This window comes from Kribbella sp. NPDC026596, assembly GCF_040638415.1.
GTDB lineage: Bacteria > Actinomycetota > Actinomycetes > Propionibacteriales > Kribbellaceae > Kribbella.
Map to the genome: position 1 here is coordinate 1 of NZ_JBEZYF010000060.1, position 56,472 is coordinate 56,472.

A 56,472-nucleotide genomic window follows, 5' to 3' on the forward strand; every position below is an offset into this window, starting at 1 on the left:
CTTGGGGATCAGCATCGACACGGGCTGGCCGAGCATGGCCGCCTCGGCCTCGATGCCGCCGACGCCCCAGCCGAGCACGCCGAGGCCGTTCACCATCGTGGTGTGGCTGTCGGTGCCGACGCAGGTGTCGGGGTAGGCCACGCCGTCGCGAACCATGACCGTGCGCGCGAGATGCTCGATGTTCACCTGGTGCACGATGCCGGTGCCGGGTGGGACGACCTTGAAGTCGTCGAACGCGGTCTGGCCCCAGCGGAGGAACTGGTACCGCTCGCCGTTGCGCTGGTACTCGAACTCGACGTTGCGCTCGAACGCGTCCGGCCGGCCGAAGACGTCGGTGATGACGGAGTGGTCGATGACCAGTTCGGCCGGGGCCAGCGGGTTGATCTTGGTCGGGTCGCCGCCGAGCTCCGCGACCGCCTCGCGCATCGTGGCCAGGTCGACGACACACGGCACACCGGTGAAGTCCTGCATGATCACCCGGGCCGGGGTGAACTGGATCTCCGTGTCGGGCGCCGCGTTGGCGTCCCAGTTGCCGAGCTTGGTGATGTGCTCGGCGGTGATGTTCGCGCCGTCCTCGGTGCGCAGCAGGTTCTCCAGCAGGATCTTCAGCGAGTACGGCAGCGTGTCCGCACCCTCGATGCCCGCCAACCTGAAGATCTCGTACGACTGCCCGTTGACCTCGAGTGCCCCTTTGGCACCGAAGCTGTCGACGCTCGCCATCAACCTGCTCCTCTGTCCAGTCCTGTTCGCTGAGGCCCATCCTGCCGAGTAACCCACCCGGCCGCGAGATCAGGCTCCCCTAACCTCACATCAAACTCTCTCGACATCAAGATACACGACATCGAGCCACTCCATCCAACAGTCGAGAACCTGTGGACGAACACCAGGCGATCAGCGCGCCGCGGCCGCGATCCTGACCGCGAGATCGTCCAGTTCGTCCAGGAGCTCCGCCGCACCCCAGACCTGGTTTCTCGTTCGCGATGTCAGTGGGCGGATCACTCCGACCGCGTGCAAGCGTTCGATACCGGCGTACACACTGCTCGACGCGCCTCCGATTGCCTCCTCCGCGTCGCTCGCCGAGAAGATCGGTGCCGCGATCAGCCGGTCCAGCAAGCGAGCTGTCGCGCTGCCTCCGCGCGCACCGACCTCGCGCTGCCACCGGGGCGGCAACTCCGCGATCTTGGCCGCGGTCACCCGGGCCTCGCGCGCCGCGATGATCGAAGCCTCGGTGAACGACTGGATGATCGGCTCGATGCTGCCCTCGCGGTACTTCCCCAGTACGTCGAAGTAGTCGTCGCGACGCGCTACCAACGCCGAGGCCAACGGGACCACCACCCGGCGAGTCGCTCCCCGTCGACGCAGGATGGTGTTGATCAGCGCGCGGCCGATCCGGCCGTTTCCGTCGGTGAACGGATGGACGGACTCGAACTGGGCATGGACGACCGCCGCCTGGACCAGCACTGGCAGATCGGTGCGGTTCGCAAACGCGACGAGATCAGCCATGTACTCCGGAACCGTCTCAGGAGGCGGCGGGACATACACGGCGTTCCGTGGGGAGTAGTCGCTGCCGCCGATCCAGTTCTGCAGGTCGCGGAAGCGGCCCGCGTACGCGCTCTCCTGCGGATCATCGAGCATCAGCGCCAGGTGGGCCATCAAGATCATCTGGACCTCGATATCCGCACCGGTGCCGACAGAGCCGATCAACGCTGCCAGCGCAGCGGTCGACGCCGCCATCGATGTCGCCGACGGATTCGACTTGATGCCGTGGAGTGCCCGGGCATAGTCATCTACCGACGCATCGATGTGCTCGATCTTCGACGAAGCGACCGACTCGGTCCGCAGGAGCAACGTCTCGAGGGCTCCGAGCTCGGCGCCGTGGGAGTGATCGAGCGCCACAATCTCCATGACGCACGCCTCCATCGCCACCTGGAGTTCAGGTCCTAGCCGCGCCTGGCGGTCCGCGATCAACGGCGGTCGCATCGTGATCACGTCGCTGAGCATGCGATCCGCGGCCGCCCCTCCCCGACTGCGCTGCCGCCACGGCCGCCGTTCCGGCACGTGGGCAGGCCACGCCGGCTCAGCGCCATCTGCGTTCTCGAAGGCCAACGTCGTTCCCCAAGTCGGAACAAGGTCGGAGATATTCCGACTTATGCAGTCTAACTCAGACTACCGGTGACCTTGTTCCGACTTAGGTGCCGCGGTTCAGGAGACCTGTGGGAGGACCTCGGACGCGATGAGGTCGAGGTGGGTGAGGTCTTGGAGGTCCATGATTTGGACGTACTGGCGTTGGGAGCCGACGGCGGCGAACTTGCCCAGGCGGTCGACGACCTCGGCGGGGGTGCCGGCGATCGCGTTGGCCTTGAGGTCTCCGACGTCGCGGCCGATCGCCTCGGCGCGTTGCTTGACCTCGGCGTCGTCCTTGCCGACGACGACCGTGTGCGCGGTGGACAGGGCGAGCGTCTTCGGGTCGCGGCCGATCTCGTCGCACGCGGCCTGGACGCGCTTGAAGAGCGTCTCGGTCAGCTCGACCGAGCGGAAGCCGGCGTTGAACTCACTCGCGTGCTTCGCGGCGAGCGACGGCGTCCGCTTCTTGCCCGCGCCGCCCACGATAACCGGCGGGTGCGGCTGCTGGACCGGCTTCGGCAGCGCCGGCGAGTCGGTCAGCTGGTAGTGCTTGCCCTGGAAGTTGTACTTCTCCCCCAGCGGCGTGTCCCACAGGCCGGTGATCAGCTCGAGCTGCTCGGTCAGCAGGTCGAACCGGCCGGGCGTGTCCGGGAAGTCCAGGCCGTACGCCTGGTGCTCCGCCTCGAACCAGCCGGCGCCGAGCCCGAGCTCCGCCCGGCCCCCGCTCATCTGGTCGACCTGGGCGACCGAGATCGCCAGTACGCCGGGGTTGCGGAAGGTGGCCGAGCTGACCAGCGTTCCGAGCTTGATCCGGCTGGTCTCGCGCGCGAGTCCGGCCAGCGTGATCCAGGCGTCGGTCGGCCCGGGGAGGCCGTCGTCGTCGCCCATCACCATGTAGTGGTCGGACCGGAAGAACGCGTCGAAGCCGTTCTCCTCGGTCTTGCGTGCCACCGCGAGCAGATCGTCGTACGAGGCACCTTGCTGAGGTTCGGTGAAGATCCTGAGAAGCATGGCGCCAACGCTATCCCGCGCTGATGTACAACTTCTCCAGGTACGTCGGTTGCCATTCGGGACCACGCCCGTACAGACGGCGTACGAGACCGTGTACGTCGAGGCGCGGCTCGATCGGGTTGTCCCACCAGTCGGGCACCCGGTCGTACCAGCGGTCGATGCGCAGGGTTCGGCCGGCGGCGTCGATCCGCGCGAACAGCCAGCCGCCCTGCTCGGTCTGCGCCTCGGTCAGCCACAGATCGCCGAGCAGTCCGCTCAGCTTGTCGGCGGCGTACTCCGGGTCGTCTACCTCCGGCGGCTCGAGATCGAACCGGTACGACGGGGCGCTCGGGTCCAGCACCTGGACCTGAATGGTGAACCCCGACGGCACGACCGCGGTCCGGGCCCGGCACCAGGCGTGGAGCGCCGTCATCGCCTCCGAATCGGTCGGCCGCGGCCGCGGACGCTCGACCTCGGCCCGCATAGCCTCCTCGATCGACCCCGGTGCCGGGTGAATCCGAGGCCCATCAGCCCCCACCAGCCCCAAGCCCGGAATAGACATCCGAGCCACCACCGCCGCCGCCCGCTCCACCGCGAGCGCGTCAGGCCCACCACCCACCTCGGCGGCGGCATGATCGTGCCGGTCGCCATCCTCAGTCGCCCCGCGCCCATTCGCCGCGTAGTCGTGCCCGTTCGCCGCCTCGGCTGCGGCGTAGTCGTGCCCGTTGGCGCCATCCGCAGGTCGCCCGGCGTTCAGCCAACCTTCCTCCGGTGCGCCCTGCCCGGTCCCCGCGACGGACGCGACCTCCGCATCCTCGTCGATGTCGACGATCGGCACGAAGCCCGTCGGCTCGTCATCCTCGTCCACAAACTCCGCGTGCCCGTTCGCCTCCGGCACGGGCATGAACTCCGCGTACTCAGCAATGACCGGCACGAAGCCGGTCGGCTCGTCGTCCTCGGCGTCGTACCCCGCACGCTCGTCGGCATCTGTTGCCGTCACGAACCTCGTGTGCGCATCCGCCTCCGGGGCGGACGGGAAGGCGGCGTACTCGGCGGCGTCATCCGGTGCGGGCTTGGGGTCCGGGTACTCGGCGGCCGGCACGCGGCTCCGGTCGTCCTCGCCTGTCACCGGCGTACGGCTCGGCTCGGCTACCGCCGGCAGGTGGGTTGGCTCGGTCTCGTCTACCACCGGGACGAAGCCGGTTGGCTCTTCGTCCTCGGGCGTGGGCGTGAACGGGGACGACAGCTCGGCGGCGGCAGACTCGATTTCGTCCATCTCGCCGAGCCACGCGGGGTGCTCGGCGTGGGCGGGTTCGGAGTGCTCGGCGTAGGCGGGCTCGACGTGAGTGCGTTCGGGATGGGCGAGCTCGGAGTGCTCGGCGTAGGCGGGCTCGACGTGAGTGCGTTCGGGATGGGCGAGCTCGGAATGCTTGGCGTAGGCGGGCTCGGCGTGAGTGGGTTCAGGGTGGGGTTGCGGGTCTTGCTCGGTGGGGGGCTCTGGTTCGGGGTCCGGCCAGGGGGCCGGGTCCGGCTCGGGCTGCGGGCCGGGCTCCGGTTGGGGAGCCGGCTCTGGGTCGGGCCAGGGCTGGGGAGTTGGTTCGGGGTCCGGCCACGGTTGCGGCTCGGGGTCTGGCGTCGGCTCGGGTTCTGGCTGCGGGTCAGGACCTGGGATTGGCTCAGGGGTGGGGGCTGGGCGTGGGCCTGGGCCTGGCGTCGGCTCGGGGCGTGGGCCGGGCTGTGGGCCTGGTACGGGGGTTGGGTACGGGTCGGGGGTTGGGGTCGGCCCGGGGGTGGGTGGAGTGGGCTCTGGGCTGGGTGGGGTGGGCTGCGGCCAGGGGGCCGGGTGGGGGTCGGGCTGAGGCCATGGCTCGGGGTGTGGGTCGGGACGCGGCCATGGTTGTGGTTGAGGGTGAACCTGAGCTTTAGCCTCCGGAGCACGCGCGCCGAAGACCTCGTTCTCGTCCTCCGCATCCGCGCCGTTGAACCGAAGCACCGGCCCCGCCGACCCCTCTGAAGCCGCCGCGAACGGCCCATCTGCAGCTGCTGCGAACGGTTCCTGAGCTTCAGATGCCGCGAATGGCTCCCGGGGTGCAGCCGGTGCGAACGGTTCCGTGGCAGCTGGTGCGAACGGGTCCTGCGCAGTTGGTGCGAACGGTTCGTGGGCAGCTGGTGGGAACGGCTCCTCTGCCGCCGCGAACTGCTGCACTGCAGGTGCCGCGAGCGGCTCGTCTGCGGCTGGCGTGAGGGGGTTCGCAGGTGGTGCGGGGGCTTCCTCGGCGCTCGCCTCGGTGGGCTGGGGCGTGGTGGGGTCAGCTGTTACCGCGGGGATCTCGGCCGTCTGGTCCTCGGCGTCATCCGTGGCGGGTGCGGCGGGTTCCGGCTGCTGGACCGGGGCGAACGGGGATGGGCCGGTGAAGGAGGACGGCTCTTCTTCCGCTGGGTCCGCGTCGAGGACGGCGGCGATCTCGGCGGTGGGGGCCTCGTCGTCCTCTGCATCCTCGGCGCCCGGTGAAGCGGCGAAAGGCGGGGCGCTCGGCTGAGAGTCGGCTGACGGCGCGAAAGGAGAGTCGGTCGACTGGGCAGCATCTGGGGAGACGAAAGGCGCCGCCGGGTGCGGGTCAGCCGGTGGAGCGAAGGGTAAGTCGGTTGCGTTTGCGTCCGCCGACGGGGTGAACGGGGATCCGGTCGGCTGCGAGTCGGCGGGGCGCGTGAAGGGGGACTCGGCGGACTGGGAGTCGGCCGGGTGCGCGACGCGCGGCTCGGTAGGCCGGGAGTCGGCTGGGTGCGCGACGCGCGGCTCGGTAGGCCGGGAGTCGGCCGGGTGCGCGAGGGGCGGCTCGGTAGGCCGGGAGTCGTTCGGGTGCGCGAAGGGCGACTCGTTGGGCTGGGTGTTGGCTGTGGGGTCTTCTACCCATTCGCCGTTGATCCAGGCCCCGCCTACCCATTCGCGGTCCGGGGCGCGCGGCGGGGTCGTCGGGCGGGATGGGGTGGGGTCGTCGGCGAAGGGGTTGTATTCGCTGGTGGCGTCCTGGTCGGACCAGGAGGGTTGTTCGGCGGTTTCCCAGTCTTGTGCGTCGGGGGCGGGGGGTTCTGGCTGGTAGGCCGCTGCGGGGGCGTCCGCGAAGAGGCTGGCGTAGAAGTCGTCGCCCTCGTGCACACCACCGCCTACGCGTGGCGGCTCGGCGGACGGGAGGGTGGGGTCGTACCCCGAGCGGCTGGGCAGCCCGGTGCCTGTCATGCCGTTGGGCACATAGGTTCCTGGAGCTGGGCCACCCTGGGGGTAGCCGCCCGATGGGTGGGTGCCGGGGTGGCCTGACGGGTCGGCGCCGGGACCGCGCGATTGGTGGGGTGTGGGCGCGTCCGGAGAGTCGGATTCCGGGGTGTCGTCGTGTTTGCGGCGGCGGAGCCAGCCTTGTTTCTTGGCGGTGACGCCGTAGTCCTCGTCGCGGGTGGAGCGGTACGGGACCTGTTCGTTCGGCGTTGCCGCCGGGGTCTCGTCGCGGGTGGAGCGGTACGGGACCTGCTCGTACGGCGCAACCGGCGGCGCCTCGTCGATCGGCTGGCCGGTGAACGGGCTGATGCCGGGTGGGACGACGAAGGATTCCTCCTCGTCATCGACCGGCGGGCCGTCGGATGTTCCAATCACGACATCCTCAACGACCGAGACCTCGGCTGTGTCAGGTTCGTCGGCGAAATTTTCCGTGACCGCAAAGTTCCGGGTGAAGTCCGCTCCCGCGGCCACACCGGCCCGCACGTCCGGCTGCACCGGCGAACGCGGGTCGATCTCGAAGCGGTCGAAGAAGGCACCCAGCGCCTCGGCGGTGATCCCGGAAGCCGAAATGCTCCGGATCAGCTCGACCCCGGACGGCCGGAGCTCGTCCAGACCGCCGAGATAGTCGGCCCACTCCGCGACCCACTCGATCATCTCGTCGGCGGCGGCCTCGTCGGCGGTGATCCACTGCGCGATCGGCGCGAAACCGTCCTCCACCGGCTGCCACGGATCTCCCGGGTACGACGCCCGCGCCCAGGTCCCGTTGAACGCGCCGTACACGAACCCGAGCTCACCCGCCGACTGTCGCCGCCGCACCTCGGGCTGGCCGATCCAGTCCGGCGACCCCGCGAGCAGGTCGGCGCCGGTGGTCTGGCTGTGCTGGGTGTGGAACCCGAACAGCACCGTCCGCCCGTCGCCCAGCCGCACCATCCGCAGCACGGACGCCGTCTCGTCCTGATGGTGGTACCCGGCGGCGTCGGCGTACCACCGCCGGTCGAAGCCCGTGGCATGGGCGACCGCGGCGAGTGCGGTCCAGCGGGCGCGCAACTCCTCCGGGTCATCCAGGTCAACGAGCGGCATCAGGTCTCCAGCGCATTGGAATCCAGGCCAGAACGCTACCCGAGGGCTCCCCCACTCACCACTTCACGGTCATGGGGCCTCCCGGCCTGGACTGAGGAGTGGGGGGAGCGAAGCGACTGGAGCGACGAGGGAAGGCCGGGAGTCAGAGCCCCATGACCCGCCGCGCCGGCGGCGCGGCATCAGTACTGTCCACAGGTTCGAGGATGGCTACGCATTCGATGTGGTGTGTCATGCCGAAGAGGTCGAAAGCTCGCAGCGAGGCGATCCCGTAGCCGAGTCGCCCGAACGTCTTCAGGTCCCGCGCCAGCGCTGCCGGATCACACGCCACATACGCCACTCGCCGCGGTCCCAGTGCGGCGATCCGTCGTACGACGTCCTTCCCGGCGCCCGTCCGCGGTGGGTCCAGGACGACCAGATCGACGCGCTCCAGCCCCTGCCCGGCCGCCATATTGAGCACCCGGTCGACGTCACCGTTCTCCAAAGTCACGTCCGGCAGGTCATGCAGGTTCCGCCGCGCGTTGCGTACCGCGTCCTTGTCACCCTCGATCGCCAGCACCGCGCACCCCGCCTCGGCCAGGAACGCCGCGAACAGCCCGACCCCCGAGTACAGATCCAGCCCGGTCTCCCCCGCCGCCGGCTCCAGCCCACTCAGTACGGCGTCCACCAGCGTCTCCGGAGCCGCGGGATGCACCTGCCAGAACCCACCGGCCTCCACCCGGAACCGCCGGTTGCGCACGACCTCCACGACTCGCCCACCGGGATCTGCATCGGTCTGTACGGCGGTCTTGCCCTCGGAGGACACCACGGCCTGTACGGATGACACGCCCGGCCACCGCTCACTCAGTACGTCGGGAGTGTCCTGGTGAGCGATCAGACACCGGTCGATCGGGATCAGGTCGTGCGAGCGGTGCGCGTACATCCCCGGCCGCCCGTCCACCACGGCGTACCGCATCCGGGTCCGCCAGCCGAGGCCGTCGTCGCCTGGGGACTCCATCACGATCGTGCGCTCGATCCCGCCGATGCGCCGGAGCGTGTCCGACACGACGGTCGCCTTCAGCCGCCGCTGCTCCACGATGTTGGCATGCTGGAAGTCACAGCCGCCGCACAGGCCGGGACCGGCGTACGGGCAGGGCGGTTCGATCCGTTGTGGAGATGGTGTGAGCACCTGGACGGCGTCCGCCCGCAGGTACTTGGCGTTCTGCTCGGTGATGCGAGCGTGCACCAGCTCGCCCGGCAGCGCGTGCCGGACGAAGACAACCTGTCCCTCGTACCGGGCTACACAGTGCCCTCCGTGCGCGACTGGCCCGACGTCCAGCTCGACTACTGTCCCGACGATGGTCTCGTCTGTCACCGATCTCCTGACGGTTTACGGGCTCCACGCCGTACCTGGCCTGCGACCCGTTCCACCCGATCCTGCCGCTCCTCCGCGTCACTCGCCGAGATCAGCTGATAAGGAACGGACGTAACCATCACACCAGGTGTGAACAAGAGCCGCCCCTTGAGCCGCAGGGCGCTCTGGTTGTGCAGGAAGTGCTCCCACCAGTGGCCGACGACGTACTCCGGGATATAGACCATCACCACGTCCCGAGGAGACTGCCGCCGGATGTCCCGGACGTACTGCAGGATCGGCCGGGTGATCTCCCGGTACGGCGAGGCCAGCCGCTTCAGCGGGATCGGGATCCCCTTGTTGTCCCACTCGGTCTGCAGCGCCTCCGACTCGTCCCGGTCGACGTCGACCGTGACCGCCTCGAGCTGGTACGGCCGGGCCGCCTTGGCGAAGGCCAGCGCCCGCAGCGTCGGCTTGTGCAGCTTGGAGACCAGCACGATCGCGTGCACCCGGGACGGCAGCATCAGCGGCTCGTCGCCCTCGGCCGCCATCTGCCGAGCGACCGTGTCGTAGTGCCGGCGGATCCCCTTCATCAGCATGAACAGCACCGCCATCGCGATGATCGCGATGTACGCCCCGAGCAGGAACTTGGTGATCAGCACGATGATCAGCACGATGCCGGTCAGCGTCAGGCCGATGGTGTTGATCACCCGGGACCGCTTCATCCGGGCGCGCTCGCCGGGGTTCTGCTCGTCGCGCAGCAGCCGGGTCCAGTGCCGGACCATGCCGGTCTGGCTGATCGTGAAGGACACGAACACACCGACGATGTAGAGCTGGATCAGCCGGGTCACCTCGGCGTTGAACGCGACGATCAGGACGATCGCGAAGCCGGCCAGGATGACGATGCCGTTGCTGAACGCGAGCCGGTCGCCACGGGTGTGCAGCTGACGCGGCAGGTAGCCGTCCCGGGCCAGGATCGAGCCGAGCACCGGGAACCCGTTGAACGCGGTGTTCGCGGCCAGCACCAGGATCACGCCGGTGGCCGCCGCGACCAGGTAGAAGCCGGGCGAGAAGTGGTCGAAGATACCCTTGGCCAACTGCCCGATCACCGGGTCCTGGTGGTATTCCTCCCCGACCGGCACCCCGTCCAGGGTCAGCTGGGTGGCCGGGTTCTCGGCGAAGCGCACCTTCATCACGTTGGCCAGCGCGACCACACTGACCACCATGGCGATCGAGATGGAGCCGAGCAGGGCCAGCGTGGTCGCCGCGTTCTTGCTCTTCGGCTTCTTGAAGGCGGGCACGCCGTTGCTGATCGCCTCGACACCCGTCAGCGCAGCACAGCCGGACGAGAACGCCCGCAGGACCAGGAACGCCATCGCCAGCCCGCTCGCCCCGTGCGCGAACTGACCCTCGGCGGCGAGACCCAGGTTCGAACTGCTCGCGTCCGGCAGAGTCCCGAACAGCAGCCGGCCGAAGCCCCACGCGGCCATCCCCAGGATGGTGAACATGAAGATGTACGTCGGGATCGCGAACGCGGCGCCCGATTCGCGCACGCCCCGCAGGTTCATCGTGGTCAGGAAGAGCACCGCGATCACGGCCGCCGTGGCCTGGTGTCCTTCCAGCGCCGGTATCGCCGACGCGGCGTACTGCGCGGCCGACGAGATCGACACGGCGACGGTGAGCACGTAGTCGACCATCAGCGCGCTGGCCACGGTGAGTCCGGCGGTCGGACCCAGGTTCTCGTTGGCGACCTCGTAGTCGCCGCCGCCGGAAGGGTAGGCGTGGACGTTCTGCCGGTAGGACAGCACCACCACGACCAGGACCACCGCGACGGCCAGTGAGATCTTCCACGAGATCGTCAGCGCGGCCAGGCCGGCGATCGACAGCGTCAGGAAGATCTCGTCCGGGGCGTAGGCCACCGACGACAGGGCGTCGCTGGCGAACACCGGGAGGGCTATGCGCTTCGGCAGCAGGGTCTCACCCAGCTGGGTGCTGCGCAGTTTGCGCCCGAGCAGCAGCCGTTTACCGATATCGCCTAGAGCGGGAGTCACACCGGTGATGTTAGAGGGAGGAGCGGTGCGTGACGTCAGAGGGAGTCAGAGGGTGGCCGGTCTGTGATGTCAGCCGAAGCCCCGGTCCGGTGTAGCGTCTATCCCTGCCGAACCCGAGCCAGCGGCCCCAGACGGGGCAAGGAGTGATCACCGAGTGCACGTCGTCATCATGGGCTGCGGCCGCGTCGGGTCGACGCTGGCGCGGGGCTTGGAGAAGCGTGGCCACACGGTCGCCATCATCGACCAGTCGGCCGATGCCTTCCGTCGGCTCAGCCCGAATTACACCGGCCGGACGATCGTCGGGATGGGTTTCGACCGCGAGGTCCTGATCGAGGCCGGGATCGAGGACGCCGAGGCGTTCGCCGCGGTCTCGAACGGCGACAACTCCAACATCCTGGCCGCCCGGGTGGCCCGGGAGACGTTCGGCATCAGCAACGTGGTGGCCCGGATTTACGACCCGGGCCGCGCCGAGGTGTACCAGCGGCTCGGTATCCCGACCGTCGGCACCGTCCGCTGGACCGTCGACCAGATGATGCGCCGGCTGCTGCCGGAGGGGTCCGAGCCGGAGTGGCGCGATCCGTCCGGGACGGTCCGGCTGGCCGAGGTGCATGTGCACTCCGACTGGGTCGGCCGGCTCGTGCTCGACATCGAGAAGGCCGCCGGCGTCCGGGTCGCGTTCCTGACCCGGCTCGGCGAGGGTCTGCTGCCCCGGGCCGACACGGTCATCCAGGAGGGTGACCTGGTGCACGTGGTGATGCTGGAACGCGACGCCGCCGCGGTCGAGGCCCAACTCGGCACCAAGCCTGAGGAGCTGTGATGCGGGTAGCCATCGCCGGAGCCGGCAACGTCGGTCGTTCGATCGCCGGCGAGCTGCTGGAGAACGGTCACGAAGTGCTGCTGATCGACAAGGACCCGCGGGCGATCAAGGCCGAGTCGGTGCCGCGGGCCGAGTGGCTGCTGGCCGACGCGTGCGAGCTGTCCTCGCTAGAGGAAGCCGCGCTGCAGCGCTGCCAGGTGGCGATCGCGAGCACCGGCGACGACAAGGTCAACCTGGTTGTCTCACTGCTCGCCAAGACCGAGTTCGGTGTCCCCCGGACCGTTGCACGCGTCAACCATCCGCGGAACGAGTGGATGTTCAACGAGGCCTGGGGCGTGGACGTCGCGGTCTCGACCCCGCGGATCATGTCCGCCCTGGTCGAGGAGGCCGTCTCGGTCGGCGACCTGGTCCGGCTGTTCACCTTCCGCCAGGGCGACGCGAACCTGGTCGAGCTGACCCTGCCCGAGGACTCCCCGATGATCGGTCAGCGGGTCGGCGACATCGACTGGCCGCTGGACACCGCGCTGGTGGTCATCCTGCGCGAGGGCCGGGTCCTGCGCCCGGACCCGGAAGGCACCCTCGAGCTGAACGACGAACTGCTGTTCGTAGCCGCGGACGAGACCGAGGAACAGCTCGAGGACATGCTCTCCCCCCACCACCGCAAGGCCGAGCAGTAGAAATCCCCCGCGTGCTAGGCAGGCGCTACCTCGTAGCGCCTGCGTAGCGTGCGTGGGCTGGCTGTCTACTTCTTGTTGCCCCGGAGCAGGTGGGTCACGTGGTCACGTGTCTCGGCCCACTTCTCCGGCGGCAGCGATCCGCGCAGTACGGCGTACGCGAGCCAGAGCGCGAGCGCGTAGAACGGCAGGCCCAGGCCGATCTTCGCGATGCCGAGCGCGTTCAGGCTGCCGGTGAAGTACAGCGGCACCTGGACGATCAGGCGGATCGCGAACAGGCCGACGAACACCAGAGTGGCCCGCGAGAACCCCTTCAGCATCGCCGGGTCCTTGCGCCACGCCGTGCCGGTCTGCGTGATCAGGCCGTACAGCACGCCGAACAGCGGCCAGCGGATCAGCACGGTGATCAGGTAGAGAGCGCCGTACCCGAGGTTCGTGAGCAGGCCCGGGACGTAGACGTCCTTGGCGTTGCCGGTGCGGTTCGCGACCCAGGCGGAGATCAGGACGCCGACGAAACCGCCGAAGACGTTGCGGAGCGCCTGCTTGCGGACCAGCCGCAGCACGGCGACCGCGGCACCGCAGCCGACCGCGACGATCAGCGCGATCCGCAGGTTGTGGTCGGTGGCCGCATAGACGATCAGGAACGCGATCCAGGGCAGGCCGATGTCGAGCAGCGCGCCCCAGCCACCCAGTGCGTGGAAGAAGTCCTTGTCGGTGGTCTGCGCGGGCTTCTCGGTCTCCTCGGCCGGCGGGGTGGTCGCGGCAGCTTCCACCTCGGGCTGAAGGATGTCGACCAGCTTCTCTTCCAGGTTCTCTTCGACCTGGTCGCGGCGCGACGTCGGCTCAGCCATGGGCGGCCGTCGGACGGAGCTCGTACCGCGGGTTGAACATCACGCGGTCACCGTCGACGACGCCGATCCGCCCGGAGGCGATCAGTTCCGAGCCGGGGTGGATCCCGGCGATCTTGCGCCGGCCGAGCCAGATCAGCTTGACCGTGCCGGTGCCGTCGTACAACTCGCCCTCCAAGGCCGGTACGCCGCCGCGCGGGCTGAACGTGATCGTGCGCAGCGTGCCGAACAGCGTGACCATCTCCCGGTCGTGGCAGCCGGTGATCGACCGCGCACCACAGTCCTGCGCGAAGTCCTGGAGAACCTCGGCGTCCTGTTGGTCACGGTCTCCGGCCAGTCCCCGGAACGCGCGCTTCCACAGCCCCGCGGGTTTGTCGCTACCCATGATTCGAGTGTAGTCCCGTCACGCTTGTTCCTCGTCCGCCGGCTGAGCGCCCGGCGGGAGCCGCAACGGCAGCGACTCGCGGACGGCCATCGGCTCGGGGCCGCGGACCACGACGACGCTGCGCAGTGTCTCCTCCATCGGCGGCGCGGAGTCCGGCTCGACCGCGGCCCGGCCGAGCACGGTGGCCCGGAGCAGCCAGCGCGGGCCGTCCACCCCGATCACCCGGGAGGTCTGGCTGAAGATCTGTCCTTCGGGGTCCTCGACCGGCACGACCAGCACGAGCTCGGTGCCGAACGGCCCCTCGGTCTCGGTCGCCGTACCGCCCATCCGGGTGGCCTCGGCGGCGATCTCACGCCGCACCTCGCCCCAGATGCCGCTCTTCTTCGGTGCCGCGAACGCCCGCAGTTCGAGCGCGGAGTCCTCCAGCACCAGCAGGATCGCCTGCACCTGGCCGGTCTGCTCGTCGACCTGCAGCCGCAGCTCCATCCCGGGCATACCGGTGATCACCAGCGCGCCCAGGTCGATCCGGTCCTCCGCCTCCAGTACCTCGGCATCGACCTCGCTGGAGTCGAACGGCCCCTCGGCACGGGGTTCCGCCGTACCGGTCTCCTCGACGGCCGCTTCCGTCTCGGTCGTCTCGGGGTCTTCGTTCTTTGCCTTGCGGCGGAAAATCATTCTGTTTCCTTATGGTGTCAGTACAGGCCCGCCGTAGTTTCGCGCATCGGTCACGTCAAGGGATGCACCTGCTCAGCGTGTCACATCACCGAAACCGCCGGTCGAGCCGTGTCCCCCATCGCCCCGGGCCGAACCGGGCAAGGAAGTCACCTCGACGAAGCGCGCCTTCTCCACCTGCTGGATGATCAGCTGGGCGATGCGGTCGCCGCGCCGTAGCGTCACCTCGGTGTGCGGGTCGTGGTTGATCAGGCACACCTTGATCTCGCCACGGTAACCCGCATCCACAGTGCCCGGCGTGTTCACGAGCGACACCCCGTGCTTCGCCGCCAGTCCGGACCGCGGGTGCACGAAGGCGGCGTACCCGTCCTGCAGGGCGATCGCGATGCCGGTGCCGACCAGGCCGCGCTCGCCGGGCTTGAGAGTGATGTCGCTGGCCGCCACCAGGTCCGCGCCGGCGTCGCCAGGATGCGCGTACGACGGGAGCGGCAGGTCGGGGTCGAGTCGCTGGATCAGAACCTCGGTCACGGGAGGTGACCCTACCGAGACGGCCGGACCGACCACATGCCAGGCTGGTCCTGTGGGTACCTATCGCGAGCGTCTGAGCGTGCCGGTGGCGTGGTGGATCATCGGCGCGGCCCTGGTCGTCACGCTCTTCGTGATCACCTACGTACCCGTCGGGTCGTTCGGCGGCACCTTCGTCGGCGGCCTCGCCGCACTCATCCTGGTGCTCACCTTCGTCCAGTACGGCGGGGCACGGGTCGAGGTGGACGCCGAGCGGTTCCGGGCCGGGAAGGCCATCATCGAACGGGCGTACCTCGGCAAGGTCGAGGCGCTGACCGGGCAGGACGCGCGCGCCGCGTTCGGGCGGGACTGCGACCCGAAGGCGTACCTGCTGCTGCGCAGCTACGTACGGGGCGCGGTCCGGGTCGAGATCACCGATCCGCGCGACCCGGCGCCGTACTGGGTGATCGCCACGCGGCACCCGGAACGACTGGCAGCAGCGCTGACCGGGCACAGCGTGACAAGATCCTGATTGTCGGGGACTTGCTGTAAGGAGGCTGCTGTGGTCGGAGCGAAGATCGGCTGGAAGCTGGTGCTGGCCGTGTTCACGCTGGTGGTGGGCCTGGTCGCGAACAAGGCGGTCAGTACCGCCTGGAAGCTGGGTTCGGGCGGGAAACCGCCGAAGCACGGCGAGGGCGGGTACGCCGAAGTCGTCACGTGGGCGGTGGCGAGTGGTGCCGCGGCTGCGGCGGCCAAGCTGTTCGCCGAGCGGCGGGCGGCCGAGTACTGGCTCAAGTCGACCGGGTACGCGCCGCCGGGCTACGAGCAGGACGCGACCAAGGGCCTGATCAAGGACACGGATACGGATCTTGTGAAGAAGGACGACTGAAACCCGCCTCGCTCCGCTCGGCGGGGGTAGTCAGAAGCCTCGCTGCGCTCGGCGGGGGTGGTAGAGGCCGGCGAAGGCGGACTAGCGGGACCGGACATGACAAGCGGGACCGTTCCCAGGGGTCTGGGAACGGTCCCGTTGTGCTTCAAGCAGAAGAAGGGCGCTGGTGTCAGGCTGCGCAGTCGCGGCAGATCAGCTGCCCGTTCTTCGTCTCCGCGAGCTGACTGCGGTGGTGAACCAGGAAGCAGCTCGAACAGGTGAACTCGTCGGCCTGGCGCGGGAGCACCCGCACCGCCAGCTCCTCGTGGCTCAGGTCGGCGCCGGGCAGCTCGAAGCTCTCCGCGGCCTCGGCCTCGTCCTCGTCGACCTTGCCGGAGTTCTTGTCGTGACGGCGAGTCTTCAGTTCCTCGATCGACTCTTCGGAAGTGTCCTCGTCCGTCTTGCGCGGGGCGTCGTAATCAGTCGCCATGGTAGTTCCCTGCCCTCTTCATACCCGTGGTGTTGCCTGCTGAGCCCTTGAACGGGTAGAGCGGCCGAGAAATTCCGCGCCGAAGCACCGCGCTGAATCTTCGTCCCCCGAAACCCTTGACAGCCAGGCCGGGACCGGCAACCACCGCTCCCGAGGACGGGATTGTGCCCTATAAAGCTCCGCGATGCACGACTGGGTCCACCGTGTGACCCGCGTGTCGCAACAAATGTCAGGACCGAACACCTAAATGCTCGTTACTGCGCGGTACTGCGCAGAAACGAGCACTCACGACGGTCTACGCTCGCAACGGGTCCGCAGCAGCCAGGAGGTCGTGGAACGGCCCGAACAGCGCCGGACTGGCCGCGATCGACATCTCCGGCGACACCGGCGCCCCGTTCAGCCCGCCGATGGTCGCGCCTGCCTCGGCCGCGATCAGCGCACCCGCTCCGTAGTCCCACGGATTCAGCCCGCGTTCGAAGACGGCGTCCAGCCGGCCGCAGGCGACGTAGCACAGGTCGATCGCGCCGACCCCGATCCGGCGGATGTCACGGACCTTGGTGATCAGGTGCTGGATCACCTCGGCCTGGACCTGCCGGCGGACCGGGTCGTAGCCGAATCCGGTCCCGACCAGTGCCTTGCTCAGCTCGGTGCAGCCCGACACCTGGATCGGCTTGCCGTCCACGAACGCGCCACCGCCCTTGGTCGCGGTGAACACCTCGCCCTTGGGTGCGTCCACGACCACGCCGGCGACCGTCTCCCCGTCGTACTCGACCGCGATCGAGACGGCGTACGTCGGGAGGTCGTACAGGTAGTTGACCGTGCCGTCGATCGGGTCGACCACCCAGCGCACGCCGCTGGGGCCGATCACGTCGTCACCCTCCTCGCCGAGGAACGAGTCGTCCGGGCGGGCCTGCAGGACCCGGGCCCGGATCAGCTCCTCGGACTCGCGGTCGACCGCGGTGACGACGTCGGTGACGGTGCTCTTGGTGTCCGCGACCGTGATCGTGCCGCGGCGCCGCTCGACGATCAGCCGGGCCGCCTCCTCCGCCACCTCCACGGCCAGCTTGAGGAGGTCTTGCGGGCTCTCGGAGGTCATACAGCTTCCTTAGGGGTAGGTCGGCGCAGGGGTGGGCAGCAGTCGTGACGGCAGTCGTCCCAGGCCGGGCCGAGCTTGCCGACGCACGGTCGGGCCGGCTGCTCGCCGCGTTCGGCCGCGGCCCGCTCGACGACCAGGTCGCGGAGCATGCTGACGAACTTCTCGTCGGTGCCGGGGGTCGCGGCCCGGGCCATCGGCAGGCGCAGCTTCTCGGCCGTCCGGGCGGCCTCGGTGTCGAGGTCGTAGATGACCTCCAGGTGGTCGCTCACGAACCCGATCGGTACGACGGCCACCCCCGGAACACCCTCGGCCGCGAGCGCCTCCAGGTGGTCGTTCACGTCCGGCTCGAGCCACGGGACCTGCGGCGGGCCGGACCGCGAGCAGTAGACCAGATCGGTCCGCCGGGTCTGCCCGGTCCGGCGCTCGAGCTCGGCGCTGATCTCCGCGGCCACGTCCAGGTGCCAGTCGACGTACGCGTTGCCGTCGGGACCGCTGGTCGCGTTCATCGCGGTCAGGATCGAGTGCGTCACGTAGGCGATCGCGGACCCCTCGGGCAGCGTGCCCATCGCCTCGGCGGTCGACTCGACGAACGAGCCGACGAAGCCCGGGTGGTTCGCATAGTGCCGGAGCTTGTCGATGCGCGGTGCGTCCGGGACCGAGCGCGCCGCGTCCTCCAGGTTCTCGCGGTACTGCCGGCAGCCGGAGTACGACGGGTAGGCCGACGTGACGATCACCGCTGCCCGGCGTATCCCGTCGGCGGCCATCTCGCGCATCGTGTCGGTCAGGTACGGCGCCCAGTTGCGGTTGCCCCAGTAGATCGGCAGGTCCAGGCCGATCTCGTCGAACGACTCCCGTAGCGCCTTCAGCAGCTCCCGGTTCTGGTCGTTGATCGGGCTCTTCCCGCCGAACGCGTAGTAGTGCTCGCCGACCTCCTTCAGCCGCTCGTCCGGGATCCCCCGTCCCCGGGTGACGTTCTGCAGGAACGGCAGGACGTCGTCGGGCTTCTCGGGACCACCGAAGGACAACAGCAGGACCGCGTCGTACGGCGCGGCGGCAGGCGACTGGGGCAGCGGCATATTCCGAGTTTCTCAGACCGCCAACAGCTAGGGTGTTGCCGGTCCCTCATGCTCAAGCCCTACGTCCACCTCATGCGCCGTCCCGGTGCCAGTGCGTTCTTCGCCGCCGGGATCCTCGGGCGTATGCCGATCTCGATGATCGGCCTCGGCATCGTCATCCTGATCGCCCAGGAGAGCGGCTCGTACGGCCTGGCCGGCGCGATCTCCGGCGTCGCCGTGATCGCCGGCGCGCTGACCGGCCCGATCCAGGGCCGGCTGGTCGATCGCTTCGGCCAGCGGATGCTGATCCTGATCGGGTCGGTCGTCTGCACCGTCGCTCTCGGGGCGCTGCTCGTCGCGGTCCGTGCCGACGCCGCTACGTGGATCATGTACCTCCTGTCGTTCGTTGCCGGTGGCACCCGTCCGCAGGTCGGCTCGTTCGTCCGCGCCCGCTGGACGCATCTGCTCGGCCGCGGGCGTGCGCTGCAGACGGCGTTCGCCCTCGAGGCGGTCGGCGACGAGGTCGTCTTCATCGTCGGTCCGGTCCTGGTCACCGCGCTCGCCACCCAGGTCAGCCCGTACGCCGCTCTGTCCGCGGCCGGACTGCTCGGACTGGCCGGCGGTATCTGGCTGGCGATGCTGCGCGCCTCCGATCCGCCCGGCCGCGGCAAGTCCGACGGCGCCGAGCAGACGCCACTCCCCTGGGTCTCGATCCTGCTGCTCAGCCTGATCGGTGCCGGGCTCGGAGCGACCCTGGGTGGCACCGAGGTGATCACGATCGCGTTCACCACCGAGAAGGGTCAGGCCGGGCTGTCCGGCGTCGTACTGGCCGTGTGGGCGTTCGGCAGCCTGCTGGCCGGACTCTGGTACGGCTCGGTGCACTGGCGTGCTCCGGTCGAGCGGCGGCTGCTGTTCGGCACGGTCCTGCTCGCCATTACCTTGGCGCCGCTGCCCTGGGTCGACAGCGTGCTGATGCTGGGTGTGGTGCTGTTCTTCTGCGGCACCACCATCGCGCCGACCATGGTTGCCGTCACCGCCTGCGTCGAGGAGTGGGTCCCGCCCCAGCGCCTCACCGAGGCGATCACCTGGACCGTCACCGGCATCCTCCTCGGCGTCGCCCCGGGCAACGCCGCCTCCGGTCACGCCGTCGACCTCTGGGGACCGTCGAAGGCCTACTGGGTCCCGTTCTCAATCGGCATCGCCTGCGCTCTGGTCGCCGCCTTCTCGACCACCTTCGCCCGGCCCAAGAGGCGCTTCGCGCACAACTAGGCTTGTATCTCCTCTTAGGGGAGGTGTGAGGCTGTGGGCATGGACCACTCGATCGGTGCGGTCGCTCGGCTGGCCGGGGTGTCGGTGAAGACGGTGCGGTACTACTCCGACCAGGGGCTGCTGGCGTCACGGCGTACTGCTGCAGGTCACCGCCGGTACGACGGCGACGCGGTCGCGAGGCTCGAGCTCATCCGGACGTTGCGTGCCCTAGGCATCGATCTGCCGACAGTACGCGCGGTGCTGGAGCAGGAGCGGACGCTCGCCGAGGTCGTCGCCGCACACGCCCAGGCGCTGGCCGTGCAGATCCGGACCCTGCAGCTGCACCAGGCCGTCCTGTCGGTGGTCACCCAACGCCATTCCACTCCCGAGGAGCTCGAACTCATGCATGACCTCACTGCCCAGTCCGACCACGAGCGCCGCGCCCTGATCGCGGACTTCCTGACCGCCGTCCTCGGCGACGAGCCCGAGCTCGCCGCGGTCCGCCAGAACCTGACGCCGGTGCTCCCCGACGATGCCGACGTACGGCAGGTCGAGGCGTGGCTGGAGCTGGCGACGCTGACCCAGGACGAGACCTTCCGGGCATCGGTACGGCGGATGGCCGTGGGCTACCGTGCTCTCGCCACGGACCAGCCGCTGTGGCACGACCCGGAGTTCCGCGGGCGGCTGATCGAACTTCGCCGTACCGAGGCCGACCCGCGCTGGCCGAGGTACCTGGAGTTGCTTGCCGTGGTCAACGGCTGGGCCGCACCGTCACGGGTTGCGGGGTAGCGGCGCGTTCCAGCCGCGGCGGATCGCGACCAGCCGGATCGCGAAACATGTCATGGCCCCGGCGAACGGCACCCACAGGGCGTCGTACTCGAGGGTCGCGGCGAGGACCACGATGCCGGCGCCGAGCAGGGCCGGGATGGCGTAGATCTCCGACCGGAGGACGACCGGCACCCGGCCGCTGAGGACGTCGCGGATCACGCCGCCGCCGATGCCGGAGATCGTGCCGAGCAGGACGGCCGACAGCGGCGACAGGTCGTACTGCAACGCCTTCAGCGCGCCGGTCACGCAGAACAGCGCGAGGCCGGCCGCGTCGAAGATGTTCACCAGCCGCTCCACCCGGCCGATCCCCGGATGCAGGAAGAACGTGAGCAGCCCGGCCGCCACCGGCACCACGAGGTAGACCCAGTCGCGCAGCGCCGCGGGCGGGGTTGCGCCGAGCAGCACGTCGCGGAGGAAACCGCCACCGAGCCCGGTGACGAACGCGAGCACCAGGACGCCGAACACGTCGAGCTTCTTCCGTACGCCGACCAGCGCACCGGTGATCCCGAACACGAACACGCCGACCAGGTCGAGCACATGCAGAACAACGGATCCACTCACACCCCGCACGCTAAACCACGCGCGCCCGCCGGCCGGTTCGCTCTATCGTCTGTGGACATGAGTGGAGCGCCCGACGTCGACTACACCGCGACCTCCCTGCGACCGGACTGGGACACGCTCCCACCCGCACTGCACGAGTCCCTAGCCGTTGCCCTAGGCACCGAGATCACGGCAGCCGCTCCGCCGGTCGCCTCCGGCTTCACCGGCGGCTTCGCAGCCCCGGTCCGGCTGGCCGACGGCCGCCGCGTCTTCGTGAAGGCGGCCGACGACTCCATGCACGCCTACCACGCCTACCAACGCGAAGCCGAGGTAGTCCCCCAGCTACCGTCCGCCATCCGCGTCCCACAGATCATCAGCACCGCGCACGCTGTCGCACAGGGCGGTGCGGCGGCGTCCTCTCCCCCTCGGTGGTTTGCGGTGGTGTCCGAGTGGGTGGAGGGACGGATGCCGGGGAGGCCGTGGACGGGCGAGGACTTCGAGCTGGTGACCGCGACGTGTGAGCGGATCGCGGAGGTGATGGACCCGAGTCCGTTCGATGGACTGAAGCTCTTCCTGGACGAGCTTGTGGAGGGTGAATCGCCGCTGCAGGTGCCGGAGCAGATCATCGCGGGCGACCGGCCACTCCCCCGTGGATTGCAGCCGTGGGTGCGGCGGATCCTGCCCGAGCTCGCCGACCTGGTCCAGCTGGCGCCGGAAGCCTTCGCCGGGAACGCGGCATCCCACGGAGATCTGCGGCCGGACAACCTGATCATCGACGCCGACCGTACCTGCTGGACGGTGGACTGGAACTGGCTGGCGCTCGGACCCCGCTGGCTGGACTGGGTCGGGCTGCTCCCCATCGCGCAGCACCACGGCATCGACACGGCCGCCGCGATCCGCAGCAGCCCGCTGACCGCCGACGTACCGGCCGATCATCTCGACTGCTACAACGCGGTGGTGGCGGCGTACATGTTGCGCAACGCCGACGCACCGCCACCGCCAGGCTGTACGCCGGCCCTTCGCGAGCACCAGCGCCTCTACGCCTGGACCTTCCTCGACTGGCTCGCCGCACGCCGTGGGTGGTGAGCGCCTACCGTGGAGGTATGACTAAAGGTCCGACCACCAGGTTCAAGGTCGAGGTGCTGGACGGTGACCAGACGTCGCGGCGGGAGGACGTCGTCGTCACCGAGGAGCCGCTGGAGCTCCGGCTGGAGTGGCCGGGCCGGCCGCCCGAGCCGCTCGTGGTGACGATGCGGACGCCGGGGTCAGACTTCGAGCTGGCCGCCGGGTTCTGCCTCGGCGAGGGGTTCGCGGTCCGGCCGGACGCGATCCGGACGGTGGCCTACTGCACCGACGTGAAGCTGACGCAGGAGCAGCAGTTCAACACCGTCACGGTCACCTTCGACGGACCGCCCGACCGCGAACCACCCCAGCGGTACGGCGTCACGTCCGCGGCCTGCGGTGTCTGCGGCCAGCAAAGCCTCGACGAGCTGGCCGAGCGCGACTACGACCCGGTCGACCCGGTCGAGGTATCGGTCGACGTCGTGCGCCGCCTACCGGACCTACTCCGCGAAGCCCAGCCGACGTTCACGCGAACCGGCGGCCTGCACGCAGCCGGCCTGTTCACCGCCGACGGCCGAAAGGTGGTCGTCAAGGAAGACGTCGGCCGCCACAACGCCGTCGACAAGGTGGTCGGCTGGACCGTCCTCAACCACCACACCCGCCAAGGCCTGGTCCTCGCAGTCAGCGGCCGAGCCGGCTACGAGATCATCCAGAAAGCCGTGGCAGCAGGCATCGGCATGATCGTCGCGGTCGGCGCGCCCTCCAGCCTCGCCGTAGACCTCGCCCGCCGCTTCAACGTCACAGTCGCCGGCTTCACCCGAGGCAACCGCTGCGTCATCTACAGCGCCCCGGAGCGCATCATCCGTCCAGCTTGATGAAGGTTGCTTTGGGGACGTATTCGTAGCGGTCTGGCATGCAGGTCAGGATGATGACCTGGCCGTGGTCGCCGGCGCGGCCGAGGAGGGCGCCCATGTCGCGGAGGCGGGCCTTGTCGGACCAGCCGAGGGCGTCGTCGAAGATGACCGGCACGCTGCCGTCGCCGGTGCTGACCAGGTGGCTGATCGCGAGCCGGGTGATGATCGCGAGCTGCTCCTGGGCCCCCGTCGACAACGCCTCGACGGGCAGTCGCACGCCGTCCAGCTCGCGCTCCGCGACGGCCAGATCGTCGTCCAGCCAGACCCGGAACGATGGCCCGTACACACTCCGCCCGAGGGACTCGATCCGGCTCTGCAGCGGCTCGGAGTACTTCGTCTGCGCCTCGGCCCGATGCCGACTCAGCGTCTCGTGCACCCGCCGAGCCGCTTCCGCACGACGCCGCAGACCGTCGTGCTCCGCGCGTACGGCGTCCAGCTCGACGTCGGCCACATCGCGCCGGGTCGCCAAGCCGTCGCGCCCGGACTGCTCGAGCCGGCCCTCGGTCGTCCGCAACGCGTCGCGCAGCGTGTCCCGCTCACCCTGCAGCCGCGTCGCGACCGCCAGCGCATCGGCCAGCTCGCCCGCAACCTGATCGGCGCCGGCCGCGTCCACCTGCTCCTGGACGCCGGTCAGCTCCACGAGCACCGCCTCGACTTCGGCGGTCGCCTCAACCTCGGCCGCAGCCACCGCCTCGTCGTCGAGAACGGTCCGAGCCGCGTCCAACGCCTCGACAGCAGCGGCCAACCGCTCCCCCGCGAGCTCCGACCGTGCCCGTGCCTGCTGCGCCTCGGACCGGTCCTCGTCCGCCGCCTTCCGCGCCTGCTGCGCCGCGAACTCCGCGTCCGCCAGCAACCGCTCGGCCTCCGCCAGCCCGTCCCGCACGTCCTCCAGCGCCCGCTGCGCACCGGCCAGATCGTCGGGCTCCGAAGCCGGCACCTCGAAGTCGTCGAACAACGTGTCATGCGGCGACTCGAACTCCGCGAACAGCGACATTTGCCCCGGCACGCCCTCGACCGCGGGCTGCTTCCCGGCGGTTTCATCGGACTCGTCGTCGTCACCGAGCCGCGCGGTCAGGACAGCAATCCGCTCCCCCGGATCGCCACCGGCGGTCAGCGACCGCTCGGTCCGGCGGGCCTCGTGCAACTCGGCCGACGCGGTGTCGGCCTTCCGGAGCAACTCGCGCGCGGCCGCGACATCCTTGACGCCGGCCTTCTTCAGCAGGTCCTTCTCACGCCGGACGGCGTCGTCCACCCGCGACCGCAGCGTCGCCGCCTCGCCACCGGCGCGGACGGTCACCTCCACCTGCCCGGGTACGCCGATCACGAGCTCACCGGCGACCAGCACCTCGGTCGACTCGTCGAAGCCCAGCTCGGAAGGCACCTCGCCGTCCAGCCCGGTCCCCGACAACTCGACCGGCTCCGCTCCAAGCCGTCGTACCGACACCTCCGGCACGCCGGCGGCCAGCGCCGCGCGGGCCTCGACGACCCCCGCGCGGGCGTCTTCCAGCGCGGCGACGAGCGCGTCGTCGACCTTGATCCGGTCCAGGATCGTGCCGGCCGCCGCGATCCGCACCCGGACGTCGACCAACTCGGCCTGCTGCCCGAGCAGCCGGTCGAGCTCGGCACGATCCATCAGCTCGGAGACCCGGTGCTCCGCGTCCTGCACATCGCTACGCCGGAGGTCCTTGAGCTCGACGACCTCCGCCAGCGCCGCCTCGGCCGCCTGCACCAGCTCGACCGCGGTCTTGGCGACCAGCTCGGCATCGGTACGGCGTTCGGCCAGCTCGGCATCGGTTTTCGTGAACCGCTCGGCCTCGTCCAGCAGTCGCTCCCGCTCGACGCGGGTCCGGGTGTGATTCTCCAACCGGGCACGTGCGGTCTCGGCGCGGCTGCGGACCGAGTCGCGGCGAAGCAGGATCTCGTCGGTCGCCTTCTTGCGTTCGCGCAGTCCCTCGACCGAGGTGAGGTGATCGGTCAGCCGGCTGGTGACGTCCTCGAGGTCCAACGTCAGTCGCTCGGCGCGGCGGATGTCCTGCTGGACCTCCTCCATCGCCTTCAGCGCCTGGGCCGAAGTGAGCTCGGCAGTGGCGACGGCCTTCTCGGACTTCGCGAAGTCACCCGTCGCCCGGCCGCCACGGGTCCAGTACCGCAGGTATTCGTGCTCGACCGCGGACACCAGCGGCATCGACGCACCGTCGACCGGCGTCCCCGACTCGGCCGTCACCGCGGTGATCAGCGGCTCGGCATCGGCCGGCGTTGGCAGGACCAACGACTGACCCTGGCTGACCATCAGGGTCTGCCACAGCACCGGGTCGACGTTCTCGTGGAAGAGCCGCTCGGCCTCGTTGTGCGCCTCGCGGCCGGTCCACAACCGGCGGCGGCCGTCGGGCTCGACCACGGCAAGCTCGGTGGAGCGGTTCTTCAGCCAGCGCTTGGTGTAGGTGAGCTCGCGGCCGCCCAGCGTCAGCTCGACGGTCACCTCCGGACCGACGTCCTGGCCGACCGGCTGGATGTCGCGGATCCGGGTCGACTTCGAGTCGTCGGGCAGGTCGAAGATCAGCCCGAACGCCTCGACCAGGCTGGACTTTCCGACCTCGTTGTCGCCGACCACCACGGTGGTCCCCAGCGCCGGAAGCCGCACGGCACGGTCCTTGACGCCGCGAAAATGACGAAGCGCCAAACAGTGCAGTCTCAACGGAGCCTCATCCCGCGTCCCGCGCCAACCTGTGCATCAACGACAACGCCGCGCCGGCGTCCTCGTCGCCACCGGCCAGCGCCTGGCGCAACTCCTCCATCGCGGCCCGGGCCGGACCACTCAGTTGCAACGCGTCCAGATCCGCGGCGTCCGGTGCCGGCCGCACGGTCCAGAACTTCGCCCAGCGCTCGACACTCGCGAACACCTCGCCCTGCGCGTCGATCATCGCGTCGAGCCGACTCAGCAGCGGAAGCGGCAGCGAACCATCGCCGGCCAGCCGGACGTAGGTCCGCTCCTTCTCCGGCAGCTCGGCGAACCAGTCCTCGAGCGCCTTCAGCGACTCCTCGTCGAACAGCTCGACCCGATGGTCGACCATGTGCCACGCACCGACGCGGACGGGCTCGACAACGATGCCGTCGCCGATCGTCACCTTGAGCACGTTGCCCGGCGCGTCCTCCTCGGGCGACGTGACCTCCTGCGTCCCGGAGAACCAGATCCGATCGGTCACGCGCGTGGTCGAGTGCCGGTCGCCGAGACCGACATACTGCAGCCGGCCGTCCGCGACCGCCGCCTCCAGCGCGACCTGATCGATCGTCGGTACGTCGGACATCCCGCCGGACAGGCTGGTCAGCTGGCCGTGCGCCAGCAGGATCCTCGTCGTCCCCGGATCGGCCGGTGTCAGCCCGGCGTACCCAGGGGCGGCCGGGTCGGACATCGGCCGGCGGGAGCGCCAGGGCGCGCCGACGATCTCCACCCCCGGCACGATCTCGACCGGCTTGCTATCGGTCAGAACGGTCACGTGCGACGGTGCGTGCGCCTGCCACTGGCTCGAGGTCCACAGCGAACCGGGCTCGAGCGCGTCGTGGTTGCCGGGCAGCAGGACGACCGGAACCGGGATCCGCTTGAGCGCTTCACACGCCCGCAGGATCGTCTGCCGCTCGACCTGGTTGTGCTCGAACACGTCTCCGGTGACGACCACGAACGCCGCCGAGGTGGCCGTGGCGACCTCGCCGATCCGCGCGACAGCGTCCAGCCGGCCCTGCCCCCACCGGGCCTGGCCGTCCGGCCCCAGGAACCGGCGAAGCATCCCCAGCTGCCAGTCCGAGCTGTGCAGAAACGTGATCGAGTCGTCCATTGCGGTGAGAACGCTAACCTGCCCCGCCGACAACCGCCGAACCAACACACCCACCACCCTCACACCGCCCACACTCCGGACACCACTTTGAGCACGGGTCAACCACTTCTCCGCGCCCGAAATGGTTGGTGGGTGCTCAAGGTCAGCTGGCAGGATCGGCGAGTGGAGACGGAGCGTTTGAGGTTGCGTCGGTTCACCGCGGCGGACGTGGAGTTGCTGACCGGGCTCGACTCAGACCCCGGGGTGATGCGGTTCCTGACAGGGCAGCCGACCCCGCGGGAGGAGATCGAGAACGTCGTACTGCCGGCGATCCTCAAGGTGTACGCCGAGCATCCGCAGCTGGGGACGTTCGCGGCTCACCAGAAATCCGATGGCGCCTTCATCGGGTGGTTCGGCCTGCAGCCGACCACGGACGCCACGACCGTGGGTGTCGGATACCGGCTGAACCGGACCGCCTGGGGCAAGGGATACGCGACCGAGGGAACACGAGCCCTGATCGACAAGGCGTTCACCGAGCTCGGGATGGAGCGGGTCGTCGCCGACACGATGGCGGTCAACCACCGATCCCGCGCGGTGATGCGGCGGTCGGGGTTGCGGTTCGTCCGGATCTACCACGAGCACTTCGACGACCCGCTGCCCGGGACCGCGTTCGGCGAGGTCGAGTACGCCGTCGACCGGCGGACCTGGGAAGCTGGACGTCGTGCCTGACGATCGACGCCCGTACGCCGTACTCGACATCGACGCGACCCTGTCCGACACCAGCAAGCGGATCCACTTCTTGGCGAAGCGACCGAAGGACTGGGACTCGTTCTTCGCGCACGCGAAGGAGGACGCGGTTCTGGACGAAGGGCTCGCGGTCGCGACGACGCTGGCGGCCGACCATGAGGTCGTCTACCTGACCGGCCGGCCGGAGCGGCTCCGCCGGGACACGGTGAAGTGGCTGAAGGACAACGGCTTCCCGGACGGCACGATCTACATGCGCGGCAACACCGACCGTCGACCGTCCGTGCTGATGAAGCTCGGCCGGCTGAAGCGCCTGGCCGAGGACCGCCCGGTCGCCGTTCTGGTCGACGACGACGTCAAGGTCTGCGCAGCCGCCCAGAAGGCCGGCTACACGGTGATGAGGGCCGACTGGGGACTCGATGCCGAGACCCAGCCGACCCTCTTCGAAGCTCAGGAGTCCGATGGACGCACCTGAGTTACTTGCTCAGACCCACGATCAGCACGTTCGGGTACGGCGGGTACGGCGGCAGGTAGAAGTTCTGCACCTTGGACCCGTGCAGGAACGCGTTGCGCGCGTAGATCAGCGGGACGATCGGTGCGTCGGCCATGATCTGCTTGTCCACCGCGCCCCACAGCCCGGCGGCCTTGGTCCCGTCCGACTCGGCCGTGGCCGCGGCGATCGCCGTGTCCACCGCCGGGTTGGAGTACCGCGAGATGTTGTACCCGCCGTTGCCGATCTCCGACGACGCGAACAGCGGCTGGATGTTGCCGATCGCGCTCGGGAAGTCCGGCAGCCAGCTCGACACGGTCAGGTCGAAGTCCGGCTTGTTCCCGGTGATCAGGTCGGACAGCGGCTCGCTGTCCAGCGGCTTGATCGTGACCGTGATCCCGGCCCGCTTCAGCCCCTGCTGGATCGCCTGCGCCACGCCGAGACCGGTGGTGTTGTCGGCGGCCAGCACCAGGTTGAGGTTGCTGACACCCGCGGCCGCGAGCATCTGCTTGGCCTTCTCCGGGTCTCCGGCGGGCGGCGCCTCGTACAGGTCGTACTTGTTGTAGCCGTCGATGCCCGGCGTGATCAGGGTCGTCGCGATCTCACCGCCGTACTCCGGTCCGCCTTCGGCCACCTGGACGGCCTGCTTGTCGACGGCGTACTGGATCGCCTTGCGGACCTCGACGTTCGCCAGTGCCGGGCGCTTGGTGTTCATCGCCAGGTACTGCAGGGCACCCGACGGCGACGTCGCCACCCGGGCCTTGACGGCCGGGTTGCCGGAGACGGTCGGGATCAGCGCGGCCGGCACCGAGACGCCGGTGGAGGCGGCGAACTTGTCGTCGCCGGCGTCCGCGATCAGCCGCTGGTTGACCACGTCGGGCTGGAGGCCCATGTCGGTGACGATCGAGTCGGGCAGGCCGGTCCGGGCCTGGTCGGTCGACTTGTCCCAGTTCGGGTTGCGCACCAGCACGAGCTTCGAGCCCGGCGTGTACGACTCCACCTGGTACGGGCCGCTGGCCATCGGCTTCTCACCGTAGTGCGCCGGGTCGGTGTCGGCCTTCTTCGGCACCGGCGAGAACGCCGGCATGCTGACGATCCACGGCCAGTCGCCGTACGGCTTGTTCAGCTTGAAGACGATCGTGGTGTCGTCCGGCGTCTCGATCGAGGCCAGCTCGCCGCCCTTGTACGGGCCCTGGTACTTGTCGCCGCCGACCAGCAGCGACTTGTGGTAGCCGAGACCGCCGGACAGCTCCGGCGCGAACGACCGCTCGATGCCGTACTTGATGTCGGCGGCAACGATCGTCGACCCGTCGGCGTACTTGAGACCCGGCTTCAGCTTGTAGGTCCAGGTCTTGCCGCCGTCGCTGACCTGACCGGTGTCGGTGGCCAGGTCGGGGACCAGCTCGGCCGCCTTGCCCGGGTCGGTCTTCCACGAGTTCAGGCCGCGCAGCACCAGGTGGATCGAGCTGGTGCCCAGGTTCTGGCTCTTGGCCGGGTCGAGGCTGATCTCCTTGCTCGTGCTGAGCACGTGGAACGTGCCGCCCTGCTCCGCGGCCGCCGTGCTGCCACCGCCTGCGGTGGACTTGTCGTTGGCGTTGCAGGCGGCCGCCGCCAGCACCACCGCGGCCGCGACCGCGACCGCTCGGGTTAGGTGTTTCATTGGTTCCTCTCAGAGGTGGGGGGCTCAGGGAAGTAGCAGGCGGCCTGGTGCTCGGTCGATCCCTGGACGGGCTCGAGCACCGGTCGTTGGGTGGCGCACACGTCCTCGGCCTTGTAACACCGGGTCCGGAACGGGCATCCCGACGGCGGCGCGATCGGGGTGGGCACATCGCCGGTCAGGACGATCCGATCGCGGACGACGCCCGGCTCGGGCACCGGGACCGCGGACAGCAGGGCCTTCGTGTACGGATGGGCCGGCGCCGAGTACACCTGGTCGGCCGGACCCTCCTCGACGATCGTGCCGAGATACATCACGGCCAGCCGGTTCGCCACCTGCCGTACGACGGCCAGGTCGTGAGCGACCAGCACATACGACAGGCCGAGCTCGTCGCGCAGGTCGGCGAGCAGGTTCAGCACCTGGGCCTGGACGGACACGTCGAGCGCGGACACCGGCTCGTCGCAGACCAGCAGCTCGGGCTTCACGGACAGCGCCCGCGCGATCCCGATCCGCTGCCGCTGTCCGCCGGAGAACTCGTGCGGGTAGCGCTCCAGGTGCTGCTCGGCCAGCCCGACCTGTTCGAGCAGCTCGACGAGCTGGGCCCGGGTCGGCTTGATCCCTTGCGCGCGGAACGGCGTACTCAGGATGGTGCCGACCGACTGGCGCGGGTTCAGCGACGCCTGCGGGTCCTGGAAGACCATCTGGATCTTCCGCCGGACCGGCCGGAGCCGGCGGCCGCGCACCTTGGTGACGTCCGTGCCGCCGATCTCGACCGTGCCCTGGGTCGGGTCAAGGAGCCGGGTCGCGACCCGGGCCAGCGTGGACTTGCCGGAGCCGGACTCGCCGACCAGGCCGACCGTCTCGCCCTTGCGGACGACGAAGTTCACGCCGTCGACCGCGCGGACCGCCTGCGTCTCGCGCCACGGCGCACCCCGGAGGCCGAAGTACTTCTTGACGTTCTTGAGGCGGAGCAGCTCATCAGGCATCCGACGGCCTCCGACCCAGATGGCAGGCGGCCTCGTGGTCGCCCTCGCCCGGGCGCGGCGTGAGCTCCGGCCGCTCGGTGATGCAGCGCTCGCCGACCTGGGCGGCGTACGCGCACCGCGGCTGGAACGGGCAGCCGGTGGTGATCGAGCCCGGAGACGGCGGACTGCCGGGGATCGTGGTCAGCCGCGGCTTCGGCGGTACGTCGACCCGCGGCATGGCACCGAGGAGACCCAGGCTGTACGGATGGGCCGCCCGGTAGAACAGGTCACGGACCGTGCCACGCTCGGCCGCGCGCCCGGCGTACATCACCAGGACGTCGTCGGCGACCTCCGCGACCACTCCGAGGTCGTGCGAGATGAGGACGAGCGCCGTACCGAACTCCGCCTGGACGTCGGCGAGCAAACGCATGATCTGTGCCTGCACGGTCACGTCGAGTGCGGTCGTCGGCTCGTCCGCGATCAGCACTCTGGGGTCGTTCACCAGAGCCATAGCAATCACGACCCGCTGCCGCATTCCCCCGGAGAACTCGTGCGGGTAGCTGTCCACCCGACGGGCCGCATCCGGGATGCCGACCTTGTCCAGCATCTCGACCGCCCGCCGGCGGGCGGCCTTCTTCGAGACGTCGTGGTGCAGCCGGTACGCCTCGGCGACCTGCCAGCCGACGCTGTAGTACGGATTCAGGGCTGACAGCGCGTCCTGGAAGACGAGCGCGATGTCGTTGCCGCGGACCTTGCGCAGCTCGTCGTTCGGCAGGCCGATCAGCTCGCGGCCGTCGAGCAGCACCTCGCCGCTGACGTCGGCGTTCGAAGGCAGGATGCCCATCACGGCCGCCGAGCTGACGCTCTTGCCCGAGCCGGACTCCCCGACGATCGCGAGCGTCTCACCGGGCGCGACCGAGAAGTCGATGCCGTCGACGGCCGGGACGAGGCCGCCCTCGGTCGAGAACGTGACGTGCAGGTCGTGCACCTCCAGCACCGGCTCAGCCATGGCTCACCCTCGGGTCGAGCACACCGTGCACCACGTCCACCACCAGATTCGCCAGGATGATCAGGAAGGCCGAGAACAGCGTCACGCCGACGACCACGGCCACGTCCAGCTGGCCGACCGCGCTGATCAGCAACTCCCCCAGACCCTGCATGCTGAACACCTTCTCGGTCAGGATCGCGCCACCGAGCAGAGCTCCGAGGTCCAGGCCGAAGAGCGTGATGATCGGCACCAGCACGCCGCGCAGCCCGTGCGTCACCACCACGCGCGACTCGCCGGCGCCCTTCGCCCGCGCGGTGGTGATGTGGTCGAGGTTCAGCTCCTCGAGCATCTGCGCACGGGTCAGCCGGATGTACGCCGCCGCCTGCACCACCGCGAGCACGAGCCACGGCGTGATCAGGTGCCAGGCCCAGTCGACCGGGCTCTCGGTCAGCGGCACGTAGCCGTTCACCGGGACCATGTTCAGCCAGAACCCGAAGACCAGGATCGCCAGCAGGCCGAGCAGGAACGTCGGGGTCGACACCCCGATCAGCGCGACCCCGATGGCCAGCCGGTCGAGCAGCCGGCCACGGTTGAGCGCGGCGATCACGCCGAGCGACACCCCGAGGAGCAGCCAGAGTATGGCGGCGCCGATGGCGATCGACGCGGTGACCGGCAGCCGGTCGAGGATCAGCGTGGTGACCGGGCGGGCCAGCGGGAACGAGTAGCCGAAGCACGGTGCGTTGCAGTGCACGGCCGCCGCACCGTCACCGAACGTGCGGCCGGCGAAGATGCCTTTGAGGAAGCTCAGGTACTGCTGCAGCGTGGTCTGATCCAGTTGCATGAAGTGCCGGGCCTGCTCGAGGCGGTCCGGCGTACAGGGCTTGCCGCAGGCCAGGTGCGCCGGGTCGGCGGGGATCGCGTAGAAGACCAGGTAGACGGCCAGGCTCAGCGCGAGCATCACCAGCAGGGCCGAGAACAGGCGGCGGGTCACGAACCAGACGAGGTCGGGCATCTCAGCTCGTCCTCCGCAACCGGACGTCGAACGCGTCGCGGACCCCGTCGCCGAGCAGCGTGAAGCCGAGGACGGCGAGGAACAGCATGGCGCCGGGGAAGACCAGGAACCACGGATCGGCGCCGGTGTAGACCCAGGCGATCGAGTCGGAGATGGACCGGCCGAGGCTGGGTGTCGGCGGTGGTACGCCGACGCCGAGGAAGGACAGCGCGGCCTCCGCCCCGATGTAGCCCGGGATGGCCAGCGTGGCGACGACGAGGACCGGGCCGAGCAGGTTCGGCAGCAGTTCGCGGGTGATCACGTGCCAGCCGGACGAGCCGACGCTCCGGGCCGCCTCGACGAACTCGCGGGCGACCAGGGACTTCGCCTGGTTGCGGATCAGCCGGGCCAGGCCGGCCCAGCCGAACACGCTGAGTACCAGGATCAGCAGCAGCCAGCGCGGGAAGCGGGCCGGGATGATGATGCCCAGGGCAATCATGAAGACGAGCTGCGGGAAGCCGAAGAGGAAGTCGAGCAGCCGGGACACGATCGCGTCGTACCAGCCGCCGAGGTAGGCCGCGCTGATGCCGACCAGGGTGCCGACGACGGTCGTGATCAGGGTGACCACGATCGCGATGAACAGCGACGTACGGAGGCCGAGCACCGTGATCGAGAACAGGTCCCGGCCGGTCAGCGGCTCGACGCCGAACCAGTGGTCGCCGCTCACCCCGCCGAGGGCGCCTTTCGGGGCGTTTCCGCGGGCGGGATCGAGCAGGTCGATGTGGTACGTGTACGCGTCCTGCCCGGCCAGCTTGACCAGCAGCGGCGCCGCGGCCGCGATCAGGATCAACACGGCGACGATGACGACGCCGACGCGGGCACTGCGATCCCGCCGGACCCGGCGCAACGCCTGCCGAGTCGGCGAAACGGTCACGGCGACCGAGGAACTCACAAGTACTCCAGACAGGGGTTCGATTCACGCAGCCGACAAACGCTAGGCCGCATCCTCCCACCACGCCGAACTCGTCTCGAATCCCGAGAATCCCAACTCGGTAACTCGAGATTCGGGTAGGGATCACAGGGGCAACTGATAGCGGCTCATCCAGATCATGGGTCCGTCCTGCTCCCGCCGCCCCACCGGTACGTCGCCGTGGTGCTGGAACCCCCGGTCTTCGTAGTAGGACCTGAGTCGCCGGTTCGAGCGCGCACAGTCGAGTCGCACGAACTCACGCTCCTGCTCACGCGTCGCGCCGACGGCCCAATCCAGCAGCCAGGCACCCCTTCCGGCCGCCGACCGCCGTACCGCCAGCCGATGCACGTAGCCGGCCGTCCCTTCGGCATCGGCCCACAACGGATCGTCCCAGTCCAGCGTGATCGTTCCCACGACGGCACCGTCGACCCGAGCCAGCCAGGTCTCGCCACGCTCGACCGCGGGAGCGACCATCCCCGGCCGGAACCGCGGTGGCCACTGGTCGTCGACTCCGACCTCCTTCAGCCAGCCCGCCGCTTCATCCAGCACGCCGAGCACCTCTTCGAGCTCGGCCAACGACGCGATGTCGAGTTGCATCCCCATGTTCTATCGCAGTCGCACTGAGTACGCTCCGCTCCGTGGACAGCGAGGTGCAGGTCGGCGAGCGGGTGGTGCGGTACTCCGTCTACGGGTCGGTGGGAGGCCTACCGGCGATGTCGTTCGGCGGATCGCCGAGCACACGATGGAAACGGCCGGAGGCCGTCGGGGCGATCGAGGAGTCCGGCCTGTGGATGGTGATGCCGGACCGCCCCGGGTACGGCGGCTCGACGCGACAACCGGGGCGCAGCGTGGCCTCCGTGGTCGCGGACGCCGAGGCGCTGGCGGACTACCTCGGGTGGGAGCGGTTCGCGGTCACCGGCGGCTCCGGCGGCGGGCCGCACGCACTCGCGTGTGCTGCGCTCCTCTCCGATCGCGTGACCCGATGCGCGGTGAGCGCGAGCAACGCACCGCCCGTCGTGGACGGACCCGCGCCGACCGAGGACGACGAGATCTCAGATCCGCGCCGGAATCGATCGTCCTGGCTGGCGGCGCGCGGCGAGCAACACATCCGGCCGCTGCTCGAGGACACCGCCCGGCAGATCATGGCGCGCGTCGAAGACGGCGGTCCGGAGTTCCCGCCGGACCCCGGTTCTCCACCGGGACCACCGGCACGTGACGACGCCGAGGCCATGGCGCGGCTCACCGCCACCTTCGTCACCAGCCACGACGGCTGGACCGACGACCACGTCGCCTTCGCCACCGACTGGGGCTTCCGGCTCGGCGACATCCGGGTTCCGGTGACTGTCTGGTACGGCTCGGCCGACGAGCGGGCCGGTAAGTACGCCGACATCCTCGTCGGCGAGATCGCGCACGCCGAACGCAGGCCCTACACCGGCGGTCACATCCAGCCGGTAAATGCCTATCGCGACCTGCTGGGCTGGTTGAAACTGTCCTGATGGAGCCGAAAGACGTCGCCCTGCGACTGGTGACCGAGCAGTTCCCCGCTGCCCGAGCAGCGTGGCTCGGCGGGAGTGTGGTGCGCGGCAACGCCTCTCCGACGTCCGACCTGGACATCACAGTGCTGCTCGACGGCCCACCGGCCCCGATGCGGAAGTCCTTGGAGTACGGCGGCTGGCCGGTCGAGCTGTTCGTCCACACCGAAAAGTCGCTGGCCCACTTCAGCGGCAAGGACCAGGACCGTCGTCAGCCGACCATGATGCGGCTCGTCGGCGAGTCCGTCGTACTCCTGGACACCGACGGCTCCGGAGTGCGGTTGCAGGAGGCGTGCTTAGCGGAGGTGGCGGCCGGACCCAAGCCCTTGACCTCCACGGAACTGGACCTCCTCCGCTACACCATCACGAACCTCCTGGACGACCTGTCCGACGCCACAGGCGACGAACGCACCGCCATCGCTTCGATCCTCTGGCAAGACGCCGCCCGACTGTTGCTGACCGGCGCCCGCCACTGGTCCGGCACCGGCAAGGGCCTGCTTCGCGAGGTGGTGGCCTACGACAAGGCACACGGGACCGACCACGCTCAGGCCCTGATGCACGGCGTCAGAACCGACGACAACACTCTGGCCGAGGCCGTGGACCGCATCCTCGCCGCGCACGGCGGCAGACTCTTCGACGGCTTCGAACTGGCGGCCGACGTTTAAGGCTCGACATCCACTAGGTCCCAGCGGCGTTTGGGGATCAGGCGGATGGCGAGGACCGCCGCTGCCGCGCCGACGAGGAAGCCGGGGATGGCCCAGCGCCAGCCGGTGAAGAAGCCGGTTGAGTCGACCTGGGCCTGCGCCGGGAGCGGCGCCTGGGTGGGCTCGGTGACCGGGGTGGGAACGGAGTCGATGGTGGTGGGGCCGCCGTCGAAGGTCTGCCCGTTCACGAGCTTGAGTGAGCGGATGAACTCCACGAGGGCGCTGGGGTTCGTGGCGGTGTGCCACGTCGGCTTCTCGGGCATGGTGCCGGTCGTCAGCGACTCGGTGGTCGCGATCCAGGGGCCGCCGGGTGCCTCCGGGTAGATGATGTCGATCCGCCAGACCGACATGTCATGGATCAGCCAGGTGGCACGGACGAACTGACCGACGTCGTGCGGTCCGTTGCCGTCGTCCGCGCGGCCGCCGGCCACCTCGGTCAGCTGCTGCAGGTCGCTGTACGCGCGATCCTCGTAGCCGAAGGCGAGCACGTGCGGCGGTGCGCTGAGCAGGACGCTGGTCGGACCGCCCGCGTGCGCGGGAGTGGTGCCGAGGGCGGCGACGGCGAACAGGGCGGCGAGCAGTGTGAGCGTACGGCGGACCATGGTGCTCTCCCTGAAGACGAGGACTCACCCCGGATACACCGCGACCGGCTAGAAGGTTCCGCGTGCCAACTCGACCGCCCGGGTCTTGTCGGCCACCTCCAGCCGGAAGGTGACCCCTCCACGCACCCAGACGAGCGTGGGTCCGGCAATCCGGATCACTCGCTGATCAGCCAGCACCAGCTCGTGCGGTGTCTTGAACCAGAAGGCGTCGAGGTCCGGCACGAACTCCAGGCTCTCGTAGTACTTCTTGAAGTACAGCGGCGACACCTCCGCCTGGAACTGCTCCAGCCGGACGCCGTCCCAGCTCATCGCCACGAAACCCTTCGACGCCTCGACACCGGTTGGTGCACCGAGATCCCTCGGCAGAGCGGGCCGGAACCCAGCAGTCCGCTCGGCTTGCTCCAGCGACAGGCGCCCCTGGACTTCAGGCACCGGCGGCGCGGTGCTCGGACCAGTACCGACCGGCTGGGCCTCCACTCCCCCGATGCGCAGCCACTCAGCCACAGTCGCGCGTACAGGTGGTGTCAGAGCCAGACCGGCGAGCAGCACCATGAAGCCGGCCAGGAACGCACGCCACCTGTCCCGCAGCCTTCGCCGCACGGGCAGATCCGCTACCCGCGTCAGCACTGCGGCCGTCAGCTCCTCATCGACCGGAGGTACGACGGCAGAACGTCCAAGGACTCGCAGTTCGTCGTCCAAGTTCATCGCTGCACCTCCTTGTCGGGTAGAGCGTCCCGTAGCCGGCCCAGTGCACGATGCAGCCGGGACTTGACCGTCCCACGTGGCCAACCGAGCACAACGGCCGTCTCCTGCTCGTCCAGGTCCAAGAGGTAGCGACAGGTCACGACGAGCCGCATGGGATCCGGCAGCGCCCGTACGGCGGTCAGAAGCTCGGTCCGCCGTTCCAGCGACACCGCGTGCTCAGCTGGATCCAGTACGACGTCCAGCGGCGCGGCCAGCTCCTCACGACGGGACCTGCGGCCGCGCGACCGTACGACGTTCCGGGTCTCGTTGGCGACGATCCGCAGGAACCACGGCCGGAACGCGGAACCCGAGCGGAATCCCCCGAGCGCTCGGTACGCCTTCACGAACGCCTCCTGCACCACATCGTCCGCATCCGCGCCGGCGCCGAGGAACACCGCCGTACGCTTCGCCACCTGGGCGTGCAGCAGCACCAGCTCGCCGTACGCGGCCGACTCACCACCGCGCACCCGAGCCAGGATCTCCGCCTCATCACCCTGGCTGATCTAGGCCCCCTGTCTACTTCCGGACACTGTGAGTACACCGCCAATCATCGCCAGGTTCCCGTGTATAGGGTCGGGTTGTGCCTGATATCGACGCAGCGTTTCTCGCTCTGCCCCGTCATGCCCTGGCCGAGGCCGCCTTGCAGCGCGCCCGCGATCTGGGCGCCACCTACGCGGAGTTCCGGCTGGAGCGGATCCGGTCCGAGTCCATCGCCCTGCGCGACAGCGTGCTGGAGAGCGCCACGGACGACGAGGATCTCGGCCTGGCGGTGCGTGTCATCCACAACGGCACCTGGGGTTTCGCCGCCGGCGTCGCGCTCACCGAGGACGAGGCGGTCCAGGTCGCCGAGCAGGCGGTGAACATGGCGCAGGTGTCCCGGCCGATCAACGCCGAGCCGATCGAGCTCGCCGACGAGCCGGTGTACGACGACGTCAGCTGGGTGTCGTCGTACGAGATCGACCCGTTCAGCGTGCCGCGGGCGGAGAAGGTCGCGCTGCTGACCGACTACAGCGACCGGCTGCTGAAGGCCGACGGCGTCGCGCATGTGAGCGTCCGCGTCGCCACGGTCCACGAGTGCAAGTTCTACGCGAACTCCGAAGGTACGTCGTACACCCAGCAGCGGGTCCGGATCGGCCCGGACCTCACCGCCCACGCGGTGCAGGCCGACCGGTTCGACTCGATGTCGACGTGCGCGCCGCCGGCCGGCCGCGGCTGGGAATACATGACCGGCACCGGCTGGAACTGGGACGAGGAGCTCGCACAGCTCCCTGGCTGGCTCGCCGAGAAGATGGCCGCGCCGGGCGTCGAGCCGGGCGCGTACGACCTGGTGATCGACCCGACCAACCTCTGGCTCACGATCCACGAGTCGATCGGCCACGCCACCGAACTGGACCGCGCCCTCGGCTACGAGGCGAACTACGCCGGCACCAGCTTCGCCACCACGGACAAGCTCGGCACCCTGAAGTACGGCTCGCCGGTCATGCACGTCACCGGCGACCGCACGGCCGAGAACGGCCTGTCGACCGTCGGGTACGACGACGAGGGTGTCGCCGGGCAGCAGTGGGACCTGGTCAAGGACGGCGTACTGGTCGGCTACCAGGTCGACCGCCGGATGGCGCGGGTGAACGAGGACCTGCTCGGTACGCCGCGCTCCAACGGCTGCGCGTACGCCGACTCGTCCGGTCACATCCCCATCCAGCGGATGGCCAACGTGTCGTTGCAGCCCGCCGCGGACGGCCCGTCCACCGAGGAGCTGATCAGCCGGGTCAAGAACGGGATCTACATCGTCGGCGACAAGTCCTGGTCGATCGACATGCAGCGGTACAACTTCCAGTTCACCGGACAGCGGTTCTACAAGATCACCGACGGCAAACTCGACGGTCAACTGCGCGACGTTGCCTACCAGGCCACCACCACGGACTTCTGGGGCTCGATGGAGGCGGTCGGCGGCCCGCAGACGTACGTCCTCGGCGGCGCGCTGAACTGCGGCAAGGCCCAGCCCGCGCAGTCCGGTGCCGTCAGCCACGGCTGCCCGTCCGCCCTGTTCCGCAGCGTCCGCATTCTCAACACCACGCAGGAGGCCGGCCGGTGACGACCGCCATTCAGCTCACCCCGCAGGACACCATCGAACGGGGTCTCGCCCTCGCCGCGGCCGGGGGCGCCGACGGCTGCGTCGTCATCGTCGCGGAGACCTCCAGTGCCAACCTGCGCTGGGCGAACAACACGCTCACCACCAACGGAGCGATGCGCGGCTCGAGCGTCACCGTGATCGCCACGGTCGGAGCCGGCGAGGGTACGGCGGCCGGAGTGGTCGGCCGCTCGTCGGTCACCGACGATTCACTGCGCGAGGTCGTGTCCGCCGCGATCGCGACCGCCCGCGGGTCCAGCCCGGCCGAGGACGCCCGCCCGCTCGTCGACGGCAGCGTCGGCGCGGACTGGGACGCCGAGCCGGACGAGACGTCGGTCAGCGTCTACTCGTCGTTCGCTCCGGCGCTCGGCGAGACGTTGCAGAAGGCTACGAAGGAGAGCCGCTGGCTGTACGGCTTCGCCGACCACGAGGTCATCACGCTGTACGTCGGCTCGTCCACCGGACTGCGGCTGCGCCAGGCGCTCCCCCGCGGCCACGTCACCGCCACCGGCAAGTCCGGTGACCTGAGTCAGTCGGCCTGGGTCGGCGCGGCCACCCGCGACTTCACCGACATCGACGCGCTCGCACTCGACAGCGAGCTCACCCGGCGCCTCGGCTGGGCTTCGCGGACCGTCTCGGTCGATCCGGGCCGGCACGCGACCGTGCTGCCACCGGCGGCCGTCGCGGACGTGATGACGTACCTGTACTGGTACCTCGACGGGCGGGAGGCCTTCGAGGGGCGGACGGTGTTCTCGAAGGCGGGCGGCGGCACCCGGATCGGTGACGCGCTGTCGTCGCAGCCGGTGAACCTGCGGTCCGACCCGCAGTTGCCGGGGCTCGAGACGTTCCCGTTCGCGGTGGCCCGATCGTCCGGTGGATCGTCGAGCGTGTTCGACAACGGACTCACGCTGACCGCGACGGACTGGATCCGTGGCGGCAAGCTCGAGAACCTGATGACCAGCCGGCACACGGCGTCGCTGATCGGCGCGCAGGCCGCGACCCCGGCCGTCGACAACTACGTGCTGTCGGTCGACGGCGCGACCGGATCGACCGACGACCTCGTCGCCGGGCTCGAGCACGGCCTGCTGCTCACCTGCCTGTGGTACATCCGGATGGTCGATCCGCAGACGCTGCTGCTCACCGGCTTGACTCGCGACGGCGTCTACCTGGTCGAGAACGGCGAGGTGACCGGTGCCGTGAACAACTTCCGCTTCAACGAGAGCCCGGTCGACCTGCTCGCCCGGTTCACCGCCGCCGGCGCCACGGTCCCGTCGTTCTCGCGGGAGTGGGGCGACGACTTCTCCCGCACCGCGACGCCGCCGCTGCTCGTGCCCGACTTCAACATGTCCAGCGTCAGCCAGGCCAGCTGAACTTCTGCCGGACAACGGAACGCCCCGCGAACCCTCGGTGGGTTCGCGGGGCGTTCTGCGTGTCTGCGATCAGACGGTCGGGTAGCCCGGCTCGGCCGGACCGGCACCCGGCTGGCCGAAGCGCTCGGCCGCCTTCGGGTCCGGACCGTACTGGTTGTCACCGGCCCCACCCTCCTGGGCCGCCAGCACGATGAACCAGATCCAGCCGATACAGGGGACCAGGTTGATCAGGATCCACCAGCCACTGCGGTTCGTGTCGTGCATCCGCCGGATGGCCACACCGATCGACGGCAGCAGCACGGCCAGGCTGTAGATCGTCGAGAGGACGCCGCTGCTCCCGTTGGCGTAGTCCGTGCCGATGATCCTGTCCAGGATGCTCAGGATGATGGACACGATCACGTTGAAGAGTACGAACATCCAGTACTCTTTGCGCCGGGCTCGGCCACTGAACACGGCGTACTTCTTGAGGACGTCGATGTACCACTGCATTACTGTTTCTCCGATGGTCGAAGGTGAGACGCGGACAGAGCCTGTCGGAACCGGTCGGGGTTCGTCAATGCAACTTTTCGCTTTGGTGACCACACCGCAATCTCCCGCGCCGGAACTAGAGCCAACTTCACCTTTTCGGAATCCGGCAGCTGTCGGGATGCTAGAGCCGGCTTCAGCTTTCCGGCTTGGTCAACGTGACCCGCCACATCCGCCGTTGGCCCTCGTCGTACGGCGTTGCCTGGTCGAAGGTCCACTGATCGGCGAGCTCGGTCACCAGTTGCTCGTCGAAGAACCGGCCGACGAAACCGTCGTGCATGCACAGACCGTTGTCGAGCTGCTGCCAATGACTCGAACACGGGTCCTCCGCCGACCACACGGCGTACACGAAAAGCCCGCCAGGGCAGAGGACGCGGTGGATCTCCGCGACCAGGGAGCGCAGTTCGGTGCGGGAGAACGCCATGTTGAGCAGGAGATTCGCGAACACGGCGTTGACCGTGGCATCGGCCGGCGGCAACGGATCGCGGACATCGTGCAGCGCGGCCGTGACGCGGTCGTCGAGGCCCTCCCGCTGCGCTTCCAGCCGAAGTTGATCGAGGGCCGACTCGCTGAAGTCGGTGGCGTGCACGCTGAATCCCTGTCTGGCCAGGAAGAGCGCGTCGCGGCCATGCCCGGCGCCGAGCTCCAGGACATCATCGATGCCTGCGGCACCGAATGCCTCGGCCGCCCACCGCGCCGCGGCCGACGGCTCCGATCCGTGCAGTTGCGGATGCTGTGCGTACGCGGTCTGCCAGCGTTCCTGCTGAGCTCTCGCAAGCTCGACGTGTCCAGTCTTCATGTTGCTCCCCGTGTTCGTCACGCCAATCTGGACGACCGGCAGACCGCAGCAGCCTACGACAGATTTGAGTAGACGTACTCACGCGGTTCTCCGTTCCCCGTCGCGATAGTGAAGTGAACCTAGGAGGACTCGATGCCTACCGCCGCTATCACCTGTCCGACGTGTAAGAGCCCGCTGCAGCTCACCATCGAGCCCGCGCCAGCTCCGCAGCCTTACCCACAAGGTTTTCCACAGCCTCAGTTCGCTCCCGTTCCGGTGCCGCCGCCGACGTACCCGGCACCGCCCTCGCGGGGCATTCCAGCACCACCATCGGTTCGCGTTCCAGCACCACCATCGGTTCGCGTTCCAGCACCAGCATCGGTTGGCGTTCCCGCGCCAGCATCGGTTGGCGAACCTCGCCACCTCCCGCCGCCGCCCAAGCCACCGAAGCCTCACAAACACCGGAAGCTGAGCCCGCAGGCCACCCTGCTGGGCCTGGGCGTCCTGCTGCTCCTCGCCGCCACCGTGACCTTCCTCGCCGTCAACTGGGACAGCCTTCCGGTCGCGATCCAGGCCGGCATCATCGGCACCCTCGCCGCCCTGGCGTTCGCGGGCTCCATCCCCGCCAGCCGACGCTCCCTGGCCGGTACCGCCGAGGCCCTCGCCATCCTCGGCTGCGGCCTGCTCACCGTCGACCTGTACGGCGCCCGCGCCCTGAGCCTCGGCTCACTGGAAACCATCGACTGGTTCACCTACAGCGCGATCGTCTTCGGATCCCTTGCCCTGATCAACCTGTTCATGACCCGGCTCGCACCTCGCGTGGTTACTTACGGTGTCACCACCGTGATCGCCGGTCAGCTTCCGCTCCCCCTGATCCTGGTCGACCGGACGAACCTGCCGGTACTGCTTGCCGCCTTGCTGGCCCAGGTCGTCATCACCCTGGTGCTGTCGGCCAAGGGCACCCCCATCGTCCGCCGTACCGGAGCCATCACTTCGGCGGTCGTCTTCTGCGGCATCCTCGTCGCCGGCATGACGCGGACCTTCCTCGGTCTGCTCGCCACCTACTCGAGCACCTACTTCGACCTCACCGGTCCGATCCCCACGCACGCCGAGTTGCTGAAGACGGTCGCGACGGCCGCGGTCGTCTGTCTCGCCGCCGCGACCGGACTCGTCATCCTCACCAAGCGGCCACTCCCCGCAGCGATCCAGTCGGGAGTCGGCGAGGCCGTCTGTGCGGCAGCGGCCGGGTTCGCCGTCGCCACCTGCCTTCCGCAACTGCCCGGTCCCGGCCGCTGGCTGACCACCGGCGTCGTCGCCGCGCTCGGAATCACGGAGGTGCTGGTAGCCCGCCGTACCGGCAGGCTGGCGCTCGTTCTGCACGTCTCGACCATCACCGTTGCCGCGGTCGACCTCCTCTTCTGCCTGCTGACCGACGACATCCGGCAACTCGGCTACTTCGCCGCGATCGTCGCCGGACTGGCCGTGTTCGCGGCCCTGCGCAAGGTCGTCGACGCCGTCCCGGCCGCCGCGGTCGCTTCGCTCGGCGCCCAGTTCGCCATCGTGCTGTTCGCCATCGACGATTACATCGGTTTGTGGGCAGGCGCCGTCAGTCTCGCGCTCGTCGGCGCGACCGGTATCGCCCTCGCCTGCCGGTACGTCGGTCAACCGCTGGAGCGAGTGTTGATCTCGACCGCCGCCTGCGCCGTACTGCTCGCCCAGATCATGGCAGCGACCGTCGACGCCGACACCGCGACCGGCGTCGTACTCACGATCGCCGCCGCCCCCTTGGTTGCGTACGGCATGAATCCTGCCCGGCGCGCGGGTCTGCTGGTGGCCGGCGCGTTGCTGATCATCGCCAACACCGCCTTCGTTCTGGCGTCCGGCGCCACGACGGTCGAGTGGTTCACCATTCCGCCCGCGATCATCCTGCTCGGCATCGGCATCCTTGCCTGGCGCAACCAATCGAGCTGGGTCTACCTCGGCCCCGGCCTGCTGATCGGCCTGGTCCCGTCCACATTGCTTGCTGACAGCAACGACAACTGGATCCGCGTCACGCTCGTCGTCGCCGCGGCGCTCGCCGTCATCGTGATCGGCACCCAACGCGGGCTCCAGGCCCCCTTCGTCATCGGCGCCGCCGTCCTCGCCAAGATCGGCATCTGGCAGTTCCTCGAGGTCGCCCCGCTGATCCCCCGCTGGATCACCCTCGGTGCCGCCGGCGCCATCCTCCTCACCGTCGGCGCCACCTACGAACGCCGCCTCACCCAGGCCAAACAAGCCGCCCGCTGGATCACCGCCCTGCGGTGACGCGCGCTCTCGGTTTCCCCCGTGGCCCCTGGGTCCGCATACTTGGTTCGAGGAGAATCGCGACCCGGGGGCCGGATGACGAATCGCAGCGACAAGCAGACGGCGGACGTGCTGCTGCTTGCCAGCGTGCTCGAGAAGCTCCGCACCCATGACGGCCTCACCATCGCCCGGCTGCACGCGAGCCGCTCCGGCATCGCCGCACCCCTGGTCGACCTGGCCGCCACCCGCCGCTTCGCCAGCGTCCACGATCTCGAGCCGGCCTCCGCGGCCCTCGACCTGGTCGCCACCTGCGTCCGCGACGACCTGCACGGCACCCAACAACTGGTAGCCGACGCAATCCTCGCCCTCGGCCTCCACACCGACACCTACGCCCGGGCCGGCATCGACGACCGCATCACCCATTCTCTGTACAGCACGTCCCTGGGACGCCGCCGGGAAACCCTCCTCAACCACTGGCACCGCCTCCACCAAGCTCTGGGCCACCAACCCGGCGAAGCTCCCAGTGACCGAGCCCTGCGCGGCACCACCGAGCCCGCCGTCCTCCGGGAGCTGGCCAACCAGCTCATCCGCCGCGACATCTACTCGGTCGGCTCGAAGACCGTGGTCATGATGGACGCCGCGCCGGCCGCGAACGCGGCGCCCGCCGGTCAGGTGATCGTGGTCGGCGGTGCAGTGATGGACGCGACCTTCCGAGTCAAGAACACGCCTGCACCTGAGACGTCGAGTGAGGCCTACGGCTTCGATCTGTCGCCCGGCGGCAAGGGTTTGAACCAGGCCGTCGCGGCCGCCCGGCTCGGGATGCACACCTCCCTGATCGCCGCGGTTACCGACGATCGCTTCGGCGAGGAGATCATCCAGTACCTGGAGGACGAGGGCGTCGACACATCACTCGTGAAGCGCGTGCGCGGACGTCGTACGCCGTTCACCGGGGTGTTCGAGAAGGAACTCGGCGACAGCATCGCGGTCAACTGGCGGAACCAGAACGAGGTGTTCCTGTCGCCGGAGGACATGGACGAACGGTTCGAGGCGGTCTCCGGCTGCGACGCGCTGCTGATGACCTTCGAGGTGCCCCGGGAGACGATGCAGCGGACGCTCGCCTTGGCCCACCGGGACCCGGACAACCGGCCGCTCGTGCTCGTGACGCCGGGCCAGCCGTACGTCGACGAGCGCATCTCGCGCGACGCGTTCCCCCGGATCGACTACCTGGTCGCCCATCCGTGGGAGCTCGGCCACTTCGCGTCGGCCGGCATGGTTCCGTTCGACCCCGACCCGGTCGCCCGGAACCTGCTCGCCTTCGGGGTGGAGACGCTGTGCATGCTCGTCAACGGCGGCTGCACGGTGTACTCCGGGGCCGCGCACGACGTGATCAGCGTGCCGACGATCCCGTCGATCTACAAGGAGTCGGCGACCGCCCGGGACGCATTCTGCGCGGCGCTGGCGGTGAAGCTGATCGACAACAAGCGGAAGTTCGACGGAGCGGTGGCCGTCTGGGCGGCGGCCGCCATGTCGTGCGCGACCACCGACTTCCCGCTGTCGAACTCGATGCCGGACCGCCTCCGCATCGAAGCCCTCCTGGCCCGCTCCCCCTTCACCGTCAACGGCGGCTTCAACTAATCGCTTCACCGTTGACGGCGGCTTCAACTGGTCAGCGGCGGAGGCGGCGCTGGTTCTCGAGCGGGACGGCTTCGGTGATGCCGCGCAGGCGGCAGCAGTAGATCACCGAGTCGAGCAACTTGGCCCGGCTCTGCTCGAAGCGCCCGCCCGGGTTGGCTCGACGCAGTTCGCTCAGATTGGCGCCGCCGTACCGGGTCCGGAGCTGGCGCGGGCTGGCGTAGATGCCGTCGACATACAGATACGGCCGGGCCTCGATCGACATCCACTGCTGCCAGTTGGCGGCCCGGTAGCTGGCTCCGACGAACCCGAGATTCGGATCGACCGCCGTGGTCAGCAGTTGCACGCTGGGAATCTCGCGCCGGATCACCTGCCGGACTTTCGACAGCAGATACGAGATCGCATTCACCGGCGCGACATCGAACGAATACACCCGGGACACGTCCCACGCCGCACCGAGCGGTACGCCGAACTGCGCCTGAATCTGCCGTCCGACCTTCATCCATTCCAGCGGGGAAACACTGCAGAGCGTCACCGGGAGCTTGTTCACCGGGTCCACCAGTGCGAAGTTCACCGAGCCCTCGCGGGCACTGCGCAGATAATGCAGATGGCTGAAGATCCGGTCCGCTTCAAGGTTCCCGAGCCGGACGAAACGCAGATCGGTCAACTCGTACTTGTCTTTCGGAATCAAGTCGTCGATGGCCCGCTGATCGCGTCGTAATCGGGCCGCGTTGCGATTCAGTTCCGCGATCACCGGCTTGAGCCCGATCATGCCGTTCGGGCGGGCCAGGCGCGGCAGGTGCAGCAGCGTACGGACGCTGAGCGCGCGCTGCGGGACGCCGCGCCGGTGCACGGCGTCGACGAGCAGGTCGGCGAACCCGGGTGCATGCCTTCGGCAATCATCGAGCGAAAGCCTGGCTGCTGGGGACACGTCGACTGCTGGGACTGGAGGCGGCGGGACGACCGCGGGAGCCGCCGGGCCGGCGGCGCTGATCACCACACCTGGAATGCTAGCCGACCGTTGCCGCGGCCTGGCAACTTCCCAACCGGACGAGTTTTGGCGGCGTGTTGGACCGGCGGCCGCCAATTGGCAGGCCAGGTCTGCCAATTGGCGCAAAGCGATACCAGGAAAGCTGCCAGCGTATCACCGCCGCCCGCCAAACACCGCAGACACTCCCGGAGCGAGGTTGCCAAAATCATGTCCGGACATAGAACCAGGTGCCAAATTATCTCCATTGACAACCGATTGTCGCGGCGTTCACTGAAAGCGTAACCAATAACGCCGAGCCGCCGCCCAACTCTAACCAGTGAGTGGCGAAAGACAAGAACTCAAGGGAAGTGAATCGAAGGAAAGAGGAAACGCCATGCCTCCCAACGAATTCGTCGCGACCGTCGTCGTGCTGGCCAGTGCGGTACTCCTGATCTCCTTCTGGAAACAGATTCTGTTCATTCTGCTCTTCGGGGTGGTCATGGTCTTCTGCTTCGGCCTCTACAACGTCGCAACCGCCATGGGGCGCTGAGCGCAGCGCTCCGGCAACACCCGCTCGACACCCGCCCGGGGCTCCCCGGGCGGGTATTTTTGTAGGCTCGCATTCGTGAGTGACTCCGCCGCGGATCTCAGCCTGACCGAGTTGCTGCCGTTATTGGCGCAGCGCAAACTCTCCGCGCGTGAACTCGTCGAGGATTGCCTGCGCCGGATCGACCTGTCCGAATCGACGATTCGCGCATTCGTCACCCGCACCCCCGAACTCGCGCTGGAGGCCGCCGACCGCGCCGACCAGGCGCGCGCCACGGGCGAGCCGGTCGGTGCGCTGGCCGGCGTACCCGTCGCGGTCAAGGACGTGTTCCTGACCAAGGGCGTGCTCACCACGGCGGGCAGCCAGGTGCTGGCCACCTATGTCCCGGCCGAGGACGCGGCCGTCTGGGAGCGCCTGTCGGCCGCGGGCGCCGGGTTGCTCGGCAAGACCACGACCCACGAGTTCGCCTACGGTACGGCGTCGACGCCGACAGCCAACCCGTGGGACGTACGCCGTACCCCCGGTGGATCGTCCGGCGGATCCGCGGCCGCGCTCGCGAGTCGCATGGTCCCGATCGCCACCGGCACCGACACCGGCGGCTCGCTCCGCATCCCGGCCGCCGCGTGCGGCGTCAGTACCCTCCGCAGCGCCCGCGGCCGGATCTCCCGGTACGGCGTGATCCCGCTGAGCCCCTCGTTCGACGTGGCCGGGCCGATGGCGCGCCGGATGCTCGACATCTCGATCCTGATGCGCGTCCTGGCCGGACCCGATTCCCGGGACCCGGCAACGCGGGACGAGCCGATTCCGCCGTACCCGCTCGAGCCCCCGACCGACCTCAGCGGTGTCCGGATCGGGCTGCCGACCGAGATGTCCTGGCAGCAGGTCGACGACCGCATCGCCACCGTCTGCCGCGACGCCCTCGATCTGCTCGTCGCCCGCGGCGCCCACCTGATCGAGATCGACAGCCCACCGAACACCAAGGCGGTCCTGGAGAAATCCACCGGCGTCTTCGACACCATCAACGAGAGCGAAGCCCACCAGATCCACGACGCCCTGGTCCCCCACAGCCACCTCTACACCCCCCAGGTCCGCGAACGCGTCCGCAAAGGCGAACGCATCAGCCCCGAACGGTACGCCGAAGCCCTCCGCCTCCGTGATCAGTGGACGTACGACTGGCGCGAAATCATGACCACCCATCGCCTGGACGCCCTGGCCCACCCCACGATCGACGCCGCCCCACCCCTCATCGACCACACCCGCCCACCCAAGGGCCCCCGCATCCGCCTCTCGGTCCCCTGGTCCATAGCCGACTTCCCCGCCCTCAACGTCCCCGCCGGCAAAGACCCCCGAGCCCTCCCCGTGGGCCTCTCCCTGGCCGCGATCCCCGAACGCGAAGCCGACCTCGTCAGCCTCGGCATCGCCATCGACGAAGACCTACGAATGTGGCGCCACGCCCCCAGCCCCTGAGTCCTACTTCGGCGAACTGAAAACCGCCGCCCACCGCCGCAGCCCCCATGACTTCGATCGCCTCACCACCACAGGCAGCCGAACGTTGGCCGCGACCGTCCGAGCACCGTTCTTCTCACTCGCCAAGCTGATCGTGACCAGTGAAGACGTGTCATCGGTCTGCCCGGCAGAGTGCAGCCAGAACTCGACGGAGTCGTACCTCAGCGCAACGCGATAGAGGTTGTCCGACGCAACCCGCAGGTTGGCGCCGTCCGTCGAGCAGGTCAACTTGAACTCGGCATCCGGCTGGTAGCTCTCGGCGAAGACGTACGTGGTGATGCGCAGCGATTCGTCGTTCACCGTCGTGATCCGGCCCTGGGCGTCGAGCACCAGCTTGCGCCGTGTGGTCTCAACCGGCGCGACCCGAAGGAAGTAGGAGTCCTTGAACGTCGGGTGAAGCGCAAGTAGTCGCGCAGCACTGAGCCAACGCCGCGGAGCATCCTCCAGAACCTCGTCCGGCATCGCCGGGAAGCTCGAGGTAGCTGGGTAGAACTTCCCTCTCCTCTTCAACTGACCGATCACCCCGCGGCTCATCTCGACGATCTCCGCGAAGGACGGCGGATATAGCTCGAGATTCGGATAGCCCCGCACGCGCAGCTGGAAAATCACCATGCCGGCAACCACGTCCGCCTTCACAACCGTCGCATACCGCACCGGCAGCACGAACGGCTCATGCCGGTCCGCACGCACAAACCCCAGAACGGCGACCGCACCCACAACCTGCTGATGCCGCACCGCATCCTGCAGCGCAGGCGCAACCCACCGCATGCGATAGCGAAACTGAATGATGCCGCCTTCCGGCAGCGCCAGAGCGGTCTGGATATCCTCGGCGTACCTTCGGCGGTCATCTGACGAGAGAAGTAGCAGGCCGTTCATCGGTCCCCTCCCCGGTGCCGGCGCCAAAACCGCGCCGTCAGCTCACAGAGTCGTCGGCTAACCCTTCGCGGTGAAGCACATCAAGGCATGACCACCTGTCCGTACACATGCCGGCTCACCTCTCCGGGACCACAATCGACTGGTCCGCGCCCTCGGTCACCATTCGCATTTCCACCTACCAGTCTGTTTCTCCCCGGCGACGCCTGATGAAACCGTCGCGGTCGACACATTGCCGTAACGCCAATTGGTGCAGTCGTTTGACCGACCATGAGCATCTTGGGTGGACGAAGACCAGCAGTTGTCAGCGAGGATGCCTGCAGTGCCAAGTCCGGCACCCGCGGTCATCTGAACGTCCTTCTCTAGGGTCCTGAAGATGCCGCCAACGCCAACAGTCCCGCACCTATAGACGCGGCCACTACGCTGACTTGCAGTGGCGATCCAGGCCCGAGAATCGGCGGCAACGCCACCAGAGCTGCTCCAGCAGTTGCCGCAGCCCACCGGCGAAATACCCGCGACTTCGACCGTGTCACGACCAAGGGCAACCGAACGTGCGCCGGAATGGTCGTCATCTCGGTCTTCTCACTCGCCAGACTGATCGTCACCCGCGAGTAGACGTCGTAGCTCTGGGCGGCCAGGTGCAGCCAGAACTCGACCAAGTCGTACTTGACTGCGACGTGGTAGACATCCTCTGACGCGACTCGAACATTGGTGCCGTCTGTCGTGCAGGTGAGCTTGAACTCCGCATCCGGTGCATACTCCTTGCCGTAGATGGACGCGACGACTCGGAGGGACAACCCGTCGACCGTCCGGAGCCGACCCGTCTCGTCGAATCGCACTTCCTTGCCTCGTTGGGTCTCGAGGGTGGCGACACGGAGGAAGTAGGAATTCTCGAAGCTGGGATGGAGTGCCAGGCGTCGCGCCGCCGTGATCCAACGGTTCGCGGCGTCGCGGCCGTCCTGTCTGGGCAACTGAGCAGAGTCCGACGTCGCCGGGTAGAAGGCTCCCTCGGGAGTGACCGGCAGTTGGCTCAGCAATTCCCGGCTCTTGAGGACGACGTCAGGCAGCGACCGGTCGTACCGCCGCAGATCGACATACCCGCCGACGCGCAACTTGAAGACGAAGAACTCCGCGACGTATTCCGCCGACGCAACGATCGAATAGCGGATCGGCAGGATGAACGGTTCTCCAGCTCTCACAGTGCTGTGAAAGCCAAGTACAGCGGGAACTCCGTCAGCCCGGTGATTCAGCACCGCCTTTCGCAGCGGAGGAGCCACCCATCGTTGCGGATAGCGGAACTGGAGGACCGCGCCCTCCGGTGCGGCCAGGACGGTTTGGATGTCCTCGGCGTAGCGTCGGCGGTTGTCGGACGAGAGAAGCAGCAGGCTTTGCATCGATCCCCCTCCTGGCGAGCCTGCGCCACTCTTGGCGTCAGCTCACAGAATCGTGTTGCCTCTCTGGATTTCTACCCAGGGGAACGCGATCTGATGCCCGAGATCATGGAGGGCTCGACTATCAAGGGCATTCGGGGCGGATGGGATGTGCATTCGACAACGGATTCGGGATTGTGCCGGTGGTGGGGATTGGGGGCCGGGTGTCCAGGTCGGCGTAGCCGAGGGTTAGGCGGTAGCCGTTCAGGGGGTAGCGGGCGAAGGTTTCGGCGGTTAGGGCGGTGGCGGACAGGCGGTCGGCGTACTCGGGGTGGGTGGTGGTATAGAGGTCGACTTCGCCTCGGGCCAGGCCCCAGAAGGTTTCTGCGGGGATGAGGTTGAGGTCGGCTAGGGGGTTGAGGACTCCTAGGAGGAGGGCGTCGACGAGGTACTGGCGGAGGATGTGCCAAGGCTTGCGTGGGAGGACTCGGTGGTGGGAGTCGGGTTCGGGGCCTCGGGCAAGGATGGGGGTGGTGGAGATGTTGATGTCGTCGACCAGGTCTTTGATGACCAGGCGGGACGGGAGGCCTTCGGGGGTGCAGATGATGGCTAGGTTTTCGCCGTGCGGGTTCACGGTGATGCCGTAGTGGTGCATGAGGTGGAGTAGGGGGCGGAGGAGGGTGGCTAGGAGGTGGCTGATCCAGGTTTGCGGGTCGACGCCGGCGCGGCCGATCATTTCCGAAACCAGGCCGGGGTGGAGGACGGCGGCTAGGGGCCAGACGGTCTCGCCTTCCCGGAGGCGAGGGTCGACGGGGTCGCGCCAGATGCAGCCGAGGGTTTCCGTCCATTGGTAGGGGATGCCGGGGGCGGTGGAGAGTTGTGGGTGGCGGACGGTGACGGAGGCGACTTCGCCCAGCAACTCCGTGCCCAGGCGGGCGAACACCTCGTCGCGGTACCAGAGGCCGCGGAGCCACTGGGTGATCATCGGAGCCGCGAGGGTGCAGTGTTCGGGGATGCCGCGGTAGACCGAGGTGTTGAGGATCTTGAGGGGCAGCTTCACCTGGTATCGCAGGGGTGAGGAGGTGTTCACCATCGTCCGGATCGACTGCGTGGGCAGGTACTCGTCCGGCCCCTCCCCCAGTACGACGATCTCCCCCGTGGCCAGCTCACGCGCCCACTGCGTTCGTACGACGTGGTCCAACTGCCACGGGTGACACGGAAGCCATACATACGAGTCCGGATCGACTAGCTGACCGCGGAACTCTTCCAGAACCGATGGACCTAGTTCCCGCCCGACCACCGAGTGCTCCGACAAGTCCGGCGTACCGCGGAACTCCGCAAGCCCACGCCGTACGGCGAGCCACACCAAACGCAGCGGAGTCCGTGCCTCCGGCGCATAGCGCAGACTGTCCTCCGCAGAGAACCCCAGTCGGCCCTTGTTGGCCACCAGCAACGGATGTCCGGTCAGATGCCCTTCCAACCGGCTGTGGTGCAACTCCAACAACTCAGAAGCCGGCACAGCACTACTAGCCATGCGTACGTCGGCCGCCAGCGTGCTGGTCAGTTCCGCCACATACCCAGCCACGGTCGACCCGTCCAGCCCCAGTACGCCGGCCGCGTCGACGAGGAACTGCACTGGGTCGGTCGCGACCTCACTCTCGTCGTTCCCGAGGATGCCGGCCGTGGTACGGCGTACCGAGTCCGCTGCGACCCGCCAGCTGCCAAACGCACCACGGGTCGCCCCGAAGGTGTACGACACCTCACCCAAATCGAGGCGATTGTCGACAGGCTGCAGCAGGTTCTCCGTGCAGAACTGCGAGATCAGCTTCGCCAACAGCTCTGCCGAACAGCGATCCCAGTGAGTCATCCGGGGATGGCGAAGGTCGTGAAGGCCGTGGACTTGAGCAAGCGGAACACCTCACGCCCAGCCACGCTGTTCAGGATGCCCGCATTGCGAATCGCCCCGATGCCCAGATCCGGAGCTGCGACACCATGGCTGTGCAGATCCGCGTTCGCCACGAAGATCCGGCCCGCGAGCTCGTCGTCCGCGTGAACACTGTGGTCCCGGTTGATCACCCAACGCCCCGCGGCGTCACGCGTGATCCGATCCTCCACCGACGTCAGAAAGGGCAGCGGGCGGTTGCGGTAGCCGGTGGCCGCCACCACGGCGTCGCAGTGGTGCTGGAACGTCCTGCCGCTGTCGGAGTGCTGCAGCGTCAGCTCGACACCGTCTGCACGAGCGACCGCGGACACCACGGCCACGCCGACCTGCAGCTCGACCGGTGCGACGGGCGCAGCACTCAGATCGCGCTGGTAGAGCACGTCGTGGATGTCATCGAGGGTGTCCGACGAGATGCCCTTGTAGTGCCGCCACTGCTCCTTGACCAACTTGTCGCGGGCCGCCTCGTCCAGTGCGTGGAAGTAGTCGACGTACGACGGTGTCGTCATCTCCAGCACGAGCTTCGAGTAGTCCAGCGGTGTGAACGACGGAGTCCGGGTCAGCCACGACACTGCAGGCCCACCGTCGGCGTTGGCGCGCAGCAGGTCGAGAGCACACTCCGCACCGGACTGGCCGGACCCGACGACCGTGACGCGACCGGTCCGTAGCAGGTCCTCCCGCCGGAACAGGTAGTCCGCGGAGTGCAGGAACCGCTCCTCGGGCAGTCCGGCCAGTGCGGCCGGCACAGCGGGCTCAGTACCCACTCCGACCACCAGATGCCGGGTCTCGAACGTCTCCACGACGTCGCCACGCTCCACGGTGAGCTCGAACGCAGAGCCGGTCCACATAGCGTCCCGCACGTGGTGGCCGAAGTGCAGTGAGTCCAGCTGCGCCGCACACCAGCGCAGGTACGTCTCGTACTCGCGCCGCGTCGGATGGAACTTCTCCCGTACATAGAACTGGTACAGCCGGTCGTTGTCCCGCAGATACGACAGGAACGACAACGGATGCGCCGGCTCCACCAGGCTGACCAAGTCCGCCAGGAACGACACCTGCAGCATGGCGTCGTCGAACATCAGCCCGCGGTGCCAAGTGAACTCCGGCCGGCTGTCCAGCACAGCGAGTTGTACGTCGTCCACACCGGACGCCAGCGCGGCCAGTCCGAGATTGAACGGGCCACAGCCGATCGCGATCACGTCGTACATGTCATGCCTCCCGATTCCTGCATGGTCCGGGTGCGAACCATCAGTAGTGCTCTCTTGTCGGGCAGCTGTAGCTCCCCTTGCTGGACGAACCCGGCCGCGACGAACGCACGGACGGACGGCGTGTTCTCGAGGTCCGGCTCGGCCACGACTCGCTGACAGGCCGGATCGGCCCGCAGCACCGCATCCGCGAGCGCACGCAGCAGTTGGCGCCCGAGCCCGCATCCGACCCGGGTGAGGTCACCGATGGCGACGTGCACTCCCCAGTCGTGCTCGTCGCTGGCGTAGTACTCCGCTAATCGGTCGTGCCGTACTCGGTACAGCTCGACGTACCCGAAGTCTTCCGCGTCGACCGCGGCCACGCACGGGACCGAATGCTCCCCCGCGGCCTGCCCGGAGATCTCCTGCGCCCAGCGCTCCACCGACCAGTCCTGGTGCCACCACTGCCTGATGTGCGGCTGTGCCATCCACAACGCGATTCTGGCGGCATCCTCGGCACCGGCCGGGCGGAGGTCGAAACCGTTGTCCAGATGCAGCATCGGCCTGATGTCACACCTCATCGGAGCGGGTTCGGGATGTCGAGGTAGACCGACTGCGCATCCAGCGGGGCGACGACCTCGTCGATGCCGCGCAGCCGGGTCATCATGTTGGCCTTGCACGGCAACGTCTCCGCCTCGAGCCAACGACGGGCCAGCCGATCGCCATCCGGCCCAGCCGCCTTCAGCAAGGGCAACGCCAGCGTCAGCCGATCGCGCACCACGCTCAGCAGCTCGCCCTCGTCCGCAAGCCCGTCCACGGCCAGGCAGCCGACAGCGGCCAGCGCCTGGTTGTGCAGCAGGTAGTAGGTCAGTCGATCGTCGACAATCGGATCATCGACAACTGCCAGCGTCGAGTCGCTCAGGCCGGTCACGCCGAGCAAACCGCGCAGGTACGACGAAGCCAGGTAGTAGCCCTGGTTGTCGCGATACGCACCACCCTTGATCCGCCCGAGCCCATCCAGCCGGACGAGGGTGTTCTGCTGATGTGCTTCCAGTCCGATGCCGGTCTCGGCGTACAGGTGCAGCATCGGGATCAACACATGGTCGATGTACGTCGCCACCCAGCCGGCCGGGTCCTCCGCGGCGTACTCGCTCAGACGGCTGACGCCACCGGGCCGTGGCGCGACTAGACCGGCCAAACATGCATAACTGTTGACGTCTGCCGGCACCTCTCGTAGAGCAACGTCAAGACCAGTCAATGTTGGTCCACCTTCGTCAAGAGCAACCCACGCGGGGTCGCGGACGATGGTGAACCGCGGGTGCGCGGTCGCCGTACCGGCGTTGCAGGCCGCGTCCAGCAGCCGATTGATCTCCAGCCCGCGGCGGAGTTCGGTCGGCGTCGACTCGCGCCGGGAGTTGGTGATGCGTAGTCCGAGCGACAGCTTCAGCATCACTGGCAGGTCCGGGTGGAAAACAGTCCGCAGACTCGACGTCGGGTACCACTCGGCACCCTGCGGACCGAGCGCCTTCACTCGGCCGGCCTTGACGAGCGAGGCCACCCGCGGACGCTGCATTACGGATGCCGCCTGCCACGGGTGGGCCGGGATCAGCACCCGCCCGGCCGACGGAGTGATACCGGCCAGCGCGCCCATTAGCTGCACAGCGTCCAGTCCCTGCAGCGAGGGAGCGCCGGCCACCTGGTCCGACGACACCAGCTCGGCATCGGCTTCGAACCAGTGCAGTGCGAAGCGGCCACCGAGCTCCGGCGAGTACGCCGCCAGTTCGTCACCGCTCAGTCCGTCCCGGCTCTTCGGCGCGGGGTGATTCAGGTGCCCGAGCAGCAACGCCTGCTCCAACTCCAGGAAGCGCCCCGGCCCGCGTTCACCATCGGCAGCCGAAACGAAGAGCTCCACGTTGCGCACCGACTCTGCCGTCCGCGCCGCGAGGTCGTCGATCTCCGCCGGATCCGCATCCGCGGACAGCAACCTGACCAGACCCTCAGGAGTCGCCGACACGCCATCGACCTGTACGTCGCTGAACTGGTGCAGGCCGGTCCGGGAAGCGTGCTCCACCCGCGCCGTCACGGTCGAGCCCCCGACCGGCAACGTGAGCGGCCCGGCCGCGACAGGCACAGCGGTCTCCCGCGTGTAGCACCGCAGGATCGCATTGAGATGTGCAACAGCCGCTGTCGAGGTCATGGGGCCTCCCGGCCTGGACTGAGGAGCGGAGGGAGCGCAGCGACCGGAGCGACGAGGGAAGGCCGGGAGCCAAGGCCCCATGACCGCGCCGTGCCGGAGGCGCGGCAATCCAATGGAGTACTCACGAGACGAC

At 68.7% G+C, this 56,472-nt stretch carries 53 protein-coding genes; 18 read left to right on the top strand and 35 right to left on the bottom strand.

Annotation, left to right across the window (positions count from 1 at the left end; translation table 11 throughout):
* The 6 genes from AB0E63_RS35240 to AB0E63_RS35265 all read right to left on the bottom strand — a co-directional run.
* A partial coding sequence (locus AB0E63_RS35240; RefSeq protein ID WP_360375785.1) for an aconitase family protein occupies positions 1-720 on the bottom strand: 720 nt, incomplete at its 3' end.
* Positions 721-891: 171 nt separating this feature from the next.
* Positions 892-1,980 carry a Fic family protein gene (locus AB0E63_RS35245; RefSeq protein ID WP_360375883.1) on the bottom strand — a complete coding sequence of 363 codons (1,089 nt, stop codon included), beginning with the start codon at positions 1,978-1,980 and terminating at the stop codon, positions 892-894.
* A 222-nt stretch (positions 1,981-2,202) separates the two neighbouring features.
* Positions 2,203-3,135: an LLM class F420-dependent oxidoreductase gene (locus AB0E63_RS35250; protein ID WP_360375787.1), complete on the bottom strand. Its 933-nt coding sequence runs from the start codon at positions 3,133-3,135 to the stop codon at positions 2,203-2,205.
* Positions 3,136-3,145: 10 nt separating this feature from the next.
* The gene (locus AB0E63_RS35255; protein WP_360375789.1) at positions 3,146-7,465 is read right to left on the bottom strand and encodes a hypothetical protein; all 4,320 of its coding nucleotides are present in this window, start codon (positions 7,463-7,465) and stop codon (positions 3,146-3,148) included.
* 142 nt (positions 7,466-7,607) lie between these two features.
* Positions 7,608-8,816, bottom strand: a complete 1,209-nt coding sequence (locus tag AB0E63_RS35260) for a TRAM domain-containing protein (protein WP_360375791.1) — start codon at positions 8,814-8,816, stop codon at positions 7,608-7,610.
* The gene (locus tag AB0E63_RS35265) at positions 8,813-10,843 is read right to left on the bottom strand and encodes an APC family permease (RefSeq protein ID WP_360375793.1); all 2,031 of its coding nucleotides are present in this window, start codon (positions 10,841-10,843) and stop codon (positions 8,813-8,815) included. The genes AB0E63_RS35260 and AB0E63_RS35265 overlap by 4 nt, the downstream gene beginning before the upstream one ends.
* Before the next feature lie 154 nt (positions 10,844-10,997).
* Here AB0E63_RS35265 and AB0E63_RS35270 point away from each other — a divergent pair, with 154 nt between their 5' ends.
* A complete protein-coding gene (locus AB0E63_RS35270) occupies positions 10,998-11,660 on the top strand; it encodes a TrkA family potassium uptake protein (protein WP_360375795.1) in 663 nt (220 codons plus the stop codon).
* On the top strand, positions 11,660-12,337 hold the full coding sequence (locus AB0E63_RS35275; protein WP_360375797.1) for a TrkA family potassium uptake protein: 678 nt from the start codon (positions 11,660-11,662) through the stop codon (positions 12,335-12,337). The genes AB0E63_RS35270 and AB0E63_RS35275 overlap by 1 nt, the downstream gene beginning before the upstream one ends.
* Positions 12,338-12,402: 65 nt before the next feature.
* Here AB0E63_RS35275 and AB0E63_RS35280 read toward each other — a convergent pair whose 3' ends face one another.
* The 4 genes from AB0E63_RS35280 to dut form a co-directional block, all read right to left on the bottom strand.
* Positions 12,403-13,185, bottom strand: a complete 783-nt coding sequence (locus tag AB0E63_RS35280; protein ID WP_360375799.1) for a DUF3159 domain-containing protein — start codon at positions 13,183-13,185, stop codon at positions 12,403-12,405.
* Positions 13,178-13,567, bottom strand: a complete 390-nt coding sequence (locus AB0E63_RS35285; RefSeq protein WP_360375801.1) for an OB-fold nucleic acid binding domain-containing protein — start codon at positions 13,565-13,567, stop codon at positions 13,178-13,180. The genes AB0E63_RS35280 and AB0E63_RS35285 overlap by 8 nt, the downstream gene beginning before the upstream one ends.
* 18 nt (positions 13,568-13,585) lie before the next feature.
* Positions 13,586-14,242 carry a DUF3710 domain-containing protein gene (locus tag AB0E63_RS35290; RefSeq protein ID WP_360375803.1) on the bottom strand — a complete coding sequence of 219 codons (657 nt, stop codon included), beginning with the start codon at positions 14,240-14,242 and terminating at the stop codon, positions 13,586-13,588.
* A gap of 72 nt (positions 14,243-14,314) precedes the next feature.
* Positions 14,315-14,767, bottom strand: a complete 453-nt coding sequence (dut, locus tag AB0E63_RS35295; RefSeq protein WP_360375805.1) for a dUTP diphosphatase — start codon at positions 14,765-14,767, stop codon at positions 14,315-14,317.
* Between the two features lie 52 nt (positions 14,768-14,819).
* On the opposite strand from dut, the gene AB0E63_RS35300 reads away from it, so the two are divergent.
* Together AB0E63_RS35300 and AB0E63_RS35305 are read left to right on the top strand one after the other, a co-directional pair.
* Complete coding sequence (locus AB0E63_RS35300; RefSeq protein WP_360375807.1) at positions 14,820-15,275, top strand: DUF3093 domain-containing protein; 456 nt, start codon at positions 14,820-14,822, stop codon at positions 15,273-15,275.
* 30 nt (positions 15,276-15,305) lie between these two features.
* On the top strand, positions 15,306-15,632 hold the full coding sequence (locus AB0E63_RS35305) for a DUF4235 domain-containing protein (protein WP_360375809.1): 327 nt from the start codon (positions 15,306-15,308) through the stop codon (positions 15,630-15,632).
* Positions 15,633-15,801: 169 nt separating this feature from the next.
* Here the strand turns inward: AB0E63_RS35305 and AB0E63_RS35310 are convergent, their stop codons facing one another.
* The 3 genes from AB0E63_RS35310 to AB0E63_RS35320 all read right to left on the bottom strand — a co-directional run bounded on the left by AB0E63_RS35310 (position 15,802) and on the right by AB0E63_RS35320 (position 18,273).
* Positions 15,802-16,101: a DUF4193 domain-containing protein gene (locus AB0E63_RS35310; protein ID WP_360375811.1), complete on the bottom strand. Its 300-nt coding sequence runs from the start codon at positions 16,099-16,101 to the stop codon at positions 15,802-15,804.
* 295 nt (positions 16,102-16,396) lie between these two features.
* Positions 16,397-17,197, bottom strand: a complete 801-nt coding sequence (locus AB0E63_RS35315) for an inositol monophosphatase family protein (RefSeq protein ID WP_360375813.1) — start codon at positions 17,195-17,197, stop codon at positions 16,397-16,399.
* Positions 17,194-18,273 (bottom strand): ferrochelatase, encoded by a 1,080-nt coding sequence (locus tag AB0E63_RS35320; protein ID WP_360375815.1) that lies wholly within the window; start codon positions 18,271-18,273, stop codon positions 17,194-17,196. Before AB0E63_RS35320 ends, AB0E63_RS35315 begins: the two co-directional genes overlap by 4 nt.
* A 48-nt stretch (positions 18,274-18,321) precedes the next feature.
* On the opposite strand from AB0E63_RS35320, the gene AB0E63_RS35325 reads away from it, so the two are divergent.
* Positions 18,322-19,521, top strand: coding sequence for an MFS transporter (locus tag AB0E63_RS35325; RefSeq protein ID WP_360375817.1), 1,200 nt, complete (start codon positions 18,322-18,324; stop codon positions 19,519-19,521).
* Between the two features lie 39 nt (positions 19,522-19,560).
* Complete coding sequence (locus tag AB0E63_RS35330) at positions 19,561-20,289, top strand: MerR family transcriptional regulator (protein WP_360375819.1); 729 nt, start codon at positions 19,561-19,563, stop codon at positions 20,287-20,289.
* On the opposite strand, the gene AB0E63_RS35335 is transcribed toward AB0E63_RS35330, so the two are convergent.
* A complete protein-coding gene (locus AB0E63_RS35335) occupies positions 20,272-20,889 on the bottom strand; it encodes a trimeric intracellular cation channel family protein (RefSeq protein ID WP_360375821.1) in 618 nt (205 codons plus the stop codon). The two genes, AB0E63_RS35330 and AB0E63_RS35335, sit on opposite strands and share 18 nt — an antisense overlap.
* 57 nt (positions 20,890-20,946) lie before the next feature.
* On the opposite strand from AB0E63_RS35335, the gene AB0E63_RS35340 reads away from it, so the two are divergent.
* Positions 20,947-21,954: a phosphotransferase gene (locus AB0E63_RS35340; RefSeq protein ID WP_360375823.1), complete on the top strand. Its 1,008-nt coding sequence runs from the start codon at positions 20,947-20,949 to the stop codon at positions 21,952-21,954.
* Positions 21,955-21,971: 17 nt separating this feature from the next.
* Complete coding sequence (gene fdhD, locus AB0E63_RS35345; protein WP_360375825.1) at positions 21,972-22,805, top strand: formate dehydrogenase accessory sulfurtransferase FdhD; 834 nt, start codon at positions 21,972-21,974, stop codon at positions 22,803-22,805.
* On the opposite strand, the gene AB0E63_RS35350 is transcribed toward fdhD, so the two are convergent.
* Positions 22,789-25,485 carry a DNA repair ATPase gene (locus AB0E63_RS35350; protein WP_360375827.1) on the bottom strand — a complete coding sequence of 899 codons (2,697 nt, stop codon included), beginning with the start codon at positions 25,483-25,485 and terminating at the stop codon, positions 22,789-22,791. The two genes, fdhD and AB0E63_RS35350, sit on opposite strands and share 17 nt — an antisense overlap.
* Positions 25,486-25,546: 61 nt before the next feature.
* The gene (locus AB0E63_RS35355) at positions 25,547-26,674 is read right to left on the bottom strand and encodes a metallophosphoesterase (protein ID WP_360375829.1); all 1,128 of its coding nucleotides are present in this window, start codon (positions 26,672-26,674) and stop codon (positions 25,547-25,549) included.
* Between the two features lie 162 nt (positions 26,675-26,836).
* On the opposite strand from AB0E63_RS35355, the gene AB0E63_RS35360 reads away from it, so the two are divergent.
* Together AB0E63_RS35360 and AB0E63_RS35365 are read left to right on the top strand one after the other, a co-directional pair.
* Positions 26,837-27,382, top strand: a complete 546-nt coding sequence (locus AB0E63_RS35360; protein WP_360375831.1) for a GNAT family N-acetyltransferase — start codon at positions 26,837-26,839, stop codon at positions 27,380-27,382.
* Complete coding sequence (locus AB0E63_RS35365) at positions 27,375-27,872, top strand: HAD family acid phosphatase (RefSeq protein WP_360375833.1); 498 nt, start codon at positions 27,375-27,377, stop codon at positions 27,870-27,872. The genes AB0E63_RS35360 and AB0E63_RS35365 overlap by 8 nt, the downstream gene beginning before the upstream one ends.
* A gap of 1 nt (position 27,873) precedes the next feature.
* Here AB0E63_RS35365 and AB0E63_RS35370 read toward each other — a convergent pair whose 3' ends face one another.
* From AB0E63_RS35370 to AB0E63_RS35395, 6 genes are all read right to left on the bottom strand, one after another.
* Entirely contained in the window at positions 27,874-29,547 is a 1,674-nt protein-coding gene (locus AB0E63_RS35370; protein ID WP_360375835.1) for an ABC transporter substrate-binding protein, read from the bottom strand.
* A complete protein-coding gene (locus AB0E63_RS35375) occupies positions 29,544-30,530 on the bottom strand; it encodes an ABC transporter ATP-binding protein (protein WP_360375837.1) in 987 nt (328 codons plus the stop codon). The genes AB0E63_RS35370 and AB0E63_RS35375 overlap by 4 nt, the downstream gene beginning before the upstream one ends.
* On the bottom strand, positions 30,523-31,518 hold the full coding sequence (locus AB0E63_RS35380) for an ABC transporter ATP-binding protein (protein WP_360375839.1): 996 nt from the start codon (positions 31,516-31,518) through the stop codon (positions 30,523-30,525). Before AB0E63_RS35380 ends, AB0E63_RS35375 begins: the two co-directional genes overlap by 8 nt.
* Positions 31,511-32,509, bottom strand: coding sequence for an ABC transporter permease (locus AB0E63_RS35385; RefSeq protein ID WP_360375841.1), 999 nt, complete (start codon positions 32,507-32,509; stop codon positions 31,511-31,513). The genes AB0E63_RS35380 and AB0E63_RS35385 overlap by 8 nt, the downstream gene beginning before the upstream one ends.
* A 1-nt stretch (position 32,510) precedes the next feature.
* A complete protein-coding gene (locus AB0E63_RS35390; RefSeq protein WP_360375843.1) occupies positions 32,511-33,440 on the bottom strand; it encodes an ABC transporter permease in 930 nt (309 codons plus the stop codon).
* A 123-nt stretch (positions 33,441-33,563) separates the two neighbouring features.
* Positions 33,564-34,055 carry a GNAT family N-acetyltransferase gene (locus AB0E63_RS35395; protein ID WP_360375845.1) on the bottom strand — a complete coding sequence of 164 codons (492 nt, stop codon included), beginning with the start codon at positions 34,053-34,055 and terminating at the stop codon, positions 33,564-33,566.
* Positions 34,056-34,096: 41 nt separating this feature from the next.
* On the opposite strand from AB0E63_RS35395, the gene AB0E63_RS35400 reads away from it, so the two are divergent.
* Both AB0E63_RS35400 and AB0E63_RS35405 read left to right on the top strand, forming a co-directional pair.
* A complete protein-coding gene (locus AB0E63_RS35400) occupies positions 34,097-34,954 on the top strand; it encodes an alpha/beta hydrolase (protein ID WP_360375847.1) in 858 nt (285 codons plus the stop codon).
* The gene (locus AB0E63_RS35405) at positions 34,954-35,655 is read left to right on the top strand and encodes a nucleotidyltransferase domain-containing protein (RefSeq protein ID WP_360375849.1); all 702 of its coding nucleotides are present in this window, start codon (positions 34,954-34,956) and stop codon (positions 35,653-35,655) included. Before AB0E63_RS35400 ends, AB0E63_RS35405 begins: the two co-directional genes overlap by 1 nt.
* Here the strand turns inward: AB0E63_RS35405 and AB0E63_RS35410 are convergent.
* From AB0E63_RS35410 to AB0E63_RS35420, 3 genes are read right to left on the bottom strand one after another with little or no spacing between them, the layout of a single operon-like run.
* Complete coding sequence (locus AB0E63_RS35410; protein WP_360375851.1) at positions 35,652-36,296, bottom strand: hypothetical protein; 645 nt, start codon at positions 36,294-36,296, stop codon at positions 35,652-35,654. The genes AB0E63_RS35405 and AB0E63_RS35410 overlap by 4 nt on opposite strands.
* 48 nt (positions 36,297-36,344) lie before the next feature.
* Positions 36,345-37,001 (bottom strand): hypothetical protein, encoded by a 657-nt coding sequence (locus AB0E63_RS35415; RefSeq protein ID WP_360375853.1) that lies wholly within the window; start codon positions 36,999-37,001, stop codon positions 36,345-36,347.
* A complete protein-coding gene (locus AB0E63_RS35420; RefSeq protein ID WP_360375855.1) occupies positions 36,998-37,507 on the bottom strand; it encodes a sigma-70 family RNA polymerase sigma factor in 510 nt (169 codons plus the stop codon). Before AB0E63_RS35420 ends, AB0E63_RS35415 begins: the two co-directional genes overlap by 4 nt.
* A 113-nt stretch (positions 37,508-37,620) precedes the next feature.
* On the opposite strand from AB0E63_RS35420, the gene AB0E63_RS35425 reads away from it, so the two are divergent.
* A complete protein-coding gene (locus AB0E63_RS35425; protein ID WP_360375857.1) occupies positions 37,621-39,132 on the top strand; it encodes a TldD/PmbA family protein in 1,512 nt (503 codons plus the stop codon).
* On the top strand, positions 39,129-40,538 hold the full coding sequence (locus AB0E63_RS35430) for a metallopeptidase TldD-related protein (protein WP_360375859.1): 1,410 nt from the start codon (positions 39,129-39,131) through the stop codon (positions 40,536-40,538). The genes AB0E63_RS35425 and AB0E63_RS35430 overlap by 4 nt, the downstream gene beginning before the upstream one ends.
* A gap of 69 nt (positions 40,539-40,607) precedes the next feature.
* Here AB0E63_RS35430 and AB0E63_RS35435 read toward each other — a convergent pair whose 3' ends face one another.
* The 3 genes from AB0E63_RS35435 to AB0E63_RS35445 form a co-directional block, all read right to left on the bottom strand.
* The gene (locus AB0E63_RS35435) at positions 40,608-41,027 is read right to left on the bottom strand and encodes a DUF805 domain-containing protein (RefSeq protein ID WP_360375861.1); all 420 of its coding nucleotides are present in this window, start codon (positions 41,025-41,027) and stop codon (positions 40,608-40,610) included.
* Between the two features lie 172 nt (positions 41,028-41,199).
* The gene (locus tag AB0E63_RS35440; protein ID WP_360375863.1) at positions 41,200-41,862 is read right to left on the bottom strand and encodes a class I SAM-dependent methyltransferase; all 663 of its coding nucleotides are present in this window, start codon (positions 41,860-41,862) and stop codon (positions 41,200-41,202) included.
* A gap of 181 nt (positions 41,863-42,043) precedes the next feature.
* Entirely contained in the window at positions 42,044-42,244 is a 201-nt protein-coding gene (locus AB0E63_RS35445) for a hypothetical protein (protein ID WP_360375887.1), read from the bottom strand.
* Positions 42,245-42,309: 65 nt separating this feature from the next.
* On the opposite strand from AB0E63_RS35445, the gene AB0E63_RS35450 reads away from it, so the two are divergent.
* Both AB0E63_RS35450 and AB0E63_RS35455 read left to right on the top strand, forming a co-directional pair.
* Positions 42,310-44,145, top strand: a complete 1,836-nt coding sequence (locus AB0E63_RS35450; RefSeq protein ID WP_360375885.1) for a hypothetical protein — start codon at positions 42,310-42,312, stop codon at positions 44,143-44,145.
* 75 nt (positions 44,146-44,220) lie between these two features.
* Positions 44,221-45,759 carry a PfkB family carbohydrate kinase gene (locus tag AB0E63_RS35455; protein ID WP_360375865.1) on the top strand — a complete coding sequence of 513 codons (1,539 nt, stop codon included), beginning with the start codon at positions 44,221-44,223 and terminating at the stop codon, positions 45,757-45,759.
* Between the two features lie 31 nt (positions 45,760-45,790).
* On the opposite strand, the gene AB0E63_RS35460 is transcribed toward AB0E63_RS35455, so the two are convergent.
* Entirely contained in the window at positions 45,791-46,756 is a 966-nt protein-coding gene (locus AB0E63_RS35460; RefSeq protein WP_360375867.1) for a hypothetical protein, read from the bottom strand.
* Positions 46,757-47,120: 364 nt separating this feature from the next.
* Between AB0E63_RS35460 and AB0E63_RS35465 the strand changes: the two genes are divergently transcribed.
* Complete coding sequence (locus AB0E63_RS35465; RefSeq protein ID WP_165553780.1) at positions 47,121-47,276, top strand: hypothetical protein; 156 nt, start codon at positions 47,121-47,123, stop codon at positions 47,274-47,276.
* Positions 47,277-47,351: 75 nt separating this feature from the next.
* Positions 47,352-48,740: an amidase gene (locus tag AB0E63_RS35470; protein ID WP_360375869.1), complete on the top strand. Its 1,389-nt coding sequence runs from the start codon at positions 47,352-47,354 to the stop codon at positions 48,738-48,740.
* Between the two features lie 3 nt (positions 48,741-48,743).
* Here the strand turns inward: AB0E63_RS35470 and AB0E63_RS35475 are convergent, their stop codons facing one another.
* From AB0E63_RS35475 to AB0E63_RS35500, 6 genes are all read right to left on the bottom strand, one after another.
* Complete coding sequence (locus AB0E63_RS35475) at positions 48,744-49,655, bottom strand: hypothetical protein (RefSeq protein ID WP_360375871.1); 912 nt, start codon at positions 49,653-49,655, stop codon at positions 48,744-48,746.
* Positions 49,656-50,014: 359 nt separating this feature from the next.
* The gene (locus AB0E63_RS35480) at positions 50,015-51,046 is read right to left on the bottom strand and encodes a hypothetical protein (RefSeq protein ID WP_360375873.1); all 1,032 of its coding nucleotides are present in this window, start codon (positions 51,044-51,046) and stop codon (positions 50,015-50,017) included.
* Between the two features lie 121 nt (positions 51,047-51,167).
* Entirely contained in the window at positions 51,168-52,889 is a 1,722-nt protein-coding gene (locus AB0E63_RS35485) for an IucA/IucC family protein (protein ID WP_360375875.1), read from the bottom strand.
* On the bottom strand, positions 52,886-54,166 hold the full coding sequence (locus tag AB0E63_RS35490) for a SidA/IucD/PvdA family monooxygenase (RefSeq protein ID WP_360375877.1): 1,281 nt from the start codon (positions 54,164-54,166) through the stop codon (positions 52,886-52,888). The genes AB0E63_RS35485 and AB0E63_RS35490 overlap by 4 nt, the downstream gene beginning before the upstream one ends.
* On the bottom strand, positions 54,154-54,702 hold the full coding sequence (locus tag AB0E63_RS35495; RefSeq protein ID WP_360375879.1) for a GNAT family N-acetyltransferase: 549 nt from the start codon (positions 54,700-54,702) through the stop codon (positions 54,154-54,156). Before AB0E63_RS35495 ends, AB0E63_RS35490 begins: the two co-directional genes overlap by 13 nt.
* Positions 54,703-54,719: 17 nt before the next feature.
* A complete protein-coding gene (locus tag AB0E63_RS35500; RefSeq protein WP_360375881.1) occupies positions 54,720-56,339 on the bottom strand; it encodes an IucA/IucC family protein in 1,620 nt (539 codons plus the stop codon).
* Positions 56,340-56,472: the final 133 nt, after the last annotated feature.

Excerpts from the sequence above, each read along its gene's own strand:
- AB0E63_RS35245 (WP_360375883.1), bottom strand. The coding sequence starts at position 1,980 with ATGCGACCGCCGTTGATCGCGGACCGCCAGGCGCGGCTAGGACCTGAA.
- AB0E63_RS35250 (WP_360375787.1), bottom strand. The coding sequence starts at position 3,135 with ATGCTTCTCAGGATCTTCACCGAACCTCAGCAAGGTGCCTCGTACGAC.
- AB0E63_RS35255 (WP_360375789.1), bottom strand. The coding sequence starts at position 7,465 with ATGCCGCTCGTTGACCTGGATGACCCGGAGGAGTTGCGCGCCCGCTGG.
- AB0E63_RS35275 (WP_360375797.1), top strand. The coding sequence starts at position 11,660 with ATGCGGGTAGCCATCGCCGGAGCCGGCAACGTCGGTCGTTCGATCGCC.
- AB0E63_RS35280 (WP_360375799.1), bottom strand. The coding sequence starts at position 13,185 with ATGGCTGAGCCGACGTCGCGCCGCGACCAGGTCGAAGAGAACCTGGAA.
- AB0E63_RS35285 (WP_360375801.1), bottom strand. The coding sequence starts at position 13,567 with ATGGGTAGCGACAAACCCGCGGGGCTGTGGAAGCGCGCGTTCCGGGGA.
- AB0E63_RS35290 (WP_360375803.1), bottom strand. The coding sequence starts at position 14,242 with ATGATTTTCCGCCGCAAGGCAAAGAACGAAGACCCCGAGACGACCGAG.
- AB0E63_RS35310 (WP_360375811.1), bottom strand. The coding sequence starts at position 16,101 with ATGGCGACTGATTACGACGCCCCGCGCAAGACGGACGAGGACACTTCC.
- AB0E63_RS35315 (WP_360375813.1), bottom strand. The coding sequence starts at position 17,197 with ATGACCTCCGAGAGCCCGCAAGACCTCCTCAAGCTGGCCGTGGAGGTG.
- AB0E63_RS35320 (WP_360375815.1), bottom strand. The coding sequence starts at position 18,273 with ATGCCGCTGCCCCAGTCGCCTGCCGCCGCGCCGTACGACGCGGTCCTG.
- AB0E63_RS35325 (WP_360375817.1), top strand. The coding sequence starts at position 18,322 with ATGCTCAAGCCCTACGTCCACCTCATGCGCCGTCCCGGTGCCAGTGCG.
- AB0E63_RS35330 (WP_360375819.1), top strand. The coding sequence starts at position 19,561 with ATGGACCACTCGATCGGTGCGGTCGCTCGGCTGGCCGGGGTGTCGGTG.
- AB0E63_RS35340 (WP_360375823.1), top strand. The coding sequence starts at position 20,947 with ATGAGTGGAGCGCCCGACGTCGACTACACCGCGACCTCCCTGCGACCG.
- fdhD (WP_360375825.1), top strand. The coding sequence starts at position 21,972 with ATGACTAAAGGTCCGACCACCAGGTTCAAGGTCGAGGTGCTGGACGGT.
- AB0E63_RS35355 (WP_360375829.1), bottom strand. The coding sequence starts at position 26,674 with ATGGACGACTCGATCACGTTTCTGCACAGCTCGGACTGGCAGCTGGGG.
- AB0E63_RS35370 (WP_360375835.1), bottom strand. The coding sequence starts at position 29,547 with ATGAAACACCTAACCCGAGCGGTCGCGGTCGCGGCCGCGGTGGTGCTG.
- AB0E63_RS35375 (WP_360375837.1), bottom strand. The coding sequence starts at position 30,530 with ATGCCTGATGAGCTGCTCCGCCTCAAGAACGTCAAGAAGTACTTCGGC.
- AB0E63_RS35380 (WP_360375839.1), bottom strand. The coding sequence starts at position 31,518 with ATGGCTGAGCCGGTGCTGGAGGTGCACGACCTGCACGTCACGTTCTCG.
- AB0E63_RS35385 (WP_360375841.1), bottom strand. The coding sequence starts at position 32,509 with ATGCCCGACCTCGTCTGGTTCGTGACCCGCCGCCTGTTCTCGGCCCTG.
- AB0E63_RS35395 (WP_360375845.1), bottom strand. The coding sequence starts at position 34,055 with ATGCAACTCGACATCGCGTCGTTGGCCGAGCTCGAAGAGGTGCTCGGC.
- AB0E63_RS35405 (WP_360375849.1), top strand. The coding sequence starts at position 34,954 with ATGGAGCCGAAAGACGTCGCCCTGCGACTGGTGACCGAGCAGTTCCCC.
- AB0E63_RS35410 (WP_360375851.1), bottom strand. The coding sequence starts at position 36,296 with ATGGTCCGCCGTACGCTCACACTGCTCGCCGCCCTGTTCGCCGTCGCC.
- AB0E63_RS35415 (WP_360375853.1), bottom strand. The coding sequence starts at position 37,001 with ATGAACTTGGACGACGAACTGCGAGTCCTTGGACGTTCTGCCGTCGTA.
- AB0E63_RS35435 (WP_360375861.1), bottom strand. The coding sequence starts at position 41,027 with ATGCAGTGGTACATCGACGTCCTCAAGAAGTACGCCGTGTTCAGTGGC.
- AB0E63_RS35440 (WP_360375863.1), bottom strand. The coding sequence starts at position 41,862 with ATGAAGACTGGACACGTCGAGCTTGCGAGAGCTCAGCAGGAACGCTGG.
- AB0E63_RS35445 (WP_360375887.1), bottom strand. The coding sequence starts at position 42,244 with ATGCTGGCGCGGGAACGCCAACCGATGCTGGTGCTGGAACGCGAACCG.
- AB0E63_RS35455 (WP_360375865.1), top strand. The coding sequence starts at position 44,221 with ATGACGAATCGCAGCGACAAGCAGACGGCGGACGTGCTGCTGCTTGCC.
- AB0E63_RS35465 (WP_165553780.1), top strand. The coding sequence starts at position 47,121 with ATGCCTCCCAACGAATTCGTCGCGACCGTCGTCGTGCTGGCCAGTGCG.
- AB0E63_RS35475 (WP_360375871.1), bottom strand. The coding sequence starts at position 49,655 with ATGAACGGCCTGCTACTTCTCTCGTCAGATGACCGCCGAAGGTACGCC.
- AB0E63_RS35480 (WP_360375873.1), bottom strand. The coding sequence starts at position 51,046 with ATGCAAAGCCTGCTGCTTCTCTCGTCCGACAACCGCCGACGCTACGCC.
- AB0E63_RS35485 (WP_360375875.1), bottom strand. The coding sequence starts at position 52,889 with ATGACTCACTGGGATCGCTGTTCGGCAGAGCTGTTGGCGAAGCTGATC.
- AB0E63_RS35490 (WP_360375877.1), bottom strand. The coding sequence starts at position 54,166 with ATGTACGACGTGATCGCGATCGGCTGTGGCCCGTTCAATCTCGGACTG.
- AB0E63_RS35495 (WP_360375879.1), bottom strand. The coding sequence starts at position 54,702 with ATGCTGCATCTGGACAACGGTTTCGACCTCCGCCCGGCCGGTGCCGAG.
- AB0E63_RS35500 (WP_360375881.1), bottom strand. The coding sequence starts at position 56,339 with ATGACCTCGACAGCGGCTGTTGCACATCTCAATGCGATCCTGCGGTGC.